Consider the following 57671-nt stretch of genomic DNA (forward strand, 5'->3'; position numbering starts at 1 on the left):
CGACGAGCGGCGCGTCGTCGCTGCGCTCGGGCAGCCCGTACCAGCTCGACGTGAGCAGCGCCGGTTCCTGCACACCCTCCTGGTAGCTGCCGAGCACCGGGGTGACGGCCGGGTCGAGGCCGAAGGGCAGCTTGGCCTCGGAGCCGTTGACGGTGCGGGCGCCGGTGCCGCCCGTGGTGCCGCCGCCGGCGCCGGTCTCGAACGTCGGCCCGACGCTCTGGTTGTCGGTGTTGCCCTGGCCGGGCTTGACCTCCACGTAGTCGGCGGTGAGGTCCGACGGGATGCCGTTGGGGCTGAAGCCCTCGGGGGCGGCGCCGGCGAGGGCGTCGCCGTTCAGCGGCGGGTTGTCCGGGTCGACGATGGGCGCGAGCCGCCCGGAGTTCGGGTCCGATTCGACGAGTACGTCGTTCGCCAGGCCGCACGTCTGGCCGGCGAGCGCGCCGACGTTGGACCGGGCGAGCGAGTACGCCGGGTACTGCGACACCGCGCCCTTGAGCAGCGACAGCACCTCGAAGAGCACCATCGCTCCGGCGACGACGGTCAGGGGCGCCGCCGCGAACTTGCGGATCCGGCGGCCCTTGCGGGTCGTGGGCTTGGGCTGCGGCGGCGCGTAGCCCTCACGCAGGTACTGCCACGCGACGAGCCCGAGAGCGAGCCCGAAGAGGAGCAGGAACAGCGAGCTGGACTGGTTGCCGCTCAGCGAGACGGTCTTGTCGAACCACGGGATGCCGTAGCTCGACACGTACCACCAGCCGTTGATACCCGCGAACGACACGGCCAGCACGAACAGCAGCCCGGCGAGGAAGATGGTGCGGTTGCGCCGCGACCGCAGCGCGCTCGCGGAGACGATGACCGCGGTGAGCGCGGCGAGAGAACCCGCGATGCCCGCGTACGCCCCGAAGTGGTGGGTCCACTTCGTGGGGTTGAACATCATGAAGAAGATCGTGCCGAAGACGATGCCGATCAGCCGCCACGACGGGCCCGTCGCGACGCCGGGGATGCGGCGGCGGCGCAGCAGCACCAGCAGCGACGTGAACAGGCACAGCAGCATGACGAGGAACGCGAACCGGCGCGCGAGCGAGCCGTCGACGGTCTGCACGAACAGGTAGTAGTAGCGGAGGAAGTCGTTCCACCACTCCTCGTTCGGGCCGATGATGGTGCGCACGCGGGTGGCCTCGAGCACCGCGGCGAGGGTCTGGTCGGAGAACACGACGACGAGCACGAGGGTGCCCGCGGCGGCGATCGGTGCGAGCAGCGGCAGTGTCCCGACCTCGCGGTGGCGGCGGACGACGATGCGGGTCATGGGCCGGATGCCGGCGAGCAGCGCGGCCACACACATCAGGCCGGTCGGGGCGGCGGCGAGGGTGAACGCGCCGATCATGACCGCCGTCGCGGCCGGCAACAGGCGGCCGGTGGCGATCGCCCGTTCGATCGAGCACCAGGTCAGCAGCGCGCCGAGCGCGACGATCGGCTCGGGGCGCAGGCCGTTGTTGTAGGGCAGCCAGAAGGCCAGGAACACCAGGCCGCCGGTCCACAGGGCGACGGTGTTGTGCCGGACGGCGCGGCCGAGGCGGGGCACCACCTCGCGGCTGATGACCATCCAGCAGGTGATGCCGGCGAGCAGGGCGGGCAGCCGCATCCAGACGCTGGCGGTGGAGACCTCGGCGAACGCGGCGAGGACGTCGTAGTACCAGCCGAACGGGGCCTCGGGGACGCCGAACCAGCGGAAGTAGTTGGCCATGTAGCCGGAGTGCTCGGAGACCCGGGCCATGGTCAGCAGGTAGCCGTCGTCGGAGGTGTTCGCACCGAAGAAGTGCCAGCCGGCGAGGGTGCCGACGACGACGGCGTCGACGCCGGTGAACTTCCACCAGTGCGACGGCAGGAAGCGGCGGTGCCCGCGGCCGTCGGTGCCGTCGAGCTTGGCGAGCGCGGCGACCGCCAGCGCGGTCGACAGCGTCGCCAGGATCATCGCGAGGAGCTTGACCAGCGTCGGCGACGACGAGAACCGGGAGTCGACGTCGACGGTCACCGACATGCCGGGAACCGGGGTGTCGAGGTCGCTGAACACGCCGACGACGAGGGGACGCAGGTCGCCGGTCAGCTCACCGGCGCGCGGGTTGCCGTTCTCGTCGCTGAGGCCGACGAACTCCGCGGTGGTGCGGTCGACGTCGGAGAAGATGCTGATCTCGGTGCACGCGGCGGACTCGACGTCGCTGCGCGGGGCGGTGGCCACGACGACGTTGCGGTCGAGGACGTCGACGTTCTCGGCGCCCACTCGCACGAACATCGCGTTGAGCGCGGCGCCCTCACCGCTGGCCGGTGCGGTCGCGAGGAGCAGGCCGCCGCCCGGGGGCATGCCGGCGACGGCGGTGCACGGCACCGTCGCACTCAGCTGCCGCGGCACCTGCGACATGAGTGGCACCTCGACCGGCCCGGTCGAGCCGTTCTGCGGCCACGTGACGGTGGCCTCGGTGACCTTGACGGGCAGGAACGGGGTCGCGACGGCGAGGAGCACACCGAGCAGACCCGCCACCGCGGCGACGAGCCGGGCGGTGCGGTACTGCGCCCGCAGATCCCGGGCAACCGGCGGCCGGGGAACGGCTGCGGAGGGGGCGGGAACTGTGGTCACGTCGTCGGGCACGATTGTCGATGGTATCGGGCGCAGCTGAGTGGACGCACCGTCCCTACCACCGCGTAGGACCCTATTCACGCATTACGGGCACTCCGTCGCGGATCGGTCCGGGCGACCACCAGCCCCAGCGGACGACGTTCTCGGTGGCAATCTCCGCGGTCGTCGCGCCCGGGTCGATGGGCGTGTACCGCTCCAGCGAGCCCCAGTCGCGGTCCCAGTCGTGGTTCAGATAGGTGGGGATCGTCTCGGCGGTGAGCAGCAGCGGTATCCAGCCGAGCGGCCCGCCGCCGATGTCGTCCTGCCAGCCGTTGGTGGAGTCGGCGCCGACCCGGTCGGGCAGGATCCGGTACTCGGGGACCTCGGCGACGCCGTAGCGGTGATCGAACGGACGCTGGCAGGGGAACGCCAGGCCCACCGACCAGTCGAGCAGGACCGGGGCCGTGGAGCCGACGAGGGTGTTCAACGTCTCGAGGCGCGGCATCCGCGGCGGGGTGACGGCCACCCACTGGTCGGGTGCCAGGTTGCCGTCCGTCACCACCAGCCGGACCGCGTCGGCGTCGGCGGGGATCCGGTCGCTCGGCACCCGCAGGTTGCGCCACGACGGGGACGGCCCGATGTCGACGGGCGCGACGCGCGCCAGCGGTTCGACGTTCGAATCGCCGCCGGTTCGCCCGAACTCGAGCAGCACGTCCGCGCCCGGGGTGAGGACGCCGTCGGGGTCGACGTAGTGCACGCGGCCGGCGGCGGTGACGACCAGCAGCGGCGTGGCGTCGGTGCGTTCGGGCAGCGCGTACCAGCCGGACTCGAGGTCGGCTTCCTGCTGCGCCCCGGTGCGGTAGCTGCCGAGCACGGGGGTGCGGGCGGGGTCCAGGCCGAACGGCAGCGCGACGGTGCTGTCGTTGATGCCGGCGGCGCCGCGGCCGCCGCCGGTGCCGGCGCCCGTGGAGGTGGTGGTGCCGCCCCCGTCGGTGTCGACGGTGTTGGCGCCGCCCGTGGTGGAGATCTCCTCGTCGGCGGTGAGGTCGAGAGCGACGCCGTTCGGGGTGAAGCCGTCGGCGGCGCCGGCGCCGAGCGCCTCGGCGACGTCGCCGTCTAGGGGGGCCAGCGCGGTGGCGCTGGGGTCGGTCTCGACGAGGACGTCGTCGGCGAGGCCGCAGCTGCTGCCGGTGAGGGCGGCCGCGTTCGACCGGGCGATCGAGTACGCCGGGTACTGCGCGACCGCGCCCTTGACGAGCGAGAGCACCTCGAACAGGACGACGCCCGCGGCGACGACGGTCAGCGGCGCCGAGGCGATCGCCCTGACCCGGCCGTTGCGGTCGGGTTTCGGGGTGGCGAACGGTTCGCGCAGGTGGAACCACGCGGCGACGGCCAGCGCGACGAGGGCCAGCGCGAGCAGGGCGGTGGAGAAGGCGCGTCCGGAGATGGACGGCGGCTTGTCCCACCACGGGATCCCGTAGCTGGAGACGTACCACCAGCCGTTGGAGCCGGTGAACGCCAGCGCCAGCACGAACAGCACCCCGGCGGTGAAGAGGGCGCGGTTGCGCGCGGAGCGGATGCCGACGGCGCCGACGCCGACCGCGGCGAGCGCGGCGACGGACCCGGCCAGTCCGGCGTACACGCCGAAGTGGTGGGTCCACTTGGTCGGGGTGAGCATCATCAGCAGCAGCGACGCGAAGACGATGCCGAGGATGCGGCGCGACGGACCGAGGGCGGTGCCGGGGATGCGGCCCTTGCGCAGGATCAGCATCACGCACACCACCAGGCACAGCAGCATGACGAACACGCCGAAGCGGCGGCTGAGGGAGCCGTCGGGGGAGACGGTCAGCAGCGCGTCCCAGCGCAGCCGTTCGTCGAACCAGGGCACGTTGGGTCCGACGGCGGAACGCACCCGGGTCGCCTCGAGCACCGAGGCGAGGGTCTGGTCGGCGAAGACGACGACGAGGACGACGGTGCCCGCGGCGAGGATGGCAGCCACGGGCGGGAGGACCCCGACGAGCCGGCGGCGACCGGCCAGCCGGACGACGACGGGCCGGGCTCCGGCGACGAGCGCGGCGACCGCGATGAGCCCGGTGGGACCCGCGGCGAGGGAGAAGGCGGCGAGCAGCACGGCGATCGCGGCGGGCAGCATGCGGCCGGTGGCGACGGCGCGTTCGATCGAGCACCAGGTGAGCAGGGCGCCGAGCGCGATGATGGGCTCGGGCCGCAGGCCGTTGTCGTAGGGCAGCCAGAAGGCGAGGAACACCAGGCCCGCCGTCCACAGCGCGATGCGGTTACGGCGGACGGCGACTCCGAGCCGGGGGATGACCTCGCGGCTGATGACCATCCAGCAGGCGACGGCGGCGAGCAGGGCGGGCAGCCGCATCCACACGCTGGCGGTGGAGACCTTCGCGAGCAGGACGAGCACGTCGTAGTACCAGCCGAACGGGGCCTCGGGGACGCCGAACCATCGGTAGTAGTTGGCCATGTAGCCGGCGCCGTCGGAGGCGCGGGCCATGGTGAGGATGTAGCCGTCGTCGGAGGTGTTGGCGCCGATGACGTGCCACAGCAGCAGCGTGCCGACGACGACCGCGTCCACCGCGGTGAACCGCCACCAGTGGGCGGGCAGGACCCGGCGGGCGCGGCGGTTGTCGACGCCGTCGAGCCGGTGCAGCGCCACGAGTGACAGCAGGGTCGCAAGGAGGCAGGCGACCATCGCGACGAGTTTGACCAGCGTCGGAGTGGAGGTGAACCGCGAGTCGAGGGCGGCGCGGACGGACAGCCGCTCGGCGTTCGGGCCGGAGTTGAGGGCCTCCACCGAGCCCTGCAGATCGGAGTAGACCCCGACCATCTGCGGCCGGTGATCGCCGTCGAGCATGGCGACGTGGTGCCCGTCGTCGTGTTGCTCGAGGCCGACGATCTCGGCGGCGGTGCGGTCGGCGTTGGTGGCGACGGTGACGGCTGTGCACCGGTGCTCGTCGTCGATCGGTGCCGACACGACCACCGAGTTGCGCAGCACCACCTCCACGGTGGCGGAGCCGCCGTCGGTGCCGGCGACGGTCCGGATCACGAGGGCGTTCTCGGTGGCGTCGGGGGCGCCCGGCGGCACGGTGGAGACCAGGGTGCCGCCGTCGTCGCCGAGCAGGGGGAAGGCCGAGCACGGCACACTCGCCCGCAGTTCGAGGGGGGTGTAGGAGACGAGGGGCGCCTCGATGTTGGTCAGGTCGGTGCCCTGCGGCCAGCTGACGGTGGCGGCCTCCTGCCGGACCGGCAGGAACGGCACGGCCAGGGCGAGCACCATGCCGAGCAGTCCGGTGACCGTCGCGACGATCCTGGCCGTGCGCACGCGGGCCTTCGTATCGGCGTAAGCGGGCGTTTCGGGCGAAAGGACATCGACGGGCACAAGGATCGATGCTAGGCGAGGGAGGGTGGTGCCGGGGGTGAGCACCTCCGGTCAGGAGGCGGCCCCGTGCTCGACAGGGTCGCCCGCCGGGTCGCCGGCCAGGTCGTCGAGGGAGAGCCCGAGGACCCGGGCGAGCGCGGTGACGGTGAAGAAGGCGGGCGTGGCGATGCGGCCGGTCTCGATCTTCCGGAGCGTCTCGACGGAGATGCCGGCGTCGCCGGCGACCGTTGCCATGCTGGCGGTGCCGCGCGCCGCGCGCAGACGTTCGCCGAGCCGCCGGCCGCGTTCGAGTTGGACCGGGGTCAGCGGTTCGCGCACCATGCCCGTATAGTAATACCGGTATTTCTATTGGGAGGCGACATGGTCGAACTGAAGACGCCCGGCGAGATCGAGGCGATGCGGGCCGCCGGTGCCGTGGTCGCGGACGCGCTCGCGGCCGTGCGGGCCCACGCGGCGATCGGGGTGTCCCTGAAGGAACTCGACGACGTCGCCGCGGCGGTCGTCCGCGACGCCGGCGCGACCTCCCCGTTCCTCGGCTACCACCCCGAGTGGGCTCCGTCGCCGTTCCCCGGAGTCGTGTGCGCGAGCGTCGACGACGGCGTCGTCCACGGCATTCCCGGCGGCTACCGGTTGCGTGACGGCGATCTGGTGAGCATCGACTGCGGGGCCGTGCTCGACGGCTGGTGCGGGGACGCCGCCGTGAGCTTCACCGTCGGCGCCGCCGACCGCGAGGCCCTCGCCCTGATCGCCGCGACGGAGGAGGCCCTCGCGCGCGGCATCGCCGCGGCCGTGCCGGGCAACCGCCTCGGCGACATCGGCGCGGCGATCGGCGGCTACGTCCGCTCCCGCGGCTACGGCATGCTCGCCGACCACGGTGGCCACGGCATCGGCCGCCGCATGCACGAGGACCCGCACGTGCCCAACGAGGGCCGGGCCGGTCGCGGGATGCGGCTGCGGCCCGGGCTGGTGCTGGCCATCGAGCCGATGCTGCACGCCGGGGGCGACGACGCCTACCGGCACGACCCGGACGGGTGGACGCTGCGCACCGCCGACGGCAGCCGGGCCGCGCACTGCGAGCACACCGTCGCGATCACCGAGGACGGACCGGTCGTCCTCACCCAGCGCTGAGGACGTATCGATCCGCGGGTGCGCCGGTCCGACCCGCGACGAAGCGACCCCGGTAGGCACTAGCATCGGCCTATGGCCAGGGCGACGGCGATCGGCGAGGCCCTGCGTGGCGCGGGCATCTCCGACGTGCTCGACGACACCACCACCCGGGCCCTGTACTCGTCCGACGCCTCCCTCTACCGGGTGCCCCCGCAGGCGGTGGTGCGGCCCCGTGAGATCGACGAGGTCGCCACCGTGCTCGAGGTGTGCCGCCGGCACGGCGTTCCGTTCACCTCGCGCGGCGGCGGAACGTCCGTCGCCGGCAACGCCGTCGGCCCCGGCGTCGTGCTCGACTTCAGCCGTCATCTCGGCCGTGTCCTGCAGATCGACCCCGAGGCCCGCACCGCGACGGTGCAGCCCGGCGTCGTCCAGTCCGAACTGCAGCGCGCGGCCGCCCCGTACGGACTGCGCTTCGGGCCCGACCCGTCCACCCACAACCGCTGCACCGTCGGCGGGATGATCGGCAACAACGCCTGCGGTGCCCGCACCCTCGGCTACGGTCGCACCTCCGACAACGTCCTCGGCCTCGAGGTGCTCACCGGCGCGGGCCGGCACCTGTCGCTGCCCGACGACGCCCCCGTCCTGGAATCGCTGCGCCGCCTCGTGCTCGACCACCTCGCCACCATCCGCACCGAGTTCGGCCGGTTCGGCCGGCAGGCGTCCGGCTACGCCCTCGAACACCTGTTGCCGGAGAACGGGTTCGACGTCCTGCGCTTCCTCGTCGGCAGCGAGGGCACGCTCGGCGTCGTCACCGAGGCGACGGTGCGGCTCGTCGCCGATCCCGCGGTGCGCGTCCTGGTGGCCCTCGGCTACCCCGACATCGCGACGGCCGGCGACGCCGCCCACGCGCTGCTCGGCTTCACCCCGACCGCGTGCGAGGGACTCGACTCGCGGATCGTGGACGTGGTGCGTGCGCGGCGCGGCCCGGCGGCGGTGCCGCCGCTGCCGCGCGGGGCGGCGTGGCTGTTCGTCGAACTGTCCGGCGACGACGCCGGCGAGGTGCTCGCCCGGGCGTCGTCTCTCGAACACGCCGTCTCGGCGGTGGATTCGCTGATCGTGACCGATCCGGGGAAGGCCGCGCAACTGTGGCGGATCCGGGAGGACGGGGCCGGGCTGTCCGGGCGCAGCCCCGCCGGGTTGCCCGCCCACTCCGGCTGGGAGGATGCCGCCGTCCCGCCGGAGCGGGTGGGGGAGTACCTGCGCGAGTTCGAGTCGCTGCTGACCCGCTACGGCGTCACCGGCTATCCGTACGGGCACTTCGCCGACGGCTGCATCCACATCCGCCTCGACGTGCCGCTCGAGATACCCGGGATATTCCGCGAATTCCTCTTCGCGGCAGGTGAACTCGTGGCCTCGTTCGGGGGCTCGATGTCCGGCGAACACGGCGACGGCCGGGCGCGCAGCGAACTGCTGCCCCTGATGTACTCGCCGACCGCGCTGCGGCTGTTCGGGGCGGTCAAGGCGGTGTTCGACCCCGAGGGCCTGCTCAATCCCGGCGTGCTCGTCGATCCCGTCCCCTCGGATCGGGACCTCAGAGTCCCGGCCGCGCAACGGGTCCAGGACGGCCTGGCGTTCCGGTACACCGGTGACGGCGGCGACTTCATGCAGGCCGTGCACCGCTGCACCGGTGTCGGCAAGTGCCGCGCCGACACCGCCGGCCTCGGTGGGGTGATGTGCCCGTCGTACCTGGCGACGCGGGAGGAGAAGGATTCCACCCGCGGCCGGGCCCGGGTCCTGCAGGAGATGCTCAACGGCACCCTCGTCACCGGATCCTGGCGCTCACCGGAGGTGCACGAGGCGCTCGAACTGTGCCTGGCGTGCAAGGGCTGCGCCTCCGACTGCCCGACCGGTGTGGACATGGCCACCTTCAAATCCGAAGTGCTGCAACAGAGTTACCAGGGCCGCGTGCGGCCCGTCACGCACTACACCCTCGGGCGGCTGCCGCGCTGGGCGGCGCTGGCGAGCCGGGCGCCGCGCGCGGTGAACGCGCTGGGCAAGGTGCCGGGGGTGGCGGCCGCCGGGCTGACCCTCGCCGGAGTGGACCGGCGCCGCCGCGTGCCCGAGTTCGCGCCGCGCACGTTCCGCCGCTGGTTCGCAGACACGGCCGCCGAGCGTCGCACGGACGGCGAGCCCGTCCTGCTGTTCGTCGACACCTTCACCGAGTACTTCACCCCGGAGGTGGCGATCGCCGCGGTGCGGGTGCTCGAGGCCGCAGGCCGACGGGTGTGCGTGACCGACCGGCAACAGTGCTGCGGCCTGACGTGGATCACCACCGGTCAGCTGGATGCCGCCCGGAAGATCTTGGGCCGCACCCTCTCCGCCCTGTTCCCGGCCGGCATGCCGATCGTGGGGCTCGAACCGTCGTGCACCGCGGTCCTGCGCTCCGACGCCGTCGAGCTGCTCGGGTTCGAGCCGGCGCGCGTCGTCGCCGAGTCGACGGTGACGCTGGCCGAGCTGCTCGGCGACTGGGAGCCGCCGTCGCTGTCCGGGACGACGGTGGTGGCCCAGCCGCACTGCCACCACCACGCCGTGATGGGGTGGGGCGCCGACGCCGCGCTGCTGCGCCGGGCCGGCGCGACGGTCACCCGGCTCGGCGGATGCTGCGGTCTCGCCGGCAACTTCGGCGTGGTGCCCGGGCACTACGACGTCTCCGTCGCCGTCGCCGGGCACCAGCTGCTGCCCGCGATCGCCGCCGCGGGCCCGGACGACGTCGTGCTCGCCGACGGCTACTCCTGCCGCACCCAGATCGCCGACCTCACCGACCGGCGAGGGGTACACCTCGCGCAGCTGCTCGCATCCAGGCTGTGAGCCGACGATCCACAGCGATGAGTTTTTCCGGGCCGGCCGGTCAGTCCGTAGCGAGACCACCCCGCGACCCCAGGAGCCCGTCATGATCTCGACCACCACCCGCCCCACCGAGCGCACCACCGACCGGAAGTTCCGCATCGCCGGCCTCGTGCTCACCGGCCTCGTCGTGCTGTTCCTGCTGTTCGACGTCACGATCCACATCCTCAACGTCGACCAGGCCCGGGAGGCGATGATCGATCTGGGCTTCGACCCGGACCTCAACTACGTCATCGGCGTCGTCCTGCTCGTGTGCCTGGCGCTGTACCTGGTCCCGGCCACGTCGATCCTCGGGGCGGTGCTGCTGACCGGTTACCTCGGCGGCGCCGTGGCGACGAACATGTTGAACGAGATGCCGCTCTTCAGCACCATCCTCTTCCCGGTGTACGTCGGTGTCCTCGTGTGGGCCGGGCTGTACCTGCGCGATCCGGTGGTGCGGTCGGTGATGCCGCTGCGCCGCGCCTGAGCCCCCTCGCAACCGCTGCCGGTCGTCCGCGAACACCGTCGGGTTCGCGGACGACTGCGGCTATCCGGTGCGGGTGACGACGACGAACGGCCCGATCTCCGAGATCGTGAAGCGCGGATCGTCGAACAGCGACTTCGGGTACGTCACCGTGTAGCGGCGCACATTGGGGTCGTTGGGGTACACGTCCTCGGCGAGCCGGAGCGTGTAACCCTCGGCGCCCTGCCGGAACACGATCGCGTCGGGGCCCCGCCACGGCGACTCGTCCCACGCCGCGAGCAGCTCGTCGGCCGTCTCGAGCGACGCCCAGTCCTCGATCGCGGCGGCGCGAGCCTCGAAGTCCGCCAACGGATTCGCGTAGTGCGACGTCAGCGCCTGGAATCCGAGGTAGGGGTGATAGGCGAGGAAGGTGGTGTCGGCGGTGAGGACGACGATCTCGTCGCGGGGCCGGTCCAGCGCCGCGGTGATCGCCTCGTCCAGCTCGGCGTAGTAGGCGCCGGCGCCGGGCGGACGCTGGTCGGCGCGTTCACCGTCGCCGTCGGTGTCGGTGTAGGCGACGGTGATCTCGCTCGCGAGGACCTGCGGGATGTTCTGGGTGAACGCGACCGCGCCCAGCGCGCCGACCGCGATCAGGGACCACCGCACCCGCTGGTTCTCGCTGGTGGCCAGCACGATCCACCGGGTGAAGTCGACGAATGCGAACGTGCCGGCGGCCGCGAGCAGCACGAGCAGGATCACCTCGAGGCGGAAGGCGAGCAGGGTGTTGCCCAGCGCGGTCAGCGCCATCGACGCCAGGTACCACAGGTACACGGATACGACGCCGAGTCCGAGGGCCTGCGCGCGCCGCGACGACGTGGCCCGTCCGACCAGCCACACCGTGCCGAGCAGGCACAGCAGCCCGATCAGCGAACCGTGGAACATCGGCAGCGGCAGCCGGGCCCCGGTCTCGGGCAGATAGTGCGTCGCGGTGCCGGATCCGGCGGTGGACCCGCCCCGCAGCACCTCGAGCACGAACGGCGCCCAAACGATCAGCGCGACGAGTGCCGCGATCGCACCGATCACCACGAACCGCACGAGCACCGGGACCGCGGCGCGCCACGTGCCGGCCGCGCGTCGCGCCAGCACCGCCGCGACGACGGCCATCACGGTGACGGCGAACGCGGCGATGCCCAGGTAGAGCGTGTAGAACGTGGCCGCCAGCCCGAGGAACAGTCCGGTCCCGACGGCGGCTCCGCCGCCCGGTGCGCCCTTTGGGCTGCTCCAGCCGCCCGAAGGACGCACCGGGCGCGACAGCGCCCCCCACGCCATGACGAGGGCGGGCGCGAGCAGCAGCGCGATGACGGCGCCGTACGGCTCGGGGGAGCCGTAGGCGAGGACGACGGCGGTGGTCGCGGTGGCGACCAGCACGGCCAGATCGACCCGCACCAGCGCGGTCCACAACACGAGCGCGCCGACGGCGGCGACGGCCAGCGACACGATCGACCACGGCTTGAACGCCTCCCAGCCGTCCATGCCGAGCAGGTTCGCGAAGCGGCCGCCCACCCAGAACCAGCCGGCGGGATAGAACGGCGGCAGGTCCGCGTACGTCATGTCCCGCAGGGCCGGGGAGTCGGTGAGCCGTGTCAGGTACTCGGTGCGGAACTCCTGGTCGACGGAGATGCCGTGCAGATAGAGCTTCGTCGCGGCCAGCGGCATCCCGAGGGTGACGGTGACCAGGCCCGACAGGCCGGCCCACGACAGCACCCGCGCGAACGGCGTCCACCGTCGCCGCCGGTGCAGCACGACGGAGACGGCGAGCACGGCGAGCGCCCCCACCTGCAGCACCGTCGTGACGGCCTGCGTGACGTTCGACGAGTTGAAGGCGGGCCACTGCACGCGTGCGAACGCGAACAGGCCGACGGCGGCGACGATCGCGGCGACGAGAACCGCAGCGGCCCCCTCGCCGGCGGTGCGGAGCGCACGCCGGAAGGGGGCCACGTCGGAGGAGAGTACGGCTGGGTCGGACACCCCCGCAGCCTAGATCGGCAGCTTTCGGAAGATCGCGCGCGGGACGTGCCGCAGCACCATCATCACGTAGCGGAAGGCGCCCGGAGCCCACACGAGTTCCTTGCCCTTCTCGGACGCGGAGACGGCGAGCTTGGCGACGTCCTCCTTGTTCACCGTCAGCGGGGCTTCCTTCACTCCGGCGGACATGCGGGTGCGGACCTGCCCCGGCCGGATCACCAGGACACGGGGGCCGTACTCGCGCAGCGCCTCGCCGAGCCCGAGGTAGAAGCCGTCGAGACCGGCCTTGGTGGAGCCGTACACGAAGTTGGAGCGGCGCACCCGCTCACCCGCGGCGGAGGACATGGCGATGATGCGGCCGTAGCCCTGCGCCTTCATCTTCTCGCCGACGAGCACGCCGACGGACACGGCCGCGGTGTAGTTGATCTCGGCGATCTGCACGGCCTTGGCCTGGTTCTGCCACAGCTCCTCGGCATCGCCGAGCAGTCCGAACGCGACGATCGCGACGTCGACGTCGCCGGCAGGAGCGGAGCCTGCGGAGCGACCGTTCCCGGCGAGGTCCCAGGCTTGGTCGATCACCTTCGGGTGGCTACCGGTGTCGAGGGCGTTGAAGTCGATCACGTCGACCTTGGTGGCCCCGGCGGCCTTCACCTGCGCGACGGCGTCGTCGCGCAGCGGGTCGTTCGGCAGCGCCGCGAGGATCACGCGGGCCGGCGCCCTGCGCAGGTACTCCTCGACGATGGCGAGGCCGATCTCGGACGTGCCACCGAGGAGCAGCAGGGTCTGGGGGTTGCCGACGGCGTTGATCATCAGTGGAGTTCCAACCTTCTGGACATATCGGAGGCGAACACGTTGGTGGGATCGACCGAGCGGCGGATCTTGATCCATTCGCCGATGCGCGGGTACATCGCGTGGAACGTCTCGGCGGAGGTGCGCGAATCCTTGGCGGTGTAGAGGCGGCCGCCGAACTCGAGGACGCGGCGGTCGAGTTCGCGGACGAACTCGTTCAGGCCCGCCTTGATGGGGAAGTCGACGCAGATGTTCCACCCCGGGATCGGGAAGCTCAGCGGCGCCTTGTTGCCCGGGCCGAACAGCTTGAAGACATTGAGGAACGAGTAGTGCCCCGACTTCTGGATGTCGACGATGATCCTCTTGAACTCCTCGACGGCCTCCGTGGGCACCACGAACTGGTACTGCAGGAAGCCGTTCGAACCGTAGGCGCGGTTCCACTCACCGAACATGTCGAGCGGGTGGTAGAACTGCGTCAGATTCTGGACCTTGCCGCGGTAGGTGCCGGACTTGCGGTACCACAGCTCGCCGACGGCGCTGAAGGTGTACTTGTTGGCCAGGCCGTTCGGGAAGATGTCCGGGAACGTCAGCAGCGTCGGCGCGTCGAACTTCAGCGGGTTCTTCTGCAGCTTCTTCGGCAGCTGGTCGAGCTTCGCGAGCGAACCGCGGGAGACCGCCGCGCGGCCGAGCTTCGGCGGCGGTGCGACCGCGTCGAACCAGGCGCTCGAGTAGTCGTAGTTCGCCTCGCTGCCGTCGCTGTGCAGCGCGATCGTCTCGTCGAGGGTGCTGGTGACGTCGCCGTCGGCGATGAAGTACGCCGTCTCGGTGGGCGTCATCTCGATCGTGGCGCGCAGGATGATGCCGGTCAGGCCCATGCCGCCGACCGTCGCCCAGAACAGCTTGGAGTTGCGGCCGTTCGGGGTGAGGGTGCGCACCTGGCCGTCGGCCGTGAGCAGGTCCATCGACCGGACGTGGTTGCCGAAGCTGCCGGCGCTGTGGTGGTTCTTGCCGTGGATGTCCGCGCCGATGGCGCCGCCCACGGTCACCTGCCGGGTGCCCGGCAGCACCGGCACCCACAGGCCGAACGGCAGCGCCGCGCGCATCAACTGGTCCAGGTTGGCGCCCGCGTCGACGGTGACCAGACGCGATTCGCGGTCGATCGTGTGGATTCGGTCCAGCGCCGTCATGTCGACGACGAGCCCGCCCGCGTTCTGCGCCGGGTCACCGTACGAGCGGCCGAGGCCGCGGGCGATGACACCGCGGCGCAGATGCGACGGCTTGGACTCGTTCTGCTCCGCGACCCGGGCGACCGCCTGCGCGATCACCTCGACGTCGGGAGTGGACAGCACCTCCGCGGTGGTCGGGGCGGTGCGCCCCCAGCCGGTCAGAGTGCGGGTCTGGGTGGGGAGCGGCGCGGCGGCCGGCTCTGCAGCTGTCGTGGACATCGCCGTACAGGTTACCCGCCGGTCGCAGCAGCGATAGTGTGTCGGTGGCGACGTCCCCGCCCCGGCGTCCGGATTGCCGGAACCGTCCCGGTGCGTTCCGTCGCGGAGCGGGGGCGCTCGCGCCGCTCGCATAGGCTGTCGCCGTGTCCGAGCACCCGCAGCACCCGCACTGGCAGACGCAACCGGAGCACCACGCCCCCCTGCCGGTGGAGATCCCCCTCACCGACAGCACCGCCGACGAGGCGCTCGACCTGAAGACGCAGATCGTGCGGTTCGTCCTCACCGGCGGGCTGTCCGCGATCGTGGACTTCGGTCTCTACGTGCTGCTGCTGGCCGTGGGGCTGCACGTCAACGTCGCGAAGTCGCTGTCGTTCGTCGCCGGCACCACCACCGCCTACCTGATCAACCGGCGCTGGACCTTCAGGGCGGAACCGAGCCGGGCCCGGTTCGTCGCGGTGGTGATCCTGTACGCCGTCACCTACGCCGTGCAGGTCGGCATCAACTACGTGCTGTACGACGCGCTGCCCGCCGAGTGGTGGCGCGTGCCGCTCGCATTCGTCGTCGCGCAGGGCACGGCCACCGTGATCAACTTCGTGGTGCAGCGCGCCGTGATCTTCCGCCTGCGCTGATCGGTCGGCCGTGGGGGGCGAGCGAATGTATCGCTCACCTCCGTGGTCCGACGAAATGGTCCATTCGCTCGGGTCGCTCAGTCGTGCTTGGCGCGGCGGAAGGAGAAGTCCCGGTAGCCGAAGAAACTCGCCGTCGCGGTCACGAAGGTGATCACGATCTGCGCGGGGATCGGGGGGAATCCGAGGACGGACACCGCCAGCGTCATGAGCGCGAGGTTCAGCAGGAACGCGCTCAGGTTGACGGTCACGAACCGCCACAGGTCACGCAGGAAGTGACCGCGCACGCGGAACACGAGGTAGCGGTAGGTGGAGAAGGCGCACAGCACGTTGGAGGCGTAGCCCGCCACGATCGCGACGTGGTAGCCGAGGGTGTCGCCGACGGCGAGCTGCCACACGATGAACCAAGCGGTGCCCAGCGCGGTGTTGAAGGCCCCCACCAGCAGGAACGCCACGGCCTGGTTCTTGAACAGGCGCATGAGCGGGCCCGGCGCCCCCGACATCCCGCCGGGTGCGCCGGCGGGTTCGGTGACGGGATCGGGGGAGGACACCGGCTGCGCGCTCACCCGAGGTACCGCGGCAGCGACCCGGCCGCGACGGCGTCGGCCAGCGAGGGGGCCGCCCGGTCCTTGTCGGACAGCTGGTGGTGCAGGGGCGCCCCGTCGCGGCCGGTGGTGGGCCAGTCGATGCCGATCTGCGGGTCGAGGGGGTCGATCTCGTGTTCGCGGTCGGGGTTGTAGCCGGTCGAGCACAGGTAGACGACGGTCGAGCCGTCGGCCAGGGAACAGAAGGCGTGGCCGAGGCCCTCGGGGAGGAAGATCGCGCGGCGGTCGACGTCGTCGAGCAGCACCGCGTCCCACTGCCCGAAGGTGGGCGAGCCGACGCGCAGGTCGACGACGACGTCGAGCACCGCGCCGGCCGGGCAGGTGACGTACTTGGCCTGCCCGGGGGGGACGTCGGCGTAGTGGATGCCGCGCAGCACCCCGGCGGCGGAGACCGAGCAGTTGGCCTGGGCGAGGTCGAGGGCGCGTCCGGCGGCGTCGGTGAAGGTGGGCTGTTTGAACCACTCGTAGAAGACGCCGCGGTCGTCGCCGAACTGTCGGGGGGTGATCTCGTAGGCGCCGGGGATCTTCAGTTCGCGGTAGTGCACCGTCAGTGTCCTTCCCGGTCGAGCAGGTCGAGCAGGTAGCTGCCGTAGCCGGATTTGACCAGCGGCGCGGCCAGGGCGCGCAGGTCGTCGTCGGTGATGAAGCCGCGCCGCCACGCGACCTCCTCGGGGGCGCCGATCTTTAGGCCCTGGCGTTGTTCGATGGTACGGACGTAGTTGCCGGCGTCGAGCAGCGAGTCGAAGGTGCCGGTGTCGAGCCAGGCGGTGCCGCGCGGCAGGACCTCGACCTGGAGCCGGCCGGCCTCGAGGTAGGTGCGGTTGATGTCGGTGATCTCGTATTCGCCGCGGTCCGACGGGCGCAGGCCGCGGGCGATGGCGACGACGTCGTTGTCGTAGAAGTACAACCCGGGCACCGCGAAGTTCGACTTCGGGGTGGCCGGCTTCTCCTCGAGCGAGAGCGCCCGGCCCTCGGAGTCGAACTCGATCACCCCGTAGGCCCTGGGATCGGAGACGCGGTAGGCGAACACCGCGCCGCCGTCGAGGTCGGCGAACCGGGTGAGCTGGGTGCCCAGGCGGGGGCCGTAGAAGATGTTGTCGCCGAGGACGAGGGCGACGCTGCCGGTGCCGATGTGCTCGGCGCCGAGCACGAACGCCTGGGCGAGCCCGTTCGGCTCCGGCTGGACCCGGTAGGTCAGGTTCACCCCGTAGCGCGACCCGTCGCCGAGCAGGCGCTGGAACTGTGGAGCATCCTCGGGCGTGGTGATGATCAGGATGTCGCGGATCCCGGCGAGCATGAGGGTCGAGAGCGGGTAGTAGATCATCGGCTTGTCGTAGACCGGTACGAGCTGCTTGCTCACTCCCAGGGTGATCGGGTGCAGGCGGGACCCGGTGCCGCCGGCGAGAATGATTCCGCGCATGACGGGCAGTCTCCCATCCGGGGTGGACGCGGACCAGCGAACGCACCGCCGGTAGGGTTGCCGCATGCGGCTGCTCGTCACCGGCGGTGCCGGTTTCATCGGTGCGAACTTCGTGCATCGGACCGTCGCCGACCGCCCCGAGGCGCGGGTGACCGTGCTCGACAAGCTCACCTACGCCGGCAACCCGGCCTCCCTCGACCCGGTCGCCGAGAAGATCCGCTTCGTCCGCGGCGACGTCGCCGACGCGGACCTGGTCGACGCGCTGGTCGCCGAGTCGGATCTGGTGGTGCATTTCGCCGCCGAGTCGCACAACGACAACTCCCTGGCCGATCCGTCGCCGTTCGTGCAGACCAACCTGATCGGCACGTTCACCCTGCTCGAGGCGGTGCGCCGGCATTCGGTGCGGTATCACCACATCTCCACCGACGAGGTGTACGGCGATCTCGAGCTCGACGATCCGGCCCGGTTCACCGAGGCCACCGCCTACAACCCGTCGAGCCCGTACTCGTCGACCAAGGCCGGCTCGGACCTGCTGGTGCGCGCGTGGGTGCGCTCGTTCGGGGTGGCCGCGACGATCTCGAACTGCTCGAACAACTACGGCCCCTATCAGCACGTGGAGAAGTTCATCCCGCGGCAGATCACCAACGTCCTCGACGGGATCCGGCCCAAGCTGTACGGCACCGGGGCGAACGTGCGGGACTGGATCCACGTCGACGACCACAACCGGGCGGTGTGGACGATCATCGACAAGGGCGAGATCGGCCAGACCTATTTGATCGGCGCGGACGGCGAGACGAACAACCGCACCGTCGTCGAGACCATCCTCGAGCTGTGCGGTAAGGATCGGGGCGACTTCGACTTCGTCACCGACCGCCCCGGCCACGACCTGCGCTACGCCATCGACGCCACCCGCCTGCGCACCGAGCTCGGCTGGACCCCCCGCTACCGGGAGTTCCGCGAGGGCCTGGCCGCGACCATCGACTGGTACCGCACCCACGAGCACTGGTGGCGACCGCAGAAGGACGCCACCGAGCAGGCCTACGCCCGTTCCGGGGAGCGGACACTCGGCCGAGCCGAATGACCCATCGTGCGCCGGGTCGCTTCCAGCGTGGCGGCGATGCCGGCCGGGAGGGGCCGATGGCTGCGGCGGTCCAGCTCGGTCCACACGAGCGACCGTAACCGCAGGTCCCGCCCTTGCACCGACGCGAGCGGTGAGGACGCGAGCACGACGTTGGGGCGGCGGCGGAAGACGGTCCGGCACGCGCCGAGGATCGCGCCGATCGTCACCGACCGGCCGGACGCGAAGATCTTGGTGCTCACCCCGCCCGATTCGGCTTCCGCCCGCGCCAGGGCGTCGGCAACCATCTCCGCCGCGTCGGAGATGTAGAGGTAGTCCCGCAGGGTGTCCATCGAGACGTAGATCGAGACCGGTGCCCCGGTGAGATAGCCGCGGCACAGGTGGGAGATGAGACCCTGCGGCTTGGCGAGATTCTGCCCCGGCCCGTAGAGGTTCGCGAAGCGGCCGATCACCGCGGTGGCGCCCGTCGCCCCGGCGAAGTCGGTGACGACGGCCTCGGCGGCCAGCTTGGCGTGTCCGTAGAGACCGAGCGGGGCCGTGGGGCTGTGCTCGGAGTGGGGTGCGCCCGGCGCGGCCGCGTACACACCGCCTGCCGACGAGGCGTGGAACACCGTCCCGTGCTCGGCGCTGCCGCCGGCTGCGTGCGCCAGTCCGTCGAGCACGTCGCGCAGCAGAGCGTTCTCGGCCGCGAATGCTTCCGCCGTCGTGCCGTTCACCCCGGCGCCGGCGCACCACGCGACCCGCCACGGCCCACCACCGGTGGCGCGGACGAACCGGTCCGCGTCGGCCAGCAACACGTTGCGGGCCTGCTCCGGCTCCTCCCAAGGCACCACGCTCGTCGCCACCGGGACGTCGCGGCGGTGCAGCTCCCGGGTCACCCACGAGCCGAGCAGTCCGCCACTTCCGACGACCCACGTCGGCGCCGGCACGGCTACCCGCTCCGGAACGATTCGAGGTCGGGATACCGCTGTGTGCGGGCCAGCGGACCGGAGCCGGGATCGCTGACGATCAGGTACGGCGGTTTGCCCATCGCCGTCTTCACCGCCACCCCCACGTACTCGGCGATGACTCCGAGGGAGAACAGGACGGCGCCGAATCCCAGCAGCAGGATGACCGTCGTCGAGGCCCAGCCCTGCACCGGGAAACGGTTGCCGAGGAACAGGTAGGACACCAGCACCCACACCGCCCACAGGATCCCGCCCACGGCCAGGACCACGCCCAGCAGGCTCACCATCCGCAGGCCCTTGGTTCCGCTCGACAGCACCATCCGCCAGAAATGCGACAGCAGAGTGCGCAGCCGGTAGCCGGACGCACGTCCCTGCTCCTCCCGCAGGGCGACCGGGCTCGTGCTCACCTTGCCTGCGATCCACCCCAGCGCGACGTCGAGGTAGACCTCGGAACCCGCGTAGGCGGCGAGGGAACGTCCCACCTCGCCCAGCACCAGACGGAAACTCTGGTAATCGGGGCTGTCGGGCACGGACAGCACCCGGGCCAGGAACCACTTGGATCCCTTGGAGGCCACGTTGCGCAGCAGGCCGTGCGGTGCCGCGTTCGTCGGTTTGGCGTATACGACGGTCGCGCCCTCGTCGAGCGCGGTGTCGAGCAGCCCGCCGATGGCGGCGGGATCGTGCTGACCGTCCTCGTCGAGGGTGACGATCCACTCGCCGCCACTCGACGCCATGCCCGCGAGCGTCGCCGGATGCTGGCCGAAGTTCCGGCTGAGCCACACCCCGGCGACGAAGGGGTACTTCGCGGCCAGCTCCCGGATGACGCGGGCCGAGTCGTCGGGGCCGTTGTCGTGGACGAGCAGGACCTCCTCGACCACCATGGGACGGCCGCCGGGGGTCAATGTCACCTCGGTCCACGGAACGATCTGCTCGAGCAGGTCACCCAGAGTGTGTTCGCCCTGATAGACCGGCACGACGACCGACACGCGGTGTGGCGTGCCCACCCCCGGCCGGTCGTCGCTGCTCACAAGTCGGGAGTGTATACGCCGGGTGGGGCTGTTTTCGGGTGCGGGCCGTGCCGATGTACGGTGGCGCCGTCAGTCGGCCCGCCACGAGCGCCGGGCGTGCGTTCGAGGACGGGATGAGCAGCAGTGACGAGGCCGAAACTGTCCGTGGTGATTCCGGCCTACAACAATGCGCCGTTCATCGAGGCGACGGTCGAGTCCGTGCTCGGGCAGGACTTCGAGGATTTCGAACTGATCATCGCCGATCACAGTTCGACCGACGGCACCGCGGACCTGCTCGGCAAGTACGCCGGCGACCGGCGCGTGACCCTGTTGTCGACTCCGACGGGCGGTGGTGCGCCCCGGAACTGGCAGCGCGTGACGGCCGAGGCCGCGGGCGAGTACGTCAAGCTGGTGTGCGGCGACGACCTGCTGTATCAGGGGGCCCTGTCGGCCCAGGTGGCGGCCCTGGACGCGCACCCGTCGGCGGTGGCGGTGGCGTCGCAGCGGGACATTCTCGACGCGCGAGGCGCGAAGATGATCGGCGGACGCGGTCTCCAGGGACTGTCGGGCCTGGTGCCGGGCGGGGAGGCGATCCGGCGCACCGTGCGGCTGGGCACGAACGTGTTCGGTGAGCCGATGTGCGTGACGATGCGCCGCGATGTCCTCGAGCGGGCCGGCGGATGGGACGGTCGTTTCCCCTACCTGATCGACATGGCCTCCTACACGAAGGTGCTGTTCCACGGCGACCTGTATGCCCTGCGGCAGGTCGTCGGCGGTTTCCGGGTCAGTGCCGGTCAGTGGAGCGTGGCCCTCGTCGCCGAGCAGGCCCGGCAGGCGAAGGCCTATCACCGGTGGGTGTCCGAACAACTGCCCGGCGGGCTCCGGGCGGCCGACGTGTGGCAGGGGAATCGCCGCGCCGAACTCGCCGCGCTTCAGCGGCGGGTGTTCTACACCGTCTTCCGGTCGCGTCTCAGCCCACGGTAGCCGCCGGTACGGGCGCCGCGGCCTCCTCCGGATTCTCCCGTCGCGCCTTCCGCCGGTCTCTCAGGTACAGCAGCTGCATCGCCGCGGCGCCCGCGATGCCGAGGCCCAGGCCGGCGAACCCGGCTCCCTGGCCCGGCGGTGTCCAGCGCACGACGAGCTCGCCGTCCTCGGTGCCGGCGGGGATGTCCACCGCGAGGAACATGCCGTCCACCGAGCGCGGTTCCAGAGGCCGGCCGTCCAGCGTGGCCGAGTAGCCGGGCCAGTTCAGGCGTCCGAAGACGACGCGTCCGCCGTCCACCGAGTTCACGCGGACCCGGCTCGTCGCGTAGTCCTCGGAGACCGAGGTGGCGGTGACCCCCTCCGTGAAGGAGATGCGTCCGTTCCGGCCGCTGATCGGTCCGGCGAGCCGTTCGAGGATCACCGCGTCCACAGCGTCCGCGGACCCGGACGGCGACTGCACCCACCGCCAGCCGGGCGGCGCCGGCTCCGAGTCGGCGTCCGGGTACTGCCGGCGCTGCAGCACCACCCGATCCACGAGCATCAGGTCCACGTACGTCCGGTCGGTGCTCGATTCGGTGGCGAACGCGGCGCCGAACGCGTCGTCGCAGCTCGAGCCGTCGTGCCGCATGCACAGGTGGAAGGCGAACTCCTCGAAGCCGATGGGGGTGTAGGCGTTGACGTACGTCTCGTCGAGGGACTTGGCGAAATTGCCGAACACGAGGGAGCGGTAGACACCCTGCGGATTCGCGGTCCACGGCAGCACCAGTTCGCGGTCGGCGAGCTGCAGCGTGGTGCCCGGCCGGTCCGGAAAGTTCTCCTTCGCGACCGACTGCCGGGCCGGCAGATCCCACGCGAGCGGGTGCGGTGTCGTCGACGCCACCTGGAAGTACACGACGGGCAGCGCCGAGAGCAGCAGGATCGCCGCCACCGCCCGGTCACCGGCGCGGAGCGCGACCCACAGGACGGCGGCCCCGACGAGGAGGACGGCGCCCGCCCACAGCAGGTGACGGTTCATGAACTCGGGGGACGAGGACCCGGAGCGCAGGGTCATCAGCAGCACGAGCGTGGCCGCCGCGCCCGCCCGCACCCGCATCCTGCGGAGCGTGCCGTGGCGGCTGATCAGCACGCACACCACCACGAGTGTCGCGAGAGCGAACATCGGCAGCAGCCGCGCCGGCCAGCGCAACGGCCCCATCACGCTGGGGCCGGCCGTCGCCATGAGCATGGCGACGAGGAAGATCAGCGCGCCGGCGAGGCTGCGCACGGACCGGTGCACGGTCTTCCAGTCCACGAAGGCGAGCGCGGGGACGGCGAACCAGGCGATGTAGGTGACGGGGAACGGCTGCACCTCCCCGAACCAGGCTTCGATGCCCGGCAGCGCGGAGGGGATGCCGGAGTTGAGGGTGTCCGACCAAGGTGCCGTGAGGAAGTTGTCGTTCTGGAAGCCCTGGTCGGAGCGCCAGGTGACGGAGCTGGACAGCGCCCCGGGCAGGTAGGTGATCAACCCGCCCGCGGCGGCGCAGCTCGCGACCACCGCCAGCCGCAGCGAGGGCCGCCACGAGTGCCGATGGATCCGTTCGCCGATCATGAGGCAGCCCGTGAGGATCCCGGCGACGAGCGCGGGAAAGACGTAGCCGACGCTGACGGCGAGGTACAGGAACACGAACGCCGGCAGGGGACCGGAGCGTCCGCGCAGGTAGCGGAGCGAACTGGCCCACGCCTGGGCCACCCACGCCGACCCGGTGAGGGCCGTGACCCAGGTCGCCTGGTCGAAGAAGAGCGCGAACCCGGTGAACGGGACGGCGGCGCCGACCACCGCCGCCCACGTCGCGCGAGCGCCGTACTCCAGGCAGATCCGGTACACGCCCAGCGCTAGGACGACGGAGAACGCCCACTTCACGCCAGTCGAGAGCAGCACCATGTTGTCGACGGACGGCGCGATCAGGTTGACGAGCAGCTGCGGCGGATTCCAGAGGCCGCCCTGCCCCTCGACCGGGTAGTTCCCGGCCATCCACTGTTCCGGCACGAGGCTCGGAAGCTGTCCGGTCCGCAGGATCCGGCCGAGGAAGATCCAGTTCGGTACCGCACCCGATTCCGTGTCGTCGGTGTAGAACCATCGATCGTCGGCCGCCAGGATCACCAGGTAGGTGACCGTCACCATCGCTGCCACTGCGGCACCCCACGTCCGGCGCTGCCGCCGCGTCGTCACCGCGGGCACGACGGCGGAGGTCACATGTGCTCCAGAGGTCGGGGACGGGGCTGGCCGGAGGCCAGGGACGAGGCTGGCCAGAGGCCAAGGATAACGGGGGTGGGCCGGGCGACGACCGGCCGGGCGCGGGGGTGGATCCGCGGGGACGTCGGCCGGTCCCCGGTCCGTTGGTAGCCTGGGACGAGTTGTGTCCTGGGGGGCAGCAAGGTTCCGAAAGGTGTTTCGACGGATGGACAAGGCCGAATTCGCTGCGATCGAACCGACGGGAGGGGTCGGCACCGCAGCTGACGGTTCGTCCGTTACGGGGCGCCCCGCGACCCGTCCGACCGCTCAGCGTGCGCTGTTCGCGGGGCCGTCTCCGCTGGTCAGCGACGACATGTACGTCACCGTCAAGGGGACCGTCGACCGTGAGCGGACCAGGGTGCGTCTCGGCCGCCGGAGCCGTGTCGAAACGGACACCTACTTCGGCAGATTCCCCGCCAGCTACTGGCAGCGCTGGACCGCCGTCACCGAGGTCGAGTTCGTCGCCGAGGTCGACGGGGACGGCCGCATCGAACTGGTCGCCACCGATGCCCGGGGCCGGCGACGGATCGTCGCCACGACCGCCGTGTCGTCGAACGGCGCGCCCGCGACGGTGACGGTGTCCACCCCGATCGACCGGTTCGTCGACGGCGGTGCCCTGTTCGCACGGATCTCCACCGGCTCCGGCGAACTGGCCGTCGAGAACGCCCGGTGGACGGTGCCGGCACCGAAGTCCCTGCGGCCGGCCGCCGTCGTCATCTGCACCTTCAACCGCGCCGACGACTGCGCGGCGACGCTGGCCGCCATGGCGGACGACCCGATCGCGCTGGCCGACGTGCAGTCGGTGTACGTGATCGATCAGGGCAACGACCGGGTGGAGACTCGGCAGGAGTTCCAGCGCGTCGCCTCCGAACTCGGCGACAAGCTCGTCTACATCACACAGCCCAACCTGGGCGGCGCCGGCGGATTCACCCGCGGCCTGTACGAGGTCGCCGGCTCCGCGCGGAACCCCGGAGCCAACATCGTGTTCATGGACGACGACGTCCTGTGCGAACCGGAGGCGGTGGTCCGGCTCAACATGTTCGCGAACTGCACCGTCGAGCCCGCGATCGTCGGCGCGCAGATGCTGTACCTGCTGCATCCCGACCGGGTCCACGTCGGGGCCGAGGTCGCAGACCTGCAGCGGCTCCAGGCCGGGCTGGAGGTGAAGAACGCGCTCGCGGACAAGAGCACGCTGAAGAAGCAGCAGGACATCCGGGTCGACGCCGGCTACAACGGGTGGTGGTCGTGCCTGATCCCGTCGGAGGTCGTGGAGAAGGTCGGTTATCCGCTGCCCCTGTTCTTCCAGTGGGACGACATCGAGTACGGCTACCGCTCGCGGGCGAACGGCGTCGCGACCGTCACGCTGCCCGGTGCCGCGGTGTGGCACGCGGATTTCGCGTGGAAGGACTGGGACGAGTGGCACCGCTACTTCAACCTCCGCAACGCCATGATCACCGCGGCCCTGCACACCGAACTCGACGGCAAGGCACTCGCCAAGCAGTTGCGGACCGACCTGTTCCGGTACCTCGTCTCGATGCAGTACGGGATGGCCTTCACCCTGATCAAGGCCGTCGAGGACTTCCTGCGGGGGCCCGAGTTCCTGCACGACGGCGGCATGGAGGCGGCGGCCGCCATCCGGCGCGAGCGCGCGGAATACGGTGAGACCATCCGCCACAACGCGAACAACGTGCCGGGCCTGCGTCCGGCCGACATGTTCATCACCCCGGCCGGCCCGTACCCGCGCAAGAGCCTCGAGTGGGCGGTACTGGCCAAGCGCACCCTCAACCAGTGGCGCGGTCGCCTCCCGGCGCATCCGGTCGCCATCCCGTCGTCGGATGCGCACTGGTGGCACGTGTCGCTGTTCTCGCACGCCGTGGTCACCGACGCGTCCCAGGAAGGGGTCCGCGTGCGCAAGCGGGACAAGGAGCGGGCCGTCGCGCTGCTCCGGCGCGGTGTGCGCGCGCTGCAGGCCTTGAAGAAGGAGACCCCCGCGGTGTCCTTGCGGTATCGCGAGGCCATGCCGCAGCTGACCAGCCGGGAGAACTGGGCCCGCCTGTACGGGAAGTAGCCGATGGCCGATCGGACCACGGCGTGCGCGCGGGATGCTGTCCTCATCGCACTGCTGGGTTCGATCGTCGCAGCGTTGGGCACCGGGCGGCCCTCCTTCTGGTACGACGAGCTGGCCACCCTCTCGGTGGCGCAGCGCTCCCGCGTCGACCTGGACCGGGTGCTCGGTAACGTCGACATCGTCCACGGCCTCTACTACGTGGCGATGCGGTACTGGTTCGCCGTCTTCGGGGCTTCGGAATTCTCGGCGCGGCTGCCGAGCGTCCTGGCCGTGGGCGCCGCGGCCGGGGGTGTGGTCGTGCTGGGCTGGAAACTCGCCGACCGGCGGCTGGGCGTGCTCGCGGGTGTCGTCTTCCTGCTGCTGCCGCGCGTGACGTGGGCTGCGGTCGAGGCCCGCAGCTATGCCCCGTCCGCGGCCGCCGCCGTATGGCTGACCGTGCTGCTGCTCGTGGCGTGCGAGTCGGGCCGGGTCCGATGGTGGCTGGTGTACGCCGCTGTGCTCGCACTGTCGGTGGTGCTGTTCCTGTACACGGTCGCGCTGATACCGGCCCATCTGATCACCGTGGCGTTGCGGGGTGACCTGCGGCGCCGCGGACTCACGTGGCTGGGGGCGGTCGTGGCGGGGTCGGCGGCGGCGAGCCCGCTCGTGCTGGAGGCGTTCGCCCAGGCGGGGCAGACCACGTGGATTCCGCCGCTCGACCGGAACCTGCCGCGGATCGTGTGGGAGTACCAGTGGTTCGTGGGCGCCCCCTGGTTCGCGGCGGCATTCACGGTCCTGGTCGTCGTGGGGCTCGTAGCGTCTGTGCGGCGACGCATGCGGGCGCAGCGGCACGGTGTTCTCGCGGTGGCCGTGCCGTGGATCGTCGTGCCGATGGCGATGCTCGTGGCGTACTCGCTCGTCGCGTCCCCGGTCTACCTGGACCGGTATCTGACGTTCACGACGCCGGCGGTAGCCCTCATCGGTGCGGTCTCCGTCGCCGCCGTGGCCGTGCGGCCGTGGGTGACGGTCGGTGTCACCGGTGCGCTGGTGCTGCTGACCGTGCCGTCGTTCGTCGCGCAGCGCTCCCCGTGGTCCGACCCCAGCGGCATGGACTTCAGCACGGTCAACCGCGACGTCGCCGGCCGGCTGGCGCCGGGCGACTGTGTGCTGTTCGGCGGCGCCGCATGGAACCCGGCGTCGCAGCGGCTGGTGCAGACCGCGCGCCCGGACACGTTCGCGGGGACCCGCGACCTGGGGCTCGGACGGACCGCGGCCGCCGAGGGCTGGCTGTGGGACGAGAATCTCCCGTTCCAGGCTGTCGCGGGGCAGTTGCCAACGTGCGAGGTGGTGTGGTTCTTCGCGGACGCCGAGCGGACGATCGAGCAGCGGGTCTATCACACGTCGAATCAGTGGTGGACGCTTCCACCGCACCGGTTCGAGTCGACCCCGGAGTACGCCGGGCTCGTGCATGCCGGTTTCCGGATCGACGAGCGCCGGCAGTTCAATGTCAGCCAGGTGATCCGTTTCGTGCGGTGACGGTTCACCGCAGTTGCACGACGACCTGCTCGTTGTCGGCCGTGTAGGCGAGGTACTCGAACGCCGTACCGGTGCGCGCGACGAACTCGGTCCACGCCCGGTACTCGTGCCGCTGCCAGCCGGGATAGTTGAAGAACTCGTCGAACACCAGCACGGTGCCGGGCACCAGGCGGTCCTCGAGCAGGTCGAGCACCGTCGTCGTGGACGAGTAGAGGTCGGCGTCGAGGTGGACGAACGCGACGTCGCCGGGATGTGCGGCGAGGAAGCGGGGAAGGGTGTCGGCGAACAGGCCGGGCACCAGCTCGGCGCCGGGCACGTCGGGCGGGGTGTCCTGCGCGAACTCCCCGGCGGGGAACCCGCTGCGCCATGCCTCCGGCAGTCCGGTGAAGACGTCGAACCCGAACACCGGGTGGTCCGCGCCCAACACGTCGGCGACGATCCGCAACGTGGTGCCCGACGCGACCCCGAACTCGAGGGCCAGGCCGGGCCGGGACACCCGGTCGAGCGCGAACCGCAGGGTGTCGTGCGGGGTGCCGAGGACCGCGGCGGTGGGCATGTTCGCGACCGCGAACGCCGCGGCGGTGTCGGTCGCGGCGCGGTCCATCGCATAGCGCAGGTCGCGGCGCTGCCGGTGCTCGAGATCGGCGACGCGCTCCCGGAGTAGGCCCACCTCCGAACGGGTCTGTGCGAGCTCGGCCAGTACCTGCCGCAGCTCCGCGGTGGTCGCGGTCAGCTCGGCGAGAATCCGGTCGTGGTGGTTCTCCTGCAGCTCGCGGGTGCGTCGCGCCGAGAGGTCGACGACTTCGGCGACGGCACGCTGCAGCTTGCCCCGGGTCGTCGCCCGCCAACGCCCCAGCATCGCGCCCTCCCGTGCCCGTCGAGACCTAGCCCCGAACCTAGACAGTGGGCCGATAGGGCGCAATCGCGCCCTCCCACCCGGCCGAATGTCACATTGCGCCGGTTCCATCGACGCAATGTGACATTCGGCCCGATAGTCGGTCCCTCACACAGGCCGCTCGAACCGTTCCTGCCGGCCCAGCTTGCGCAGCCGCACCCATTCGCGGAGCGCGGCAGGGTCCCGGCGGCTGACGAGGAAGTACCAGCCGAACCGCACCCATTCCTGTGGCAGCAACCGGCGGAGACCGGGCTGTGAGAGCAGGTAGCCGCGGTTGCGGTAGGTGAAGAACCGCTTCGTGTCGTTGTCCGGGTACTGGGTGTGCATCCGGCCGCCGAGGATCGGCTTGAACTCGTCGGCGCCGTTGGGGTGCAGATAGGCGGTGCGCAGGCAGGTGCCGAACCGCAGACCCGAGCGGACCAGGCGACGGTGCACCTCCACCTCGTCGCCGCGCACGAACAGCCGCAGGTCCGGCACGCCCACCGCGTCGATCGCGGCGGCGGTGAACAGGGCGCCGTTGAACAGCGACGCGATGCCCGGCAACAGATCGTCGCTCTCGACGTCGCCGAGTTCGCTGCGGTGACGACGCCACGCCACGCCCCGGCGCAACGGGAACGCGAGACGGTCGGGGTCGTCGATGTCGCACACCACCGGCGACACCTCCGCCAGGCCGTGCCGCTGCGCGCACTCGAGCAATGTCGCGAGGACATCGGGGCCCTCCGGGCGGCCGTCGTCGTCGGCGAGCCACACCCGGTCCGCACCGAGCGACAGCGCGTACAGCATGCCCAGGGCGAAGCCACCGGCGCCGCCGAGGTTGTGCTTGGACCCGAGGTAGCTGGTGGGCAGGGGGCACGATTCGACGAGGTCGCGCACGGCCTCCTCGTCGGCGTTGTCGACGACCACCAGGTGGTCGAGCGGCCGGGTCTGGGCGCTCAGGACCTTCAGCGACTGTGCCAGCTGCTCGCGCCGCCGGTGGGTGACCACCACCCCGACGATGCGTTCGCTCACGCCGAGCGCTCCTGCGGCAGCCCCTGCTCGCGTTCCAGCTCGGCGATGACGTGATGCACATGGTCGGCCGCGTCGTCGCCCTCGTAGGCGCGCACGACCTCCTCGATGCCGCCCTCCATGCGGATCTGCCCGTGGTCGATCCACAGCGCGCGCTCGCACAGTTGCGCGAGGAACTCGTTGGAGTGGCTGGCGAAGACGAGGATGCCGGAGCGTTCCACGAGCTTCTGCAGGCGCACCCGCGCCTTCTTCATGAAGTCGGCGTCGACCGCGCCGATGCCCTCGTCGAGCAGCAGGATCTCGGGGTCGATGCTGGTGACCACGCCCATCGCGACGCGGACCCGCATGCCGGTCGAATACGTGCGCAGCGGCATGTTCAGGTACTCGCCGAGCTCGGTGAACTCGGCGATCTCGTCCATCTTCGCGAGCATCTGCTTGCGGGTCTGACCGAGGAACAGCCCGCGGATGATGATGTTCTCGTAGCCGGAGATCTCCGGGTCCATGCCCACGCCGAGGTCGAACACCGGCGCGACGCGGCCCCGAATCCGGGCGCTGCCGCGCGTGGGCTCGTAGATCCCCGCCAGCAGCCGCAGCAGTGTGGACTTGCCGGCGCCGTTGTGACCGACGAGGCCGATGCGGTCGCCTTCCTTCAGCGACAGGGTGATGTCGCGCAGCGCCTCCACCACCACCACGTCGGAGTTGTTGCGGCCGATCGAACCGCCGGCCTTGCCGAGGAACGCCTTCTTCAGCGACCGGGTCTTCGCGTCGAAGATCGGGAAGTCGACGCACGCGCCGCGCGTCTCGATGCTCACATGTTCGGTCATGATGACGGCCCCTTAGACCCAGTAGGGCACGCGGGCCCGGTACTTACGCAGCGCCAGCAGCGCCAGTCCCCAGCCGGCCACGGTGATCGCCAGCACGATGTACCAGTGGTAGGCCTGCTGGTCCTGGCCGATCATCGGCGCCCGGATGATGTCGAGGTAGTGGAACAGCGGGTTGATCTCGGCCAGCTTGACGCGCTGGGCGGCCTGCCCGCCCTGCGCCTCGAGGCTCTGCGTCGTCCACATGATCGGGGTGAGCACGAACAGCAGCAGTGTGAGGCTGGACAGGATCGGGGCGATGTCGCGGTAGCGGGTGGCGAAGATGCCGAACAGGATCGCCACCCAGACGGCGTTGAGCACGATCAGGCCCAGCGCCGGGATCGCCGCGAGGGACGTCCAGGTCAGGTCTCGCCACACTCCGAAGGCGAAGATCATGATCACGTAGATCACGAGATTGTGGGCGAAGAACAGCAACTGCCGCCACACGAGCCGGTAGATGTGCACGCTCAGCGCCGACGGCAACTGCTTGATCAGGCCCTCGTTGGCGATGAACACCTCCGAGCCCTCCAGGATGGAGGCGCTGATCATGTTCCAGACGATCAGTCCGACCGTCACGTACGGCAGGAACTCGTCGAGCGGAATGTCCAGCAGCGCGGCGTACAGGATGCCGATGGCGGTGGCCTGGACACCGGTGGCGATGGTGATCCAGAACGGACCGATGACCGAGCGCCGGTAGCGCTGCTTGATGTCCTGCCAGGCCAGGCTGAGCCACAGCTCGCGCTGGGCGAAGCCGTCGCGCAGATCCTTCAGGCCGCGCCGGAAGGTCTGCGAATCCGACACCACCGGAGAGTCCGCGGCGGTGGGCTCGGGATCGAGGGCAGAAGCTGACACGAGGTCCGAGCCTACCGGGGATCGTGGTCGGGCCGTCGCTACAGGTACTGACCGGTACCCGGGGCACCCGGTCCCGGGCCGTGCCGTTCGTCGGGGCGCGGTCCGCCCCCCAGCATGCCCGGCGGCAGCGCACCCTGACGCATCTGCTCGAGCTGCGCCCGCGCCGCCATCTGCTGCGCGAACAGTGCCGTCTGGATGCCGTGGAACAGGCCCTCGAGCCAACCGACGAGCTGAGCGTGCGCGATCCGCAGCTCCGCGTCGGACGGCACCTCGTCCTGACCGAAGGGCAACGCGAGCCGTTGGAGTTCCTCGCGCAGTTCCGGGGCGAGGCCCTCGCCGAGCTCCTGGATGGAGGACTGGTGGATCTCGCGCAGACGGGCACGGCTCGCATCGTCGAGCGGCGCGGCGCGGACCTCCTCGAGCAGCTGCTTGATCATGGTGCCGATCCGCATGACCTTCGCCGGCTGCTCGACCATGTCGGCGAGCGACTCGGCGTCATCCGGCTTCTCCTGGGGCTCGGCGGCGGACTCCCGCGGATCACCGGAGGCGGTACCGTCGCGCTGGACCGCGACGGGATTGCCGTCGGGTCCGATCACGAGGACGTGCTCATTCTCCGAATGCGTCATGGTTCCATCTTGTCCTCTCGCCGGTGCCGTTGCCGAGTCAGGTTCCCGATACGGGAGGTTTCACCCGACATTGCGCTCCGTACGTGCACCTTCGGAGGGCGTACGGGACCGACGTGGACGACACACGATTGACACCGGGATTTAGAGTGTCACGCATGGCTTACGACGTTGCCCGGATCCGGGGGTTGATTCCCTCGCTCGGCGACGGTTGGATCCATCTCGACCCACAGGCCGGAATGCAGATTCCCGACGCGGTCTCCCGCGCGGTGTCGACGGCATTCCGCAACGCCGCGGCGTCCCCGACGGGCCGGCACACCTCCAACCGTCGGAGCGCGTCGCTGCTGCAGGCGGCGCGCGTCGCCGTCGCCGATCTCGTCGGCGGTGACCCGGCGGGTGTGGTGCTCGGACCGGATCGAGCGGTCCTGCTGGCCTGGCTCGCGGAGTCGCTCAGTTCCCGGCTCGGGCTCGGCACCGGGCTCGTGCTGTCCCGGCTGGACGACGAGGCCAACGTGGCACCGTGGCTGCGCGTCGCGAGCCGCTACGGCGCCCAGGTCCGGTGGGCCGAGGTCGAGATCGAGACGTGCGAGCTGCCGAGCTGGCAGTTCGAGGAACTGATCACTCCCACCACCCGGCTCGTCGCGCTGACCGCCGCGTCGTCGCTCGTAGGTTCCGCGCCGGACGTGCGCGTCGCCGCCGACCGGCTCCACGAGGTCGGCGGGCTCATGGTGGTCGACGCAGCCGGGGCCGCGCCCTACGCGCACGTCGACATCCACGAACTCGGCGCCGACGTGCTCGCGGTCAACGCGTCCGCGTGGGGGGGACCGCAGGTCGGCGCCCTGGTGTTCCGCGACCCGGCGCAACTCGACCGGATCCCGGCGGTCTCCCTGGATCCGCACGCACGCGGCCCCGAGCGGCTCGAAGTCGGCGGCCATCAGTTCGCGATGCTCGCCGGGCTCGTCACGTCCGTCGACTTCCTCGCGGCCCTCGACGACGAGGCGACCGGCACGCGCCGCGAGCGTCTCGAAACGTCGATCAGTTCGCTGCAGGGCTACCAGGACCAGCTGTTCGAGCGGCTGATGCGCCTGCTCGACAACCTGCCCGACGTGATGGTGATCGGCCGTGCGTCGAGCCGCGTGCCGACGCTGAGCTTCACCGTCGCGGGGGTGCCCGCCGAGAAGGTCGCCGCGCATCTCGCCGACCGTCGCATCGCCACCGTCGCGGTCAGCCGCGGCACGAGCCGCCTGCTCGACTCGCTCGGCGTCAGCGACGAGGGCGGCGCGGTCACCATCGGCCTGGCCCCGTACACCACCCGCTACGAGCTCGACCAGCTGGTGCGCGAGCTGCGCAACCTCACCGCCTCCTGACCGGGCCGACCGGCCTAGTGCCGATCGATGCGCAGCACGACCTTGCCGACGGTGTCGGGGGAATCCAGCATCTCGTGGGCCCGCGCGGCCTCGGTGATCGGCACCTCTGCGTGTACGACGGGCCGGACCTGGGCCTCGGCGATCATCGGCCACACGTGCTCGCGAACCTGCGCGACGATCGTGCTCTTGCCGGAACGGCCGGTCTCCGGCCGCCCGCGCAGGCCCGTGGCGAGGACGTGCCCGCGCTTGGCGAGCAGCTTGCCGAGGTTGAGCTCGCCCTTCGCGCCGCCCTGCATGCCGATCACCACGAGCCGGCCGTCGGGGGAGAGCACGTCGACGTTGCGGGACAGGTAGGCCGCGCCCATGTTGTCGAGCACCACGTCGGCGCCGCCGAACCGGCCTCGGACCTCGGCGACGAAGTCCTGCGAGCGGTAGTCGATCGCGAGGTCGGCGCCGAGCTCACGGCAGTAGTCGAGCTTGCCGGCCGACGCGGTCACCGCGACCTTCGCGCCCAGCGCCTTGCCGACCTGGATGGCGTGGGTGCCGATGCCGCCCCCACCGCCGTGCACGAGCAGCACCTCACCGCGGCGCAGGCCCGCCGCCATCACCACGTTCGACCACACGGTGCACGCCACCTCGGGCAGTGACGCCGCCACCGCGAGATCCACGCCCTCCGGCACGGGCAGGACCTGTCCGGCAGGGACGACGACCTGCTCGGCGTAGCCGCCGCCGGTCAGCAGCGCGCACACCCGGTCGCCGATCGACCAGCCGCTCACGCCCTCACCGAGTTCGGCGATCACCCCCGAGCATTCGAGACCCAGGACGTCGCTCGACCCGGGCGGCGGCGGGTACAGGCCGCGGCGCTGCAGCAGATCGGCACGGTTGACGGCCGTCGCGGCCACGTCGATCAGGACCTGTCCGGGACCGGGGGTGGGGTCGGGCTGCTCGGCCCACTGCATGACCCCGGAGCCGCCGGGTTCGGTGATCGTGATTGCGCGCATGGGTTCGACGCTATCGCGACACGCCGACGCAGGGGCGACACGCAGCGAACTGACCGGCGAGTAACACAGACGACGGCCTGCCTCTACACTGCCCGCGTGACAGCCGAACTGCATGCCGACCGTCCCGATCCGCGCTGGCTCGACACGGACGAGCAGCGGGCATGGCGGGCCTACATCGACGGCAATCACCGGCTCATGGATCGACTCAATCGCGACCTGCAGGAGGCGCACGGCCTGTCCCTGGCCGAGTACCGGATCCTGGTGCTGCTCTCCGAGGCTCCCGACGGGGCGCTGCGCATGAGCGACCTCGCCGACGGGGTGCTGTCGTCCCGCAGTCGCCTCACCCACCAGATCCGCCGCATGGAGGCCGCGTCGATGGTGGTGCGCAGTTCCTGCCTCGAGGACGGCCGCGGCGTCCTCGCCACCCTCACCGACGAGGGCCGCCGCCGGCTCACCGAGGCCGCGCCCACGCACGTCGCCGGGGTGCGCCGCAACCTCGTCGACCTGCTCACGAGGACGCAGATCCGGACCCTCTCCGAGATCTTCACCAAGGTGGAGGCGGCCGTCGACGACAGGTGTGGTTAGGATTTGCCACGGAAGCGTGGCAGAGCGGCCGAATGCACTCGCCTTGAAAGCGAGCGTCGTGAGAGCGACCGGGGGTTCAAATCCCTCCGCTTCCGCCGGAAGGAGAGCCCGTCACCTGCGGCGTGTGTGCAGGTGACGGGCTTCGTCGTCGGACGCGCGCAGGTGGCACCGGAGCGCCCGGATCCGACGGCGAGTGTCGCTCCAGGAACGCGTTCTCGCCTCCTACACTGACGGAATGGCCGGCACAGCAGCTCGGGCGGCGGCAGCGCTCGCGGTGGGCCTGCTGACCGCCTGCGCGGCGCCGCATCCGGCAGCGGAACCGGAGCGGACCGCGGTCGACGTGGCCACCGACGGCTACGTCTACGGCTACGCGCCCGTGACGCTCGCGCGGACCCGGGCGAACATGCTCTGCCTGCTGCCGGTGAACCGGCTCCACCACCAGTCCGCGACGGCCGATCCCACCTCGCGCGTCGTCGTCGCCCCCAACGTCGACACACTGTATTCGATTGCGTGGCTGGATCTTCGGGAAGGACCGGTGCTGCTCACGCATCCGGAGGCGGGGGATCGGTACTTCGACTTCCAATTTCTCGACATCTATACCGACGTCTTCGCCAACGTCGGCACCCGGGCGACGGGATCGGCCGCGGGCGCCCACGTCGTCGTCCCACCGGGATGGGACGGTCCGCTGCCGGCGGGAGCGGCCGTGATCGAGTCACCCACGTGGGACGCCTGGATGATCGGCCGGACTCTCGTCGAGGCGCAGACCGACCTCGAGGCCGCCCGGGCCGTGCAGCGGCAGTACTCGCTCACCGTGCTGACCGCCCCCGTCGCCGATGCGCCGCCACCGCTGCCGCCGACCGCGTGCGGAAGCAACCCCGACCCGCAGGCGCTCGCGGCGTCGGGGCCGCAGTTCTTCGACGAGCTGTCGGCGATCCTGGCCGCGAACCCACCACCGCCCGCCGACGGACCGTTGCTCGACGAACTCGCCGGCCTCGGGGTCGGGCCCGGCGCCCGGCCGAGTGCCGGGCCGGCGGACACCGTCGCCGCACTCGCCACCGGGGTGATCCGCGGCGAGCGACGCATCCGGGACCTCGTCGACTCGGGCGAGCAGTCCGGTGCGGTGTGGGGCTCGCTGGCGACCGCGGGCCGGTACGGCACCGACTACCTGCAGCGCGCGGTGGTCGCGACGATCGGGCTCGGCGCGAACGTGCCGGAGGAATCGACGTACCACGTGGCCCGCACCGCGGCGGACGGATCGGCGCTGCGGGGCGAGGCCGGTTACCTCCTGCGCTTCCCGCCCGAGGGGCCGCCGGTGGACGACCGCGGCTTCTGGTCCGTCACCGTGTACGGCCCCGACATGTTCCTCGTCGCCAACCCGGTCGACCGCTACGCCGTCGGCGACCGGACGCCCGGACTGGTCCGTGGTCCCGACGGTGCGCTCGACGTGTGGGTCTCGTCCCGGCCGCCGGTGTCGGGCGGCTCGAACTGGCTGCCGGCGCCGCCCGGGGAATTCGTGCTGATGTTCCGGTCGTACCTGCCGTCGGACCGGGCGTGGACCCCGCCGGAACCGACCCCCCAGCCGTAGCCGGCGACGCGGTGCCCCACCGTCACCAAGGGCGGCGATCCGCGTTGGTGACGAGCCCCACTTTCTTGACCCGCCCCGGTCCGTACTGTGGAATCGGATTTTCCGAAGTCGGGGGACGAAGGAAGTTGATGCTCAGAGCTGTGGTCGCGACGCTCGTCGCGGCGTTCGTTTTGCCACTGTCCGTGACGTCCGTCGTGTCCGCCGAGCCGGGGGCATCCGCGCGGGTGGATCGGGTGGAGTCCCTCACCGCTCGACGCTCGGCGGTGTTCGTGTCCTCGCCGTCGATGCAGCGGGTCGTCCAGGTGCAGGTCCTGCACCCCGCCGGGGACGGGCCGCGCCCGTCCCTCTACCTGCTCGACGGCGTCAGCGCCGGCGCCGAGTCGGACTACCGCGAGAGCACGTGGACGCAGCGCACGGACCTCGTCGACTTCGTCGCCGACAAGAACGTGAACGTGGTGCTGCCGATCGGCGGTACCGCCAGCTACTACACGGACTGGCTCGCGCCGGACCCCGTTCTGGGCGTGAACGCGTGGGAGACCTTCCTGACGAAGGAGCTGCCGCCGCTGATCGACGCCCGCTTCGCGGGCAACGGAGTGAACGCCATCGGCGGACTGTCGATGGGCGCGACGGGGGCGGCGAGCCTGATCGCCCGGAATCCGGACCTGTACCGGGGCGTGGCCGCGCTGAGCGGCTGCCTGGACACGTCGAAGGCGTCCGCGCAGGACGCGGTGCGCGGGACCGTCGCCTACAAGGGCGGCAATCCGGACAACATGTGGGGTGCACCGGGGGATCCGGCGTGGGCGGCACACGACCCGTACGCCCTGGCCGAGCGGCTGCGCGGCAAGGAGATCTTCATCAGCACCGGTAACGGCCTGCCCGGCCCGTACGACGTCGGCCCCGACGCGGAGGCTCTCGACGTGGGCGGACCGCTCGAGGTCGGCGCCTTCGTGTGCACGATCGGCTTCGACCGGCGGCTGCGGGAGCTGAGAATCCCCGCCACCATCGTCTACCGCCCGTACGGCACGCATTCGTGGCCCTACTGGCAGGACGACCTGCGCACCGCCTGGCCGACGCTCGAACGCGCCCTCGGTCTCGGCTGAGCGGTTCCGTCAGGGCAGCGCGATGCGGTCGGTGGCCGGCGGCGGGACGGGCGCGTGCTGTGCCAGGTAGTCGTTCAGGGCGTCGAGCTCGGCACCCGCCCCCGTCGCCCGTCGCGCCTGTGTGAACCCGGTGAATCCGTCGCCGCCCTCGGCGAGGAACCCGTTGACGACCACCCGGTAGGCCGCGGCCGCATCGAGCGGCCGATCGGCGATCGTGACATCCCGGATCCGGCTGCCGGGCGCCGCGGCCCGGTCGAGGACGTAGCGCAGGGTGTGCGACGGCGCGAGGATCCGTTCGCGGCCCGCGCCGGTTCCGTCCTGCTGGAACTGCTGCTCGAGGATCCCGACCAGTTCCGCACCGGTGAGCTCGAGCACCTGCAGCCGGTTCCCGAACGGCTGGGCTGCGTAGGCGTCGCCGTAGGTGACGACCCCGTCACCGGAATGCAGCAGGTCGGCGCGCACTCCACCGGGATTCGTGAGCGCGAGCTGCGCCCCGGCGGGTTCGGCGGCCGCCAGCTGCGCGTCCGCGACGAGGTTGCCGAGGGCCGACTCGCCGCTGGGCGCGGTATCGCGGGTCAGGTCGGCGGCGATGCGGCCGACGACGCGTTCGGCGACGTCGCGCGACTCGTCGACGGCCCGGTCCACGAACTGCTGCGTGCGCGGGTCGGGGGCGATGTCGTGCGTCACGATCTGATTGAACGCGTGGGTGCGGTCGCGCAGCACGTCGCGGCTCTCCCGGTCGATCGTCAGGTCCGCGACCGAGATGATGCGCCCGTGCGAGGCGCCCTGCAGCACGGTCCGGGGACTGCCCGCCGGGTCGGGGTAGCTGCAGTTGAAACTGTCGTCGCCGTCCGCGGTGACGATGACATCCACCTTCGGCGACACCCGGGTGGCGAGGCTGCGCGCGGGCCCGGCGGTGGCGTCGCACGGGTCGGTCCCGGCGGGCGGCGTCAACGCGCCCTTGTAGAGTAGGACGATCGAGCGGATGCCGAGGGCATCGAGCGCGTCGGCGGTGCGGTCGACGGCCGTGATCTCGTCGGTGAACTGCAGGCCGGCGATGTCGTCGCCGCGCACCACCTGCGGCGTGTCGTGGGGGGCGATGCCGATGACGCCGACCGGCACACCGTCGACGTAGTCCACGGTGAACGGCAGGGCCGCGGGGCTGCCGTCGGCGTCGGCGACGTTCGCCGCGATCAGCGGGAAGGTGGCTCCGGCGTACTCCTCGTCGTACCGGCAGCCCTCCGGGTGGCAGCCGCCGTCGCGCAGGCGCTGCAACTCGGCGTAGCCGTTGTCGAACTCGTGGTTGCCGAGGGCGGCCGCGGTCACGTCGAGGCCGTTGAGCAGGTCGACGGTGGGTTCGTCGTGGAACATCGCCGACTCGATCGGGGACGAGCCCCAGGTGTCGCCGACGGAGTAGAGCACCGAGTTGTCCGCCTGCGAGCGCAGCTGCCGGACGTAGGCGGCGAGATATGCGGCGCCGCCCGCCGGAACGGATGCGCCGTCGGAGCGGACGACCTCGCTGCGGGGGCCCTGGGGCGGGAGGAGGCTGCCGTGCAGGTCGCGGAAGGCGATGAGCCGCAGCGGCAGGGCGTCCGGGGGGATCGCGGTCGCGGGGGCCACGGCGAGCGACGTCCACAGCGCGCCGGTCAGCAGGGCCGCGGACAGGGTCCACCGGCGTGCCACGCCTGAACCCATCCGCACACTCCAACTTCCGTAGCCGACCGGACGAGTGTGCCAACGGATGGTCACGCGATCGCCACCCGGCGATAACGGTTGGGTCTCGTAGGCGTTCCTGCGCAGGTCAGGGCTTCGAGATTTCCGCGATCTCGACGCCCTTGCCGGTCGCAAATGCGAGGAACGCGTCGTTCTCGTGCGGATCGCCGATGGTCACCCGCACCCCGTCGTCCGCGTACTGGCGCACCAGCACACCGGCCTCCGCGCACGCCTCGGAGAACGCCGCCGACCGGTCACCGAGCGGCAACCACACGAAGTTGGCGTAGCTCTCCGGCACGGGATAGCCGGCGTCCACGAGCGCCGTCCGCACCCGGTCGCGCTCGGCGAGCACGCTGTCGGTGCGCTCGAGCAGTTCGTCGGCCGCCGCCAGGGACGCGATGGCCGCCTGCTGTGCGAGCGAGCTGACGCTGAACGGGGTGTGCACCTTGTTCAGGACCTTGATCACCGACGGGTCGCCGACGAGATAGCCGACCCGCAGGCCGGCCAGGCCGTAGGCCTTCGAGAAGGTCCGCAGTACCACGACGTTCGGCCGGCCGGCGGCGAGCGCGATCCCGTCCGCCTGCTCCTCGCCGGGCTTCGGGCGGGCGTATTCGAAGTAGGCCTCGTCGAGCGCGACGAGCACCTGCGGCGGCACCGCGTCGAGGAACCGTTCCAGCTCCGCCCTGCCCAGCAGCGCCCCGGTCGGGTTGTTGGGGTTGCAGACGAACACCACCCGGGTGCGGTCGGTGATCGCGGCGAGCATCGCGTCGAGGTCGTGGCCGTGCTCCGGGGTGTTGGGCACCGGCACCGACTTCGCGCCGGCCACCGCCGTCACCACCGGGTACGCCTCGAACGACCGCCAGGAGAACACGACCTCGTCGCCGTCGTTGCAGGTCGAGAGCACCAGTTCCTGGCACAGGCTCACCGAGCCGTTGCCCACGGCGATGTTCTCCGGCTTCACCCCCAGCCGCCCGGCCAGCGCGCCGATGAGCACGGCCGCCATGTTGTCCGGATACCGGTGGACCGTGTACGCCGCCTCGGCGATCGCGTCGCGCACGCTGGGCAGGGGACCGACGGTGGTCTCGTTGCTGGCGAGCTTGATCGCGCCCGGGAAACTGCGGCCGGGCACATAGGACGGGATCGAGGTGAGGTCGGGGCGGGTCCGTGGGGTCACCAGCCGATTATGCGCCCGGCGATTGCGTGCACGGTCGTGGTGGGTCGTGTCATCGTGGACGGTATGTCGGGAATCCACACTGCCGCGGCCCGGTTGCCGGACGGGTCGGGGCAGGTACCGCTGACCGTGTTTCGGCCGGAGGGTGCCATCCGCGGTGGCATCGTCGTGCTGCACGAATCCCGTGTGTTTCCGCCGGCCCTGCTGGCGTTCATGGAGGTTCTGGCTGCCGAGGGCTGGCTGGTCGTGGCTCCGAATCTGTTCCACCGCGAGTTCACCGAGGACGACGAGGTGTTCGGGCAGAACCTGTTCGACGACGTCGATGCCGCGATGGACTGGCTGGTACGCAGTGGGGTCTACCCGGACGCGGTCGGCGTGATCGGGTTCGACGACGCCGGGACGGCGGCGCTCATCGTCGCCGCCAATCGGCGGGTGGGTGCCGCGGTCACCGTCGCGGCGCACGGCATCGTGCAGCCGTTGCGGCCCGACGTTCCCGCACTCGTCGAGGCCGTGCGCAACCTGCAGGCGCCGTGGCTCGGTCTGTACGGCGAGGACGACCCGACCACCCCGACCGGCGACGTCGAGCAGCTGCGCGAGGCTGCCGGACAGGCCGACGCACCGACCCTGGTCATCGGTTACCCCGGCCTGGCGCATCGCCCCGACGAGCCGCCGGTCGAGCACGACACCGCCGATCCGGACACCGACCCGGCCGAGGCGGCGATCATCGACGCACGGCGCCGGATCTTCGACTGGTTCGACGCGCACCTGCGCTGACCAGGCGTTTTGCGTTTGCCGTCCGAACGTGTGTAATCTTTCGTCCCGGCGGTTCGAGAGAATCGAAACCCCCCAGGGAGGCGTGCCAGAGCGGCCGAATGGGACTCACTGCTAATGAGTTGTCCCCTTTACGGGGGACCGGAGGTTCAAATCCTCTCGCCTCCGCCACGTCGGTGCAGCGTCGCCGGCGACAACTGAATATGAGAAACAACTGCATACCAGAAACAACTGCATACACGCACTGCGCCCGTAGCTCAACGGATAGAGCATCTGACTACGGATCAGAAGGTTAGGGGTTCGAATCCCTTCGGGCGCACAACGAAGAGCCCCTCACCCATTGTGGTGAGGGGCTCTCGCGTCGTGGCGGCCCCCCGGCCCCGACGATGGGGCAGGACCTACGACGTGCCGATCAGACCCTGGTCGTACGCCTTCTCGAAGTCGTCGTTGACGAGGACGACGGTGCGGTCGATCCGGTCGATCATGGACGCGGCGACGGATGCCCGGTAGCCGGAGGCGCAGTGCACCCACACCTCCCCGCGGGGTACCTCGTCGAGCCGCTCGGCGAGGTCGTGCAGCGGGATGTTGACCGCTCCGCGCACGTGGCCGTCCTCGTACTCGTCCTTCTGGCGCACGTCGAGGACCCGGACCTGCTCGCTGTCGATCTCCCGGGTCAGCTCCGCGAAGTCCGAGACGCGGTACGACCGAAGTTCGTGTCCGTTGACCAGGGTGTGGATCTCGCCGACGGCCGCTCCGGCGAGTTCGTCGACGCCGATGCGGACCAGTTCGCGCTTGGCGTCGGCGATCTGCTCGTCGCTCTCGCCGATGAGGGTCAGTGGCGCACCCCACTTGTAGAGCCACCCCAGGTAGGTGACGAAGGAGGTGGACAGCTCGAAGCCGAGTGTGCCGCCCAGGTGTCCCGCGGCGAAGGCGGTGCGCTCGCGCAGATCGACGACCCACTCACCGGCGTCGATGCGCCGGCGCAGCTCGGCCGGGTCGACCGGCTCCGGCGCAGACAGGTCGAGCGGCGACGGACCCGCCCTGTTGATCACGCCCATGTGGGCGTAGTACGCGGGGTAGGTATTGAGTCCGGCGATGAGCTCGTCGACGTAGGCCTGCTCGTCGCGGGTCAGCGCCGGGTTGACGTCGCGTTGCTGCCCGACGGTGGACGAGTCGCCGCTGGTGGGGGTCGCCGAGCAGAAGCTGCCGAAGCCGTGGGTGGGATACACCGGAGTGTCGGCCGGCACTTCGTCGGCGATCCGTCGCACGGAGCGGAACTGTGCGTGGGTCAGTTCCTCGGTGTACTGCGGGCCGACGAGATCGGTGCGGCCGGTCGAGCCGTACAGCATCGACCCGCCGGTGAAGATCCCGTGCGTGCCGCCGGTCGCGTCGAGCAGCACATAGCTGACGTGGTGGTGGGTGTGCCCGGGGGTGTGCATCACCCGCAGCCGGATGGGACCGGCGTCGATCAGGTTGCCGTCGTGGACGGCACGTCGCTCGTAGTCCACGTCGTCGCCGGCTGGAACGATGTACTCGGCCTCGACGGCGCGGGACAGTTCCAGCCCACCGGTGACGTAGTCGTTGTGGATGTGGGTCTCGAGGACATGGGTGATGCGCGCTCCGCGGTCGTTGGCGAGCGCGAGCACTCGATCGATGTCCCGCTGTGGATCCACGACGACGGCGACGTCCGCCTCGGTGACGAGATAGCTGCGATCGCCGAGGCTCGAGGTTTCGATGATCGATACGTCCATGTCGATGCCTTTCCACGGTACTTCCACTATGCCCCCGGATACCCCGGGGCGTACGAAGAATGCGTGGAGTGCGGGAAGAGTTTCGGCTCAGCGCAGGAACAGTGTGTCCACCAGCACGTACGCGGCCACGACGAAGACGAGATAGGCGAACCACCGCCGCAGCCGTCCGGTTTCCATGCGCGTGCCGAGGTGACCGGCGACAAGCGACGCGACGACCGCGGCCCCGGCGAAAGCCGCCGTGATCGACCAGTCGATGTCGGCGTCCCCGAGATGCGCGATCAGCCCGGCCGCCGAGTTGGCGACGATGACGACGAGGGAGGTCCCGACGGCGACGCCCATCTCCAATCCGAGGAGCATCACCAGCGCGGGGATGATCAGGAAGCCGCCGCCGACGCCGAACAGGCCGGTCAAGAAGCCCACCCCCAGGCCGGCCGGGATCGCCCTCGGCGCGCATCGCTTCCAGTCGATGCCGAAGTTGCCGGTCTTGCACGCGGTCCCGGCGTCGGCGCTCTCGCGCAACATCCGGATCCCCGCGACCACCATCACGACGGCGAAGCCCACCAGCAGCACCGGTTGCGGCAGCAGCGTGCCCACAGCCGTGCCGGCGAACGTCGCGGGGATGCCGGCCGCGGCGAACACCGCGGCCAGCCGCCAGTCGACCTGCCCGGCCCGAGCCTTGGGGATCGCCCCGGACAGGGCTGCGGCCCCGACGACGATCAGCGAGATCGGGATGGCCTGGCGGAAGTCGAGTCCGAGGCCGTACACCAGGGCGGGGACCGCCAGGATGGATCCGCCGCCCCCGAGGAGGCCGAGCAGGACCCCGATGACCGCTCCGAGAACGAGCGCGATCGCCGGTTGCACCGCTTCCTCCTTCGCCGGTCAGGAATCGGCAGTACCCGGTCCCGCCGCGAACAATGCGGCCTGCACCCGATCCGCGGCCTCCGCGGGGTCCTCGTGCTCCCAGATCCGCACCGCCGTCCATCCGGCCGCGGCGAGCGCCGCGTCGGTGTCCCGGTCCCGGGCCACGTTCCCGGCGAGCTTGGCGGCCCACCACTCGGCGTTGTTCTTCGGATCGGTGGCGTGCTGCGGGCAACGATGCCAGAAGCACCCGTCGACATACACCGCAACGCGGCGGCGCGGGAACACCAGGTCGGCGCGACGACGGATCCCCGGCAGGGGAGCACGATCGACGAAGTAGCGCACCCCGCGACGATGCAACTCCCGGCGCAGGGCCACCTCGGGGACGGTGTCCCTGCGCCGCTGCCGGCTCATCCGGGCGCTGGTCTGCGGATCGGTGGAGGGCACGGCGGTCCGCTCCGTCCTCAGGCCGCGGCCTCGGGGAAGCCGCCCATGCGGTCCAGGTGGGATTCGACGTCGTCGAGGAAGCCGGGCACGAATCTCAGGTTCCCGGACCGGGCCCGCCGCAGGAAACCGGCGGTGGCCCGCGCCGACAGCAGGCGCGCGTCCTCCAGGAATCCGGCGAGATCCTCGTACGGTTCCTGCACCGGCCAGTGCGACTCGTGCACCCGGAAAGCCCGCCGCCGCGCGCCCCAGGCGGCACTCGGCCAGGGGTCGCCGGGCCGCAGCGGGGTCTCGTGGTCGGGTGAGTAATCGATCGGCCGCCCGAGCCGTCCACCGACCCACGCGGCCATGCGCACGCTCACTGCGTTGCCGACGAGTCGCCACCGATGCCCGGTCCGCACACCGGGCGCCTGGATGGCGGGTGCGGTCCAGTCGGGGTCGAAGCCCTGCAGCCGTTCGGCGTCGATCAGACCGGGAGTGACGATCTCGCCCGACGGCAGCCGCACTGCCGGCGGACTCGCGATGCCCACCGTGGAGCCGCCCTTGAGCGTGGGCACGGCGTTGACCGCCCAGCCGAGACCGCGCACGCCTTCGGTCCAGTAGAACCCGCACGGGTGGGTGCCGGGATCGCCTTCCGCGGGGGCGCCGGCGTCCTCGCCGAACAACACCGTCCGGGGGTCGTCGGTGCGCGAGGCGAGCATGAGCACCCGCTGCCGGCGCTGCGGGAGTCCGAACGCGCGGGCATCGACGACCCGGTACGCCCACGCGTACCCGAGATCCTCGAGCGCATCGGTGATGTGACGCATCGCGGCGCCGCGTCCGAGTTGCAGCATGAAGGGGACGTTCTCGATGAGCAGCCATCGCGGGCCCTGCTTGCGCCGCACCAACCGGAACACCTCGTCGACGAGGCCCGACCGGGAGCCGGTGATGCCGGCGGTCCTGCCGGCCTGCGACAGGTCCTGGCACGGAAAGCCCGCGGTGACGACCTCGGTTGCCTGGGGCAGGGAACGGAGGCGGGTGACGTCGGTGTGCAGAGGTACATCGGCGAAGCGGGCGCGGAGCACGGCCTGGGCTCCGGCGTCGATCTCGCAGAGCAGTTCGGTGCGCCAGCCGTGCTCGGCCAGGCCGAGCTCGAGTCCGCCGATACCGGCGAACAAACCCACCATGTTCCCGGTCGACGTCACGGCACCCTTTCTCGCTTTGCTCACGGAGCACGTTACTCGAGAATTCGGGCGGCCCGTGCCGCGACGCGAGATGCAATGATCACGTCCGCCGAAAGAGCGAGGCGTGTGCCTCGGGGGACGCGATCGACTCGAACACGGCCTTCATCCGGACCACGGCCTCGATCCGGCGGGCCACGCTCGGTGCGACGTCACCCGCACAGTCGCCGGCCTCACGGTCGCCGATCCCGAGGAGGAGCTCGTCGAGTGCGGCGAGGTAGTCCTGGCAGGCCGCCGCGCACGTCGCTGCCGCGGGGGACCCCGAGCCGGGTCCGTCCGCCCGGCCCGGCGGGACGATCTCTGCGGGAAAGCCACTCATGGGTCTCCTATGCCTGACGTGATCGGGGACGCGCGCCGCGGAACGACAACGACGGTGCCACGCAGTGCGCACGCCGGCTACGGTCCGCGCGGGGACTGCCACGAGGCGGACGCCTCGGAAGGTGAGACGCAGTGGCACAGGGGATGGTTCCGCGTCGCGGAAACAGCCGTCCTCGCGGGCAAACACCCGTCCTGACCTGGCGATTTGGCGCGGGGTCGAATGATCACGTAACTTATTCCAGGTCAGAGCGACACGGACACCGACCCGGCCCGCAGGGGCCCGGGACAACGAGGTTGGACGAAGGCGACTGATTAACCCGATTGAAAACCTTCTGGTAGGGTTTCCAATCGCTCCTGAGATCGGATCGGCCGCGGATTTTGATTCCGAAAGCCCCCGATGTTAGGCTGGAACGGTTGCCCCGGAGTGAAGCACTGAAAAGTGCGTAGCAATGGTGTGCGCGTGTTCTTTGAGAACTCAACAGTGTGCCGATGAATGTCAGTGCCAAATATTTTGTTTGGTGCGATCAGATCAGACGCCGACCATGGTGTCAAGCCGATGAGGTGTCGCGAGATGATCGTTGCTGGCTGCCGCATTCTTCCGTCTGTGGTGGTCAGTGTTTTTTGCTGGTTTGAGTTTTTTGCTGGTGATTTGGCTCGATGTCTATGACTGATCGGCCCTTCGGGGTTTGATTGTGAGTCTTCAACGGAGAGTTTGATCCTGGCTCAGGACGAACGCTGGCGGCGTGCTTAACACATGCAAGTCGAACGATGAAGCCCAGCTTGCTGGGTGGATTAGTGGCGAACGGGTGAGTAACACGTGGGTGATCTGCCCTGCACTTCGGGATAAGCCTGGGAAACTGGGTCTAATACCGGATAGGACCTCGGGATGCATGTTCCGGGGTGGAAAGGTTTTCCGGTGCAGGATGGGCCCGCGGCCTATCAGCTTGTTGGTGGGGTAACGGCCCACCAAGGCGACGACGGGTAGCCGGCCTGAGAGGGCGACCGGCCACACTGGGACTGAGACACGGCCCAGACTCCTACGGGAGGCAGCAGTGGGGAATATTGCACAATGGGCGCAAGCCTGATGCAGCGACGCCGCGTGAGGGATGACGGCCTTCGGGTTGTAAACCTCTTTCAGTACCGACGAAGCGCGAGTGACGGTAGGTACAGAAGAAGCACCGGCCAACTACGTGCCAGCAGCCGCGGTAATACGTAGGGTGCGAGCGTTGTCCGGAATTACTGGGCGTAAAGAGCTCGTAGGCGGTTTGTCGCGTCGTCTGTGAAAACCCGCAGCTCAACTGCGGGCTTGCAGGCGATACGGGCAGACTTGAGTACTGCAGGGGAGACTGGAATTCCTGGTGTAGCGGTGAAATGCGCAGATATCAGGAGGAACACCGGTGGCGAAGGCGGGTCTCTGGGCAGTAACTGACGCTGAGGAGCGAAAGCGTGGGTAGCGAACAGGATTAGATACCCTGGTAGTCCACGCCGTAAACGGTGGGCGCTAGGTGTGGGTTTCCTTCCACGGGATCCGTGCCGTAGCTAACGCATTAAGCGCCCCGCCTGGGGAGTACGGCCGCAAGGCTAAAACTCAAAGGAATTGACGGGGGCCCGCACAAGCGGCGGAGCATGTGGATTAATTCGATGCAACGCGAAGAACCTTACCTGGGTTTGACATACACCGGACCGCCCCAGAGATGGGGTTTCCCTTGTGGTCGGTGTACAGGTGGTGCATGGCTGTCGTCAGCTCGTGTCGTGAGATGTTGGGTTAAGTCCCGCAACGAGCGCAACCCTTGTCCTGTGTTGCCAGCAATTCGGTTGGGGACTCGCAGGAGACTGCCGGGGTCAACTCGGAGGAAGGTGGGGACGACGTCAAGTCATCATGCCCCTTATGTCCAGGGCTTCACACATGCTACAATGGCCGGTACAGAGGGCTGCGATACCGCGAGGTGGAGCGAATCCCTTAAAGCCGGTCTCAGTTCGGATCGGGGTCTGCAACTCGACCCCGTGAAGTCGGAGTCGCTAGTAATCGCAGATCAGCAACGCTGCGGTGAATACGTTCCCGGGCCTTGTACACACCGCCCGTCACGTCATGAAAGTCGGTAACACCCGAAGCCGGTGGCCTAACCCCTCGTGGGAGGGAGCCGTCGAAGGTGGGATCGGCGATTGGGACGAAGTCGTAACAAGGTAGCCGTACCGGAAGGTGCGGCTGGATCACCTCCTTTCTAAGGAGCAACTCCTTGCTCGGACCAGCACACAGGTGCCGGGGGAGCGAGGCAGAGCCATTTCGGATTCACACGTAATCCGGTGGTGCTCATGGGTGGAACGCTGACAGCTTCATGCACGCTCGGTGGGTCACATGGCCGGCCGGTGGGTGATATATCGGTGCACTGTTGGGTCCTGAGAGAACACGCGAGTGTTTTGTCAGCGACGATGATCGGGAACGAAGGGGTTGTTTCTTCTTCCGGTACCGGTTGTTGTGTGTTGTTTGAGAACTGCACAGTGGACGCGAGCATCTTTGTTGTAAGTGTTTATGAGCGTACGGTGGATGCCTTGGCACCAGGAGCCGATGAAGGACGTGGGAGGCTGCGATATGCCTCGGGGAGCTGTCAACCGAGCTGTGATCCGAGGATTTCCGAATGGGGAAACCCAGCACGAGTGATGTCGTGTTACCCGCGCCTGAATATATAGGGCGTGTGGAGGGAACGTGGGGAAGTGAAACATCTCAGTACCCACAGGAAGAGAAAACAACATGTGATTCCGTGAGTAGTGGCGAGCGAAAACGGAAGAGGCTAAACCGCGGGTGTGTGAGAGCTGGCAGGCGTTGCACTCGTGGGGTCGTGGGGCCCTTCTTCCCATCACTGTCATGGTGGGCGAGAGTAAGAAACCGGTGTGTTAGTCGAAATGGTCTGGAACGGCCTGTCGTAGAGGGTGAGAATCCCGTAGACGAAAACATGCCGGCTCTCGTGGAGGGTACCCGAGTAGCAGCGGGCCCGTGAAATCTGCTGTGAATCCGTCGGGACCACCCGATAAGCCTGAATACTCCCTGGTGACCGATAGCGGACTAGTACCGTGAGGGAAAGGTGAAAAGTACCCCGGGAGGGGAGTGAAATAGTACCTGAAACCGTGCGCTTACAATCCGTCGGAGCCTTCGAGCAGTTTGGTCTGCTGGGGGTGACGGCGTGCCTTTTGAAGAATGAGCCTGCGAGTTAGTGGCATGTCGCGAGGTTAACCCGTGTGGGGTAGTCGTAGCGAAAGCGAGTCCGAACAGGGCGTCTGTAGTGGCATGTTCTAGACCCGAAGCGGAGTGATCTACCCATGGCCAGGGTGAAGCGACGGTAAGACGTCGTGGAGGCCCGAACCCACTTAGGTTGAAAACTGAGGGGATGAGCTGTGGGTAGGGGTGAAAGGCCAATCAAACTCCGTGATAGCTGGTTCTCCCCGAAATGCATTTAGGTGCAGCGTCGCGTGTTTCTCACCGGAGGTAGAGCTACTGGATGGTCTAGGGGGCCCACAAGCTTACCGAAATCAGCCAAACTCCGAATGCCGGTGAGTGAGAGCGCGGCAGTGAGACTGCGGGGGATAAGCTTCGTAGTCGAGAGGGAAACAGCCCAGATCGCCGGCTAAGGCCCCTAAGCGTGTACTAAGTGGAAAAGGATGTGGGATCGCTGAGACAACCAGGAGGTTGGCTTAGAAGCAGCCACCCTTGAAAGAGTGCGTAATAGCTCACTGGTCAAGTGGTTCTGCGCCGACAATGTAGCGGGGCTCAAGTACACCGCCGAAGCCGCGGCACTCGCACAACACCCCGGAGGGTCCACGGATCGTCCGGCAGTGGTGCGGGTGGGTAGGGGAGCGTCGTGCAGCCGGGGAAGCGCCGGAGTGATCCAGGTGTGGAGGCTGCGCGAGTGAGAATGCAGGCATGAGTAGCGAAAGACGAGTGAGAAACTCGTCCGCCGAATGACCAAGGGTTCCTGGGCCAGGTTAATCCGCCCAGGGTGAGTCGGGACCTAAGGCGAGGCCGACAGGCGTAGTCGATGGACAACGGGTTGATATTCCCGTACCCGTGTGAACGCGCCCCTGGTGAATCATCGGTACTAACCGTCCAAAGGGTGATCGAGTTCCTTCGGGAGCCGAGAGCCTGCTGCACGGGACCTTCGGTGGTAGTAGCCAAGCGATGGGGTGACGCAGGAAGGTAGTGGGGCCGGTCAGTGGTTGTACCGGTGTAAGCCCGTAGGGCGTGACACAGGCAAATCCGTGTCGCACACAGCCTGAGAGGTGATGCGTAGCCGAATGAGGCGAATTCCATGATCCTATGCTGCCGAGAAAAGCCTCTAGCGAGCTTTCACACGGCCCGTACCCCAAACCGACACAGGTGGTCAGGTAGAGAATACCGAGGCGATCGAGAGAACTGTGGTTAAGGAACTCGGCAAAATGCCCCCGTAACTTCGGGAGAAGGGGGACCAGTCCCGGTGACCGGACTTGCTCCGTGAGCCGGGGGTGGTCGCAGAGACCAGAGAGAAGCGACTGTTTACTAAAAACACAGGTCCGTGCGAAGTCGTAAGACGAGGTATACGGACTGACGCCTGCCCGGTGCTGGAAGGTTAAGAGGACCGGTCAGCGGAGTTCACTCCGCGAAGCTGAGAATTTAAGCCCCAGTAAACGGCGGTGGTAACTATAACCATCCTAAGGTAGCGAAATTCCTTGTCGGGTAAGTTCCGACCTGCACGAATGGCGTAACGACTTCTCTGCTGTCTCAACCACAGACTCGGCGAAATTGCACTACGAGTAAAGATGCTCGTTACGCGCGGCAGGACGAAAAGACCCCGGGACCTTCACTACAGCTTGGTATTGGTGTTCGGTTCGGTTTGTGTAGGATAGGTGGGAGACTGGGAAGCCCGCACGCCAGTGTGGGTGGAGTCGTTGTTGAAATACCACTCTGATCGTATTGGACCTCTAACCTCGGACCCTGATCGGGTTCAGGGACAGTGCCTGGTGGGTAGTTTAACTGGGGCGGTTGCCTCCCAAAATGTAACGGAGGCGCCCAAAGGTTCCCTCAGCCTGGTTGGCAATCAGGTGTCGAGTGCAAGTGCACAAGGGAGCTTGACTGTGAGACCGACAGGTCGAGCAGGGACGAAAGTCGGGACTAGTGATCCGGCACCGGCATGTGGAAGCGGTGTCGCTCAACGGATAAAAGGTACCCCGGGGATAACAGGCTGATCTTCCCCAAGAGTCCATATCGACGGGATGGTTTGGCACCTCGATGTCGGCTCGTCGCATCCTGGGGCTGGAGTAGGTCCCAAGGGTTGGGCTGTTCGCCCATTAAAGCGGCACGCGAGCTGGGTTTAGAACGTCGTGAGACAGTTCGGTCTCTATCCGCCGCGCGCGTTAGAAACTTGAGGAAGGCTGTCCCTAGTACGAGAGGACCGGGACGGACGAACCTCTGGTGTGCCAGTTGTCCCGCCAGGGGCACGGCTGGTTGGCTACGTTCGGAAGGGATAACCGCTGAAAGCATCTAAGCGGGAAGCCTGTTCCAAGATGAGGTTTCTCACCCCCTCGAGGGGGTAAGGCCCCCGGCAGACCACCGGGTTGATAGGCCGGAACTGGAAGTGCGGTAACGCATGCAGGTGACCGGTACTAATAGGCCGAGGACTTACCACAAAGAAGCTACGCGTCCACTGTGCGGTATCTGAAACAACACACTCACACTCGCTGCGCGAGGAGTCGGAGTAAACGCTGCCCCCCAAAGAATGGGTGGGCCTGCGGCCCCCGACCCACGCGAACAGCGTGCGTGGGTCGTTTCACAGAGTTACGGCGGCCATAGCGGAGGGGAAACGCCCGGTCCCATTCCGAACCCGGAAGCTAAGCCCTCCAGCGCCGATGGTACTGCACCCGACAGGGTGTGGGAGAGTAGGACACCGCCGAACACCCGTTACCGGAAGCCCCCCAACATCGTTGGGGGGCTTCCGGCATTTCCGCATGTTCCGGTCCCGCTCCCTCTTGTCCGTGCTCCGGCACAGGCGAATCATTGAATCTACGGTGGTCGCGATTGCCGGCCGTCGGGTGACGCCGACGGTGGACGGCGACGGGTCGGCCACGGAAGCCGTTGGGTGCGGGCTTGTCCCGCACGTGGAGGCGATAGTGATGTTCATTCAGGTCTGGCAGGGGACGGTTCGCGACGAGCAGGGACTGAAGGCCTGCCTGCAGCGGTGGACGGACGAGCTGCGCCCGGGCGCAGTGGGCTATCTGGGTAGCACGTCGGGATTCAGCGACGACGGCACCTTCGTGTCGGTGGCGCGGTTCGAGTCGGAGGAGGCGGCCCGCCGCAACAGCGAACGTCCGGAGCAGGGCGCGTGGTGGGCCGAAGCCGAGCAGTGCTTCGACGGGGAGATCACCGTCCACGACTGCCGTGACGTCGAGGTGTGGATGGAAGGTGGCTCGGACACTGCAGGATTCGTACAGGTCATGGAGGGGCACTGCCCCGATCTCGGGCGGATGAAGAGTCTGCTCGCCGAGGGTCAGGACCGGGTACATGAGCTGCGGCCCGAGATCATCGGCGGCACGCTCGCCACCTACGGTGACGACGGGTACGTCGAGACGGTGTACTTCTCGTCCGAGGAGGAGGCACGGGCCCACGAACGGATGGAGATTCCCGACGATCTGCGGCCGCTTCTGGAGGAGGAGATGCGCCTGCTCGGCGACGTGCACTACTACGACCTGCACGAGCCCATTCTCACCCCGAGCGGCAGGTGAGCCGGCTCAGCCGACAGTAGGGAAGCCCGGGCCGTGGTGGCACGGCCCGGACCGCCCCGCAGTGTCAACCGTTCCGCAGTGTCAGGGCCTCGGCCGGTGGGGCAGGGCCCGCGTGAGCCGCGGCGCCCAGCCGTGGGACGGCCAGCGCTTGAGTCCCAGCCGATCCGGCGTCAGACGGGTGTCGACGAAGAGCTTCTCGAGTTCGGGATCGGCGTCGCCGAGGAAGCGGTAGAGGATGGTGCCGCCGTTGTCCTCGGTGCGGGATGCCGCTTCCCAGCCGGTGGCCCGGTAGGCGCCGCGCACGATGTTGTCCGCCACCACCAGGATGGGCAGTCCGTCGACCCGGCGTGCCGCGGCTCCGGCCGGCCACGGACGGTCGGCGAGTCCTCGGACCTGTTCGGGGGAAGCCGATTTCGCATCCGTGATCCGCAGCACGACGCACGGGGTGGGCAGCTCGGGTGCGGCCTCCGCGGAGTACTGACGTATCAGCTCCTCGATGGGGTGGGCCACCCGGTCGGATTCCTCGGTCGCGCCGACGAGGTTGGTCAGCACGAGTTCGCCGTCGTGCGGTTCGAGCAGCCCCAGCACCGAGACCAGGGCCTGCGCGGTGAAGCCGGCGGCGTGGTCGGCGTCGACCGCCGGGGCCACCCGGTCGGCCACGACGTAGTGGCCCACGGAGTAGCCGGAGTCGTAGACGGCACGGATCCGGTGCACAGCCGCGTCGGCTTCGGGGGTGTGGGCGGGCGGGGCCTCGCCGCCGGCGGTGAGCTTGTGGTTTTCGCCGAGTGCCGTCCAGGTCAAGGCGAACAGGCGGTTTCCGCGGCCCTGTCCGACGTGCAGGACGGTGTGGTCGCGCGGATCGACGAGGGCGTACACATAGGCACCGAGCTGTTCGACGACCATCGCCGGCAGCGGGTCCGGGGTGGGGGTGCGGTCGTCGACGTCGGTGACGATCTCGCGCAGGACGGCGAGGCGCAAGGCGACCGGTACGGTGCCGGCGGAGCCGCCGAACAGTTCGCGGTTGGCGGCATCGACGGAGCCGAAGGCGCGTCCGGTGTGGCGGGCCAGGGCGGCGAGCGCACGAGTGAACTCGGCGAGGCGCTGACGAGGGTCCGCGGCGGTATCGGGCAGCTCGTTGCTGGTCAGGAACATCTGGATCTCGGGGGACTCCAGGAGGATCTGGGCGATGTTCTGAGGAACTGTCCACACGGTACGCATGAGGCGACTGTAGGCCAGTCTCTTGCGGGTAGCGGGTTGCGTGCTCAAACGCGCTGCACAACGCCGGTGGTCACCGCCCGGCAACCGCGTCTTGGTGCCGCGGACACGCGCCCGTGGTGTGACGATCGCCACGTTCGCCGTAGTCGTCGGCTACACGAAGGGCACGATTCACGGCACCCCTGCTCCCTGGGGGTGGCTCGTCGCTTAACGTAGACACGTGAGCATCCCAGTCCCCGATGCCGCGCGGTCTGCGGCGAGCCCAGCATCGAACTGGCCCGCGATTCTGACGTGGCGGGCGTACGACGTTCCTCGGATGGAGTCGGTGCGTGTCCAACTGAGCGGCAGTCGCATCAAGGCGGCGGGTCGCATCGTCGGCGCGCAGTGCGCGGAGCACCCCGCGTTCAGCGCGTCGTACGACCTCGTGACCGACGAGAACGGTGTGACGCGCCGGTTGTCGGTGCGCACGACCGTGGCCGCCGGCGAGAGGCACATGTCGATCAGCCGGTCCGAGGAGGGCATCTGGATGGTCGACAACGGCACCCAGCACCAGCGTTCGGCGTTCGGCGGGGCACTCGACGTCGATGTCATCCTCAGCCCGTTCTTCAATGCGCTGCCGATCCGCCGCTACGGGCTGCAGTCCGGCGCGGACGAACTCGAGGTTCCGGTCGTCTACGTGAACCTGCTCGACCTCGGCATCGAGGAGGCCACCCTCGTCTACAGCAGCGCGGCCGACGGCATCCACGTCCTGTCCCCGGTCTCCAGCTCCTCGGTGACGGTGGACGGCGACGGTTTCGTCGTGGACTACCCCGGTCTGGCGGGGCGGATCTAGGCCGGGCTGTTTCAGGAGAGGGCGCTGCCCTCGCAGTTTCAGGAGAGGGCGCTGCCCTCCACTGCCATCGCCAGTGCGAGGGCAGTGGACTCTGCGGGGTGACTGCCGTGCCCGCCGGTCCCGGTGGTCAATCCGATCACCTGTACGCCGATGGGAAAGTCCCCGCCGCCCGGCGCGGGAACCGACACCGCAGGTACGCCGAGCACGCTGAACGGGATGCACATCTGCAACAGCGGCCCCCGGAGCGCGGCGGGGTCGCTGTCGAGTGCGGCCGATCGCAGCGGGGTGGTGACGGTGATCAGGGCGTCGAGCCCGTCGTCGCGGCGTAGCCGGCGCAGGACGTCGCGGCGCAGCCGGGCGGCCGTTCGCACGGCCCGCACGTAGTCCGTCGCCGGACGGTCCCGCTGAGCCGCGAGCAGCGCCGCGGTGGCCGGCTGGTAGAGGTCCGGGTCGTTCTCGAACCAGCGCTGATGGGTTTCGTACGCCTCCGAGCCGGTGACGACGGGATACACGGCGAGCAGGTCGTCGGTCTCCGGCAGCGTCACGTCCCGTACCTCCGCACCGAGGTGGGTGAGCGTGCGGCAGGCGTCGTCGAGCGCGGACTCGAATGCGGCGTCGGGCACGTCCCAGAGGCCGCCGCGCAGCCGCCCGACCCGCAGACCCGAGACGGGCGTGCGCAGGTGTGCGATCCCGGGCAGCGCACCCCACGCCAGTCCTGCGTCGAGGACGTCGCGGGCGAGCAGGCCCACGTGGTCGAAGGTGGTGGACAGGGGGAACACCCCGTCGACCGGCAACGCGCCGCGGGTGGGCTTGAGGCCGACGACGCCGCACAGTGCCGCCGGGGTCCGCACACTGCATCCGGTGTCGGTGCCCAGTGCCAGCGGCACGATGCCCTTGGCGACGAGCGCCGCCGACCCCGAGGACGAGCCGCCGGTGATCCGGGTGGGATCGTGCGGGTGCCGGGCCGGTCCGGACGCGTTGACCAGGCCACTCGGCCCGTACGCGAACTCGTGCAGGTGCGTCTTGGCGACCACGACGGCGCCGGCCTCGCGGAGCCGCTCGACGATCCTGGCGTCCCGTGCGGCCGGCGGTGCGTCGGCGAGGACGTTGCTCCCGCACCGCGTCGGCATCCCGGCGACGTCGATGTTGTCCTTGACGGCGACGGCGACACCGTGCAGCGGGCCGATCCAGTTGCCGGCCGCGAGCTCGGCGTCGGCGCGAGCGGCGGACTCGAGGGCGGCGGCGTCGTTGCGAGCGGCCACGAGGTTCGACCACGGTGTGCCGTCGAGGGCGTCGAGGTCGGCCAGCACCTGCCGGACGTGGCCGGTGGCGGTCAGTTCGCCTTTCGCGAGTGCCGCCGTGGTGTCGCGCAGTGTCACCGCGTCCACACCTCGCCGCGGCGGCCGGCCTCGCGCAGCCGGGCGATCCAGTCGGCATCGCCGGGGACGATGCCGGTGACGGGCCGCCGTGCGCGCTGCTCGAATCGTCGCCGGGCGGCGTGACCGGCGGCGGTCAGCTCGGCGGTGCTGCCGTCGGCGAGTCGCTCGCGGGCGAGGCGCAGCACCTCGAGGGTCTCGTCGAGGGTCGTGAGCAGCGCCGTGGCGTTGCCCTCGCACATCGCGTCGACCAGCGCGGGTGCCGTCCCGGCGACGCGGGTGCCGTCGCGGAACGAGCCGGCGGCCAGGCCCAGCGCCAGGTCGCCTCCGGCGGCCCCGGACAGCGCCAGTGCCTCGGCGAGCAGGTGCGGCAGGTGCGAGACGCGGGCGACCGCGGCGTCGTGCTCACCCGATTCGGCGGGCACGACGACGGAACCGCAGTCGAGGGCGAGATCGGCGACCTGCGTCCACACCACGGGGTCGGTGCCGTCGTCCACGGTGACCACCCACACCGCGTCGCGGAACAGTTCCGCGAATCCTGCCGACCAGCCGGACTCGGCGGTGCCGGCCATGGGATGGCCGCCGACGAAGCGGGCGGACAGCCCGTGGGCGGCGACAGCGGCGGCGACCTGCGACTTGACGCTGACCACGTCGGTCAGCGCGGCGTGCGGGGCGTGCTCGGCGACGGCGGCGAGCACCGCGTCCACCGCGGGCACGGGCACGGCGACGACGACGAGGGCGTCGGATTCCGCGGCGCGCCGCAGCGTGGCCGGCAGGTCGGTAGAGGCGTCGAATCCGTCGGCCCGCGCGGCCTCGACGGGCTCCGCCGACCGGTTGTATCCCCAGGCCTCGCGACCCGCGGCGACGGCCGCACGCAGCAACGATCCGCCGATCAGGCCGAGGCCGAGCACACACACGGGCGGGGTGGACGCGGAGGTGGGCACCCGAACAGGTTGGCACATCGCCCGCTGGACTTCATTCACGGGACTGCGCCGACTACCGTTGCGCCCATGGCTGCGCAGCGTGCGGGGAACAAGAGCCCTTCCGTGAGTTCGACTGAGGACCTCGACGGGTTCGGGGTCGCCGTGACGCGGGAGGACGGTCGCTGGAAGTGCAAGGCACTGTCGGCGGCGGTGTTGACGAGCCTCGAGGTGGCCGACCGGGAGCTGCGCGAGCTGCGCAGCACCGGCGCGATCTTCGGGTTGCTCAACGTGGACGACGAGTTCTTCGTCATCGTCCGGCCCGCCCCGTCGGGCACGCGTCTGCTGCTGTCCGACGCGACCATGGCGATCGACTACGACATCGCCGCCGACGTGCTCGACGCGTTGAACATCGAAATCCCGGATATCGACCCCGACGAGCTCGACGACATCGAGCCGTGGGAGGAGGGCGATCTGGGGATTCTCGCGGACTTGGGATTGCCGGAGCCGGTGCTGGCGGTGATCGCCGCCGAGTCCGATCTGTATCCGGACGAGCAGATCGAGGAGATCGCCCAGCGGCTGGGATTCGACGACGTCCTCGCCACGACGCTGGACAAGCTGCGCCCCTAGATGGGCCTGCGCGACGACGAGGCAATGATCCGGGCCGCGCTGGAGGCGGCCGCCGCGGCGCCGGCCGGCGACGTGCCGGTGGGTGCTGTGCTGTTCGATGCGGACGGGACCGAGCTGGCCCGTGCGGCGAATTCGCGGGAGGCCACGGGCGATCCGACGGCTCATGCGGAGGTGCTGGCGCTGCGCGCGGCGGCGAAGGTGCACGGCGACGGCTGGCGGCTCGAGGGCACGACGCTGGCCGTGACGCTGGAGCCGTGCACGATGTGTGCGGGCGCGCTGGTGCTGGCCAGGGTGCACCGCGTGGTATTCGGGGCATGGGAGCCGAAGACGGGTGCGGTCGGGTCGCTGTGGGACGTGGTGCGTGATCGTCGGCTCACCCACCGCCCACAGGTGCGCGGCGGCGTGCTCGAGGACGAATGCGCGGCGGTGCTCGAGGACTTCTTCCGGGCCCAGCGTCTCGCCGAACGCCGGTGACCTGCGGATTTCAACTCCGGGACCGAATCCGGTAAAGTCGTGGGCGGTGGCGTGTCCGAGCGGCCTAAGGAGCACGCCTCGAAAGCGTGTGACGGGTAACCCCCGTCCGAGGG

The 57671-nt window shown here is 69.8% G+C and carries 45 protein-coding genes, 4 tRNA genes and 3 rRNA genes (2 of these 52 only partly in view); 24 read left to right on the forward strand and 28 right to left on the reverse strand.

From position 1 onward, the window contains the following. From HFP48_RS01585 to HFP48_RS01595, 3 genes are all read right to left on the reverse strand, one after another. On the reverse strand, positions 1-2641 hold the 5' portion of the coding sequence (locus tag HFP48_RS01585) for an arabinosyltransferase domain-containing protein (RefSeq protein ID WP_050034384.1). 671 nt of this gene lie to the left of the window's left edge; 2641 of the gene's 3312 nt are visible here — the first part of the coding sequence; it begins with the start codon at positions 2639-2641; the stop codon falls past the left edge of the window. Between the two features lie 61 nt (positions 2642-2702). After that, positions 2703-5954, reverse strand: coding sequence for an arabinosyltransferase domain-containing protein (locus HFP48_RS01590; protein WP_029547034.1), 3252 nt, complete (start codon positions 5952-5954; stop codon positions 2703-2705). 108 nt (positions 5955-6062) lie between these two features. After that, complete coding sequence (locus tag HFP48_RS01595) at positions 6063-6332, reverse strand: helix-turn-helix transcriptional regulator (RefSeq protein WP_029547035.1); 270 nt, start codon at positions 6330-6332, stop codon at positions 6063-6065. Positions 6333-6371: 39 nt separating this feature from the next. Between HFP48_RS01595 and map the strand changes: the two genes are divergently transcribed. The 3 genes from map to HFP48_RS01610 all read left to right on the forward strand — a co-directional run bounded on the left by map (position 6372) and on the right by HFP48_RS01610 (position 10488). After that, positions 6372-7139 (forward strand): type I methionyl aminopeptidase, encoded by a 768-nt coding sequence (map, locus tag HFP48_RS01600; protein ID WP_043800432.1) that lies wholly within the window; start codon positions 6372-6374, stop codon positions 7137-7139. A gap of 72 nt (positions 7140-7211) precedes the next feature. Then, positions 7212-9986 carry an FAD-binding and (Fe-S)-binding domain-containing protein gene (locus HFP48_RS01605; RefSeq protein ID WP_168578915.1) on the forward strand — a complete coding sequence of 925 codons (2775 nt, stop codon included), beginning with the start codon at positions 7212-7214 and terminating at the stop codon, positions 9984-9986. An 82-nt stretch (positions 9987-10068) separates the two neighbouring features. Beyond that, positions 10069-10488, forward strand: coding sequence for a DoxX family protein (locus HFP48_RS01610; protein ID WP_006933312.1), 420 nt, complete (start codon positions 10069-10071; stop codon positions 10486-10488). A gap of 60 nt (positions 10489-10548) precedes the next feature. On the opposite strand, the gene HFP48_RS01615 is transcribed toward HFP48_RS01610, so the two are convergent. Genes HFP48_RS01615 through HFP48_RS01625 form a run of 3 tightly spaced genes read right to left on the reverse strand, consistent with a single transcriptional unit; the run spans position 10549 to position 14723 of the window. Continuing rightward, a complete protein-coding gene (locus HFP48_RS01615) occupies positions 10549-12462 on the reverse strand; it encodes a galactan 5-O-arabinofuranosyltransferase (protein WP_168580500.1) in 1914 nt (637 codons plus the stop codon). Positions 12463-12501: 39 nt separating this feature from the next. Then, positions 12502-13299, reverse strand: a complete 798-nt coding sequence (locus HFP48_RS01620) for a decaprenylphospho-beta-D-erythro-pentofuranosid-2-ulose 2-reductase (protein WP_168578916.1) — start codon at positions 13297-13299, stop codon at positions 12502-12504. Further along, a complete protein-coding gene (locus HFP48_RS01625) occupies positions 13299-14723 on the reverse strand; it encodes an FAD-binding oxidoreductase (protein ID WP_006932747.1) in 1425 nt (474 codons plus the stop codon). Before HFP48_RS01625 ends, HFP48_RS01620 begins: the two co-directional genes overlap by 1 nt. Before the next feature lie 206 nt (positions 14724-14929). Here HFP48_RS01625 and HFP48_RS01630 point away from each other — a divergent pair, with 206 nt between their 5' ends. Then, complete coding sequence (locus HFP48_RS01630; protein ID WP_006932748.1) at positions 14930-15352, forward strand: GtrA family protein; 423 nt, start codon at positions 14930-14932, stop codon at positions 15350-15352. Positions 15353-15429: 77 nt separating this feature from the next. Here the strand turns inward: HFP48_RS01630 and HFP48_RS01635 are convergent, their stop codons facing one another. From HFP48_RS01635 to rfbA, 3 genes are read right to left on the reverse strand one after another with little or no spacing between them, the layout of a single operon-like run. Next, entirely contained in the window at positions 15430-15915 is a 486-nt protein-coding gene (locus HFP48_RS01635; protein WP_029547036.1) for a GtrA family protein, read from the reverse strand. Next, positions 15912-16499 (reverse strand): dTDP-4-dehydrorhamnose 3,5-epimerase, encoded by a 588-nt coding sequence (rfbC, locus tag HFP48_RS01640; RefSeq protein ID WP_006932752.1) that lies wholly within the window; start codon positions 16497-16499, stop codon positions 15912-15914. The genes HFP48_RS01635 and rfbC overlap by 4 nt, the downstream gene beginning before the upstream one ends. 2 nt (positions 16500-16501) lie before the next feature. Then, entirely contained in the window at positions 16502-17374 is an 873-nt protein-coding gene (gene rfbA / locus HFP48_RS01645) for a glucose-1-phosphate thymidylyltransferase RfbA (protein WP_006932754.1), read from the reverse strand. Positions 17375-17438: 64 nt separating this feature from the next. Here rfbA and rfbB point away from each other — a divergent pair, with 64 nt between their 5' ends. After that, positions 17439-18455: a dTDP-glucose 4,6-dehydratase gene (gene rfbB, locus HFP48_RS01650; RefSeq protein WP_168578917.1), complete on the forward strand. Its 1017-nt coding sequence runs from the start codon at positions 17439-17441 to the stop codon at positions 18453-18455. Here the strand turns inward: rfbB and HFP48_RS01655 are convergent. Continuing rightward, entirely contained in the window at positions 18413-19381 is a 969-nt protein-coding gene (locus HFP48_RS01655) for an NAD(P)-dependent oxidoreductase (protein ID WP_006932758.1), read from the reverse strand. The two genes, rfbB and HFP48_RS01655, sit on opposite strands and share 43 nt — an antisense overlap. A gap of 2 nt (positions 19382-19383) precedes the next feature. Further along, positions 19384-20385 (reverse strand): glycosyltransferase family 2 protein, encoded by a 1002-nt coding sequence (locus tag HFP48_RS01660; protein ID WP_029547039.1) that lies wholly within the window; start codon positions 20383-20385, stop codon positions 19384-19386. Between the two features lie 165 nt (positions 20386-20550). On the opposite strand from HFP48_RS01660, the gene HFP48_RS01665 reads away from it, so the two are divergent. Continuing rightward, positions 20551-21390, forward strand: a complete 840-nt coding sequence (locus tag HFP48_RS01665; RefSeq protein WP_168578918.1) for a glycosyltransferase family 2 protein — start codon at positions 20551-20553, stop codon at positions 21388-21390. On the opposite strand, the gene HFP48_RS01670 is transcribed toward HFP48_RS01665, so the two are convergent. Continuing rightward, on the reverse strand, positions 21377-23623 hold the full coding sequence (locus HFP48_RS01670) for a YfhO family protein (protein ID WP_168578919.1): 2247 nt from the start codon (positions 23621-23623) through the stop codon (positions 21377-21379). The two genes, HFP48_RS01665 and HFP48_RS01670, sit on opposite strands and share 14 nt — an antisense overlap. Before the next feature lie 205 nt (positions 23624-23828). Between HFP48_RS01670 and HFP48_RS01675 the strand changes: the two genes are divergently transcribed. Together HFP48_RS01675 and HFP48_RS01680 are read left to right on the forward strand one after the other, a co-directional pair. Further along, positions 23829-25730 carry a glycosyltransferase gene (locus tag HFP48_RS01675; protein WP_072633980.1) on the forward strand — a complete coding sequence of 634 codons (1902 nt, stop codon included), beginning with the start codon at positions 23829-23831 and terminating at the stop codon, positions 25728-25730. A gap of 3 nt (positions 25731-25733) precedes the next feature. Beyond that, the gene (locus HFP48_RS01680) at positions 25734-27245 is read left to right on the forward strand and encodes a glycosyltransferase family 39 protein (protein ID WP_168578920.1); all 1512 of its coding nucleotides are present in this window, start codon (positions 25734-25736) and stop codon (positions 27243-27245) included. A gap of 4 nt (positions 27246-27249) precedes the next feature. On the opposite strand, the gene HFP48_RS01685 is transcribed toward HFP48_RS01680, so the two are convergent. The 5 genes from HFP48_RS01685 to HFP48_RS01705 all read right to left on the reverse strand — a co-directional run bounded on the left by HFP48_RS01685 (position 27250) and on the right by HFP48_RS01705 (position 31483). Continuing rightward, positions 27250-28104 (reverse strand): class I SAM-dependent methyltransferase, encoded by an 855-nt coding sequence (locus tag HFP48_RS01685; protein WP_168578921.1) that lies wholly within the window; start codon positions 28102-28104, stop codon positions 27250-27252. Between the two features lie 144 nt (positions 28105-28248). Next, positions 28249-29148 carry a glycosyltransferase family 2 protein gene (locus HFP48_RS01690; RefSeq protein ID WP_043796752.1) on the reverse strand — a complete coding sequence of 300 codons (900 nt, stop codon included), beginning with the start codon at positions 29146-29148 and terminating at the stop codon, positions 28249-28251. Beyond that, on the reverse strand, positions 29145-29969 hold the full coding sequence (locus tag HFP48_RS01695) for an ABC transporter ATP-binding protein (protein WP_029547044.1): 825 nt from the start codon (positions 29967-29969) through the stop codon (positions 29145-29147). The genes HFP48_RS01690 and HFP48_RS01695 overlap by 4 nt, the downstream gene beginning before the upstream one ends. Before the next feature lie 12 nt (positions 29970-29981). Further along, positions 29982-30857: an ABC transporter permease gene (locus HFP48_RS01700; protein WP_006932781.1), complete on the reverse strand. Its 876-nt coding sequence runs from the start codon at positions 30855-30857 to the stop codon at positions 29982-29984. Positions 30858-30895: 38 nt separating this feature from the next. Then, positions 30896-31483: a bacterial proteasome activator family protein gene (locus HFP48_RS01705; RefSeq protein WP_029547045.1), complete on the reverse strand. Its 588-nt coding sequence runs from the start codon at positions 31481-31483 to the stop codon at positions 30896-30898. A 155-nt stretch (positions 31484-31638) separates the two neighbouring features. Between HFP48_RS01705 and HFP48_RS01710 the strand changes: the two genes are divergently transcribed. After that, complete coding sequence (locus tag HFP48_RS01710) at positions 31639-32847, forward strand: cysteine desulfurase-like protein (RefSeq protein ID WP_029547046.1); 1209 nt, start codon at positions 31639-31641, stop codon at positions 32845-32847. Between the two features lie 14 nt (positions 32848-32861). Here the strand turns inward: HFP48_RS01710 and HFP48_RS01715 are convergent, their stop codons facing one another. Next, positions 32862-33848, reverse strand: coding sequence for an NAD(P)H-quinone oxidoreductase (locus HFP48_RS01715; RefSeq protein WP_006932790.1), 987 nt, complete (start codon positions 33846-33848; stop codon positions 32862-32864). Between the two features lie 96 nt (positions 33849-33944). Here HFP48_RS01715 and HFP48_RS01720 point away from each other — a divergent pair, with 96 nt between their 5' ends. The 4 genes from HFP48_RS01720 (at position 33945) to HFP48_RS01735 (ending at position 37118) form a co-directional block, all read left to right on the forward strand. Next, positions 33945-34433 carry a MarR family transcriptional regulator gene (locus tag HFP48_RS01720; protein ID WP_006932792.1) on the forward strand — a complete coding sequence of 163 codons (489 nt, stop codon included), beginning with the start codon at positions 33945-33947 and terminating at the stop codon, positions 34431-34433. 10 nt (positions 34434-34443) lie between these two features. Next, a tRNA-Ser gene (locus tag HFP48_RS01725) sits at positions 34444-34528 on the forward strand. 140 nt (positions 34529-34668) lie between these two features. After that, the gene (locus HFP48_RS01730) at positions 34669-36018 is read left to right on the forward strand and encodes a DUF1254 domain-containing protein (RefSeq protein WP_246872500.1); all 1350 of its coding nucleotides are present in this window, start codon (positions 34669-34671) and stop codon (positions 36016-36018) included. A 128-nt stretch (positions 36019-36146) separates the two neighbouring features. Next, positions 36147-37118, forward strand: a complete 972-nt coding sequence (locus tag HFP48_RS01735; RefSeq protein WP_168578922.1) for an alpha/beta hydrolase family protein — start codon at positions 36147-36149, stop codon at positions 37116-37118. 9 nt (positions 37119-37127) lie between these two features. On the opposite strand, the gene HFP48_RS01740 is transcribed toward HFP48_RS01735, so the two are convergent. Both HFP48_RS01740 and hisC read right to left on the reverse strand, forming a co-directional pair. Further along, a complete protein-coding gene (locus HFP48_RS01740) occupies positions 37128-38813 on the reverse strand; it encodes a bifunctional UDP-sugar hydrolase/5'-nucleotidase (protein WP_168578923.1) in 1686 nt (561 codons plus the stop codon). A gap of 106 nt (positions 38814-38919) precedes the next feature. Next, complete coding sequence (gene hisC, locus HFP48_RS01745; RefSeq protein ID WP_029547050.1) at positions 38920-40005, reverse strand: histidinol-phosphate transaminase; 1086 nt, start codon at positions 40003-40005, stop codon at positions 38920-38922. Between the two features lie 63 nt (positions 40006-40068). On the opposite strand from hisC, the gene HFP48_RS01750 reads away from it, so the two are divergent. From HFP48_RS01750 to HFP48_RS01760, 3 genes are all read left to right on the forward strand, one after another. Next, on the forward strand, positions 40069-40776 hold the full coding sequence (locus tag HFP48_RS01750) for a dienelactone hydrolase family protein (RefSeq protein ID WP_029547051.1): 708 nt from the start codon (positions 40069-40071) through the stop codon (positions 40774-40776). 76 nt (positions 40777-40852) lie between these two features. Continuing rightward, positions 40853-40944: transfer RNA gene (locus tag HFP48_RS01755), tRNA-Ser, on the forward strand. A gap of 75 nt (positions 40945-41019) precedes the next feature. After that, positions 41020-41092, forward strand: a tRNA-Arg gene (locus tag HFP48_RS01760). A gap of 79 nt (positions 41093-41171) precedes the next feature. Here the strand turns inward: HFP48_RS01760 and HFP48_RS01765 are convergent. The 5 genes from HFP48_RS01765 to HFP48_RS01785 form a co-directional block, all read right to left on the reverse strand. Beyond that, positions 41172-42524 carry an MBL fold metallo-hydrolase gene (locus tag HFP48_RS01765; protein ID WP_168578924.1) on the reverse strand — a complete coding sequence of 451 codons (1353 nt, stop codon included), beginning with the start codon at positions 42522-42524 and terminating at the stop codon, positions 41172-41174. Between the two features lie 87 nt (positions 42525-42611). After that, the gene (locus HFP48_RS01770; RefSeq protein WP_168578925.1) at positions 42612-43385 is read right to left on the reverse strand and encodes a sulfite exporter TauE/SafE family protein; all 774 of its coding nucleotides are present in this window, start codon (positions 43383-43385) and stop codon (positions 42612-42614) included. A gap of 18 nt (positions 43386-43403) precedes the next feature. Continuing rightward, entirely contained in the window at positions 43404-43829 is a 426-nt protein-coding gene (locus HFP48_RS01775; protein WP_006932816.1) for a very short patch repair endonuclease, read from the reverse strand. A 17-nt stretch (positions 43830-43846) separates the two neighbouring features. Beyond that, entirely contained in the window at positions 43847-44992 is a 1146-nt protein-coding gene (gene dcm, locus HFP48_RS01780) for a DNA (cytosine-5-)-methyltransferase (RefSeq protein ID WP_043796739.1), read from the reverse strand. Between the two features lie 97 nt (positions 44993-45089). Beyond that, positions 45090-45365: a hypothetical protein gene (locus HFP48_RS01785; RefSeq protein ID WP_006932821.1), complete on the reverse strand. Its 276-nt coding sequence runs from the start codon at positions 45363-45365 to the stop codon at positions 45090-45092. Between the two features lie 699 nt (positions 45366-46064). On the opposite strand from HFP48_RS01785, the gene HFP48_RS01790 reads away from it, so the two are divergent. The 4 genes from HFP48_RS01790 (at position 46065) to HFP48_RS01805 (ending at position 52111) form a co-directional block, all read left to right on the forward strand. Next, positions 46065-47586, forward strand: a 16S ribosomal RNA gene (locus HFP48_RS01790). Between the two features lie 296 nt (positions 47587-47882). Next, positions 47883-51019: ribosomal RNA gene (locus HFP48_RS01795) — 23S ribosomal RNA — on the forward strand. Positions 51020-51168: 149 nt separating this feature from the next. Then, positions 51169-51285: ribosomal RNA gene (rrf, locus tag HFP48_RS01800) — 5S ribosomal RNA — on the forward strand. The 16S, 23S and 5S rRNA genes sit together here, the layout of an rRNA operon. A gap of 217 nt (positions 51286-51502) precedes the next feature. Beyond that, a complete protein-coding gene (locus tag HFP48_RS01805) occupies positions 51503-52111 on the forward strand; it encodes a hypothetical protein (protein WP_029547057.1) in 609 nt (202 codons plus the stop codon). Positions 52112-52192: 81 nt separating this feature from the next. Here the strand turns inward: HFP48_RS01805 and HFP48_RS01810 are convergent, their stop codons facing one another. Then, positions 52193-53329: a GIY-YIG nuclease family protein gene (locus HFP48_RS01810; protein ID WP_006944466.1), complete on the reverse strand. Its 1137-nt coding sequence runs from the start codon at positions 53327-53329 to the stop codon at positions 52193-52195. Positions 53330-53546: 217 nt separating this feature from the next. On the opposite strand from HFP48_RS01810, the gene HFP48_RS01815 reads away from it, so the two are divergent. Next, a complete protein-coding gene (locus HFP48_RS01815; protein WP_072633992.1) occupies positions 53547-54158 on the forward strand; it encodes a putative glycolipid-binding domain-containing protein in 612 nt (203 codons plus the stop codon). Positions 54159-54196: 38 nt separating this feature from the next. Here HFP48_RS01815 and HFP48_RS01820 read toward each other — a convergent pair whose 3' ends face one another. Then, complete coding sequence (locus HFP48_RS01820) at positions 54197-55546, reverse strand: amidase (RefSeq protein ID WP_168578926.1); 1350 nt, start codon at positions 55544-55546, stop codon at positions 54197-54199. After that, the gene (locus tag HFP48_RS01825) at positions 55534-56496 is read right to left on the reverse strand and encodes a prephenate dehydrogenase (RefSeq protein WP_044476377.1); all 963 of its coding nucleotides are present in this window, start codon (positions 56494-56496) and stop codon (positions 55534-55536) included. The genes HFP48_RS01820 and HFP48_RS01825 overlap by 13 nt, the downstream gene beginning before the upstream one ends. Before the next feature lie 48 nt (positions 56497-56544). Here HFP48_RS01825 and HFP48_RS01830 point away from each other — a divergent pair, with 48 nt between their 5' ends. The 3 genes from HFP48_RS01830 to HFP48_RS01840 all read left to right on the forward strand — a co-directional run. Then, positions 56545-57084 (forward strand): tRNA adenosine deaminase-associated protein, encoded by a 540-nt coding sequence (locus tag HFP48_RS01830; protein ID WP_029547061.1) that lies wholly within the window; start codon positions 56545-56547, stop codon positions 57082-57084. Then, positions 57085-57558, forward strand: coding sequence for a nucleoside deaminase (locus HFP48_RS01835; RefSeq protein WP_006944474.1), 474 nt, complete (start codon positions 57085-57087; stop codon positions 57556-57558). Positions 57559-57603: 45 nt separating this feature from the next. Then, a tRNA-Ser gene (locus HFP48_RS01840) sits at positions 57604-57671 on the forward strand (it continues 23 nt past the right edge of the window).

The sequence above is a fragment of the Rhodococcus sp. DMU1 genome (assembly GCF_012272955.1).
Classification (GTDB): Bacteria; Actinomycetota; Actinomycetes; order Mycobacteriales; family Mycobacteriaceae; genus Rhodococcus; species Rhodococcus aetherivorans.

Bases quoted from the DNA above. Each gene is read 5' to 3' on its own strand.
- HFP48_RS01765 (WP_168578924.1), bottom strand. From the start codon at position 42,524: ATGGACGTATCGATCATCGAAACCTCGAGCCTCGGCGATCGCAGCTAT.
- HFP48_RS01750 (WP_029547051.1), top strand. From the start codon at position 40,069: ATGTCGGGAATCCACACTGCCGCGGCCCGGTTGCCGGACGGGTCGGGG.
- HFP48_RS01835 (WP_006944474.1), top strand. From the start codon at position 57,085: ATGGGCCTGCGCGACGACGAGGCAATGATCCGGGCCGCGCTGGAGGCG.
- HFP48_RS01785 (WP_006932821.1), bottom strand. From the start codon at position 45,365: ATGAGTGGCTTTCCCGCAGAGATCGTCCCGCCGGGCCGGGCGGACGGA.
- dcm (WP_043796739.1), bottom strand. From the start codon at position 44,992: ATGGTGGGTTTGTTCGCCGGTATCGGCGGACTCGAGCTCGGCCTGGCC.
- HFP48_RS01715 (WP_006932790.1), bottom strand. From the start codon at position 33,848: ATGCGCGCAATCACGATCACCGAACCCGGCGGCTCCGGGGTCATGCAG.
- HFP48_RS01830 (WP_029547061.1), top strand. From the start codon at position 56,545: ATGGCTGCGCAGCGTGCGGGGAACAAGAGCCCTTCCGTGAGTTCGACT.
- HFP48_RS01695 (WP_029547044.1), bottom strand. From the start codon at position 29,969: ATGACCGAACATGTGAGCATCGAGACGCGCGGCGCGTGCGTCGACTTC.
- HFP48_RS01825 (WP_044476377.1), bottom strand. From the start codon at position 56,496: ATGTGCCAACCTGTTCGGGTGCCCACCTCCGCGTCCACCCCGCCCGTG.
- HFP48_RS01680 (WP_168578920.1), top strand. From the start codon at position 25,734: ATGGCCGATCGGACCACGGCGTGCGCGCGGGATGCTGTCCTCATCGCA.
- rfbA (WP_006932754.1), bottom strand. From the start codon at position 17,374: ATGCGCGGAATCATTCTCGCCGGCGGCACCGGGTCCCGCCTGCACCCG.
- HFP48_RS01685 (WP_168578921.1), bottom strand. From the start codon at position 28,104: ATGCTGGGGCGTTGGCGGGCGACGACCCGGGGCAAGCTGCAGCGTGCC.
- HFP48_RS01730 (WP_246872500.1), top strand. From the start codon at position 34,669: ATGGCCGGCACAGCAGCTCGGGCGGCGGCAGCGCTCGCGGTGGGCCTG.
- HFP48_RS01625 (WP_006932747.1), bottom strand. From the start codon at position 14,723: ATGTCCACGACAGCTGCAGAGCCGGCCGCCGCGCCGCTCCCCACCCAG.
- HFP48_RS01620 (WP_168578916.1), bottom strand. From the start codon at position 13,299: ATGATCAACGCCGTCGGCAACCCCCAGACCCTGCTGCTCCTCGGTGGC.
- HFP48_RS01605 (WP_168578915.1), top strand. From the start codon at position 7,212: ATGGCCAGGGCGACGGCGATCGGCGAGGCCCTGCGTGGCGCGGGCATC.
- HFP48_RS01595 (WP_029547035.1), bottom strand. From the start codon at position 6,332: ATGGTGCGCGAACCGCTGACCCCGGTCCAACTCGAACGCGGCCGGCGG.
- HFP48_RS01740 (WP_168578923.1), bottom strand. From the start codon at position 38,813: ATGGGTTCAGGCGTGGCACGCCGGTGGACCCTGTCCGCGGCCCTGCTG.
- HFP48_RS01705 (WP_029547045.1), bottom strand. From the start codon at position 31,483: ATGACGCATTCGGAGAATGAGCACGTCCTCGTGATCGGACCCGACGGC.
- HFP48_RS01675 (WP_072633980.1), top strand. From the start codon at position 23,829: ATGGACAAGGCCGAATTCGCTGCGATCGAACCGACGGGAGGGGTCGGC.
- HFP48_RS01710 (WP_029547046.1), top strand. From the start codon at position 31,639: ATGGCTTACGACGTTGCCCGGATCCGGGGGTTGATTCCCTCGCTCGGC.
- rfbB (WP_168578917.1), top strand. From the start codon at position 17,439: ATGCGGCTGCTCGTCACCGGCGGTGCCGGTTTCATCGGTGCGAACTTC.
- HFP48_RS01735 (WP_168578922.1), top strand. From the start codon at position 36,147: ATGCTCAGAGCTGTGGTCGCGACGCTCGTCGCGGCGTTCGTTTTGCCA.
- HFP48_RS01810 (WP_006944466.1), bottom strand. From the start codon at position 53,329: ATGCGTACCGTGTGGACAGTTCCTCAGAACATCGCCCAGATCCTCCTG.
- HFP48_RS01610 (WP_006933312.1), top strand. From the start codon at position 10,069: ATGATCTCGACCACCACCCGCCCCACCGAGCGCACCACCGACCGGAAG.
- HFP48_RS01805 (WP_029547057.1), top strand. From the start codon at position 51,503: ATGTTCATTCAGGTCTGGCAGGGGACGGTTCGCGACGAGCAGGGACTG.
- map (WP_043800432.1), top strand. From the start codon at position 6,372: ATGGTCGAACTGAAGACGCCCGGCGAGATCGAGGCGATGCGGGCCGCC.